This is a genomic window from Streptomyces toyocaensis (genome assembly GCF_000725125.1).
In the GTDB taxonomy this organism is placed as follows: domain Bacteria; phylum Actinomycetota; class Actinomycetes; order Streptomycetales; family Streptomycetaceae; genus Streptomyces; species Streptomyces toyocaensis.
On the sequence record NZ_JFCB01000041.1, the window covers coordinates 1 to 52365 of the forward strand.

The 52365-nt window shown below is 72.1% G+C and carries 40 protein-coding genes, 9 tRNA genes and 1 riboswitch; of the genes, 25 read left to right on the forward strand and 24 right to left on the reverse strand.

Going from position 1 to position 52365, the window contains the following annotated elements:
* Window positions 1-214 (forward strand): hypothetical protein (locus tag BU52_RS36585; RefSeq protein WP_235216453.1); only part of this gene is annotated, 214 nt, incomplete at its 5' end.
* 265 nt (window positions 215-479) lie between these two features.
* On the opposite strand, the gene BU52_RS29350 is transcribed toward BU52_RS36585, so the two are convergent.
* Window positions 480-1028, reverse strand: a complete 549-nt coding sequence (locus BU52_RS29350; RefSeq protein WP_037940165.1) for a MarR family winged helix-turn-helix transcriptional regulator — start codon at window positions 1026-1028, stop codon at window positions 480-482.
* A gap of 122 nt (window positions 1029-1150) precedes the next feature.
* Here BU52_RS29350 and BU52_RS29355 point away from each other — a divergent pair, with 122 nt between their 5' ends.
* Window positions 1151-2425: an MFS transporter gene (locus tag BU52_RS29355; RefSeq protein ID WP_037940253.1), complete on the forward strand. Its 1275-nt coding sequence runs from the start codon at window positions 1151-1153 to the stop codon at window positions 2423-2425.
* Between the two features lie 13 nt (window positions 2426-2438).
* On the opposite strand, the gene BU52_RS29360 is transcribed toward BU52_RS29355, so the two are convergent.
* Both BU52_RS29360 and BU52_RS29365 read right to left on the reverse strand, forming a co-directional pair.
* Window positions 2439-4097 (reverse strand): ATP-binding SpoIIE family protein phosphatase, encoded by a 1659-nt coding sequence (locus tag BU52_RS29360; protein ID WP_037940168.1) that lies wholly within the window; start codon window positions 4095-4097, stop codon window positions 2439-2441.
* Between the two features lie 172 nt (window positions 4098-4269).
* Window positions 4270-5649: an NAD(P)/FAD-dependent oxidoreductase gene (locus tag BU52_RS29365; protein ID WP_037940170.1), complete on the reverse strand. Its 1380-nt coding sequence runs from the start codon at window positions 5647-5649 to the stop codon at window positions 4270-4272.
* A 374-nt stretch (window positions 5650-6023) separates the two neighbouring features.
* On the opposite strand from BU52_RS29365, the gene BU52_RS29370 reads away from it, so the two are divergent.
* Window positions 6024-6773: a TetR/AcrR family transcriptional regulator gene (locus BU52_RS29370; RefSeq protein ID WP_037940173.1), complete on the forward strand. Its 750-nt coding sequence runs from the start codon at window positions 6024-6026 to the stop codon at window positions 6771-6773.
* Between the two features lie 445 nt (window positions 6774-7218).
* Here BU52_RS29370 and BU52_RS29375 read toward each other — a convergent pair whose 3' ends face one another.
* Window positions 7219-9333, reverse strand: coding sequence for an asparagine synthase-related protein (locus BU52_RS29375; RefSeq protein WP_037940255.1), 2115 nt, complete (start codon window positions 9331-9333; stop codon window positions 7219-7221).
* Window positions 9334-10070: 737 nt separating this feature from the next.
* Between BU52_RS29375 and BU52_RS29380 the strand changes: the two genes are divergently transcribed.
* The 4 genes from BU52_RS29380 to BU52_RS29395 all read left to right on the forward strand — a co-directional run bounded on the left by BU52_RS29380 (window position 10071) and on the right by BU52_RS29395 (window position 15088).
* Entirely contained in the window at window positions 10071-11495 is a 1425-nt protein-coding gene (locus BU52_RS29380) for a hypothetical protein (RefSeq protein WP_037940175.1), read from the forward strand.
* 84 nt (window positions 11496-11579) lie between these two features.
* Window positions 11580-12806: an L-2-hydroxyglutarate oxidase gene (gene lhgO, locus BU52_RS29385; protein WP_037940178.1), complete on the forward strand. Its 1227-nt coding sequence runs from the start codon at window positions 11580-11582 to the stop codon at window positions 12804-12806.
* Window positions 12807-12850: 44 nt separating this feature from the next.
* Window positions 12851-13687, forward strand: coding sequence for a tRNA (guanosine(46)-N7)-methyltransferase TrmB (trmB, locus tag BU52_RS29390; protein WP_200881336.1), 837 nt, complete (start codon window positions 12851-12853; stop codon window positions 13685-13687).
* A 54-nt stretch (window positions 13688-13741) separates the two neighbouring features.
* On the forward strand, window positions 13742-15088 hold the full coding sequence (locus tag BU52_RS29395; RefSeq protein ID WP_037940183.1) for a PrsW family intramembrane metalloprotease: 1347 nt from the start codon (window positions 13742-13744) through the stop codon (window positions 15086-15088).
* Between the two features lie 96 nt (window positions 15089-15184).
* Here the strand turns inward: BU52_RS29395 and BU52_RS29400 are convergent, their stop codons facing one another.
* The 3 genes from BU52_RS29400 to BU52_RS29410 form a co-directional block, all read right to left on the reverse strand.
* Window positions 15185-16204: a M23 family metallopeptidase gene (locus tag BU52_RS29400; protein WP_037940186.1), complete on the reverse strand. Its 1020-nt coding sequence runs from the start codon at window positions 16202-16204 to the stop codon at window positions 15185-15187.
* Between the two features lie 11 nt (window positions 16205-16215).
* A riboswitch (cyclic di-AMP (ydaO/yuaA leader) is annotated at window positions 16216-16373 on the reverse strand.
* Between the two features lie 297 nt (window positions 16374-16670).
* Window positions 16671-16744 (reverse strand) — tRNA-Met (locus BU52_RS29405).
* A gap of 62 nt (window positions 16745-16806) precedes the next feature.
* Window positions 16807-17940: a dihydrofolate reductase family protein gene (locus tag BU52_RS29410; RefSeq protein ID WP_037940188.1), complete on the reverse strand. Its 1134-nt coding sequence runs from the start codon at window positions 17938-17940 to the stop codon at window positions 16807-16809.
* A gap of 504 nt (window positions 17941-18444) precedes the next feature.
* On the opposite strand from BU52_RS29410, the gene BU52_RS29415 reads away from it, so the two are divergent.
* Entirely contained in the window at window positions 18445-18813 is a 369-nt protein-coding gene (locus BU52_RS29415) for a DUF3040 domain-containing protein (RefSeq protein ID WP_078903509.1), read from the forward strand.
* On the opposite strand, the gene BU52_RS29420 is transcribed toward BU52_RS29415, so the two are convergent.
* From BU52_RS29420 to BU52_RS29435, 4 genes are all read right to left on the reverse strand, one after another.
* A tRNA-Lys gene (locus BU52_RS29420) sits at window positions 18811-18883 on the reverse strand. The genes BU52_RS29415 and BU52_RS29420 overlap by 3 nt on opposite strands.
* A 153-nt stretch (window positions 18884-19036) precedes the next feature.
* Complete coding sequence (locus BU52_RS29425; protein WP_037940194.1) at window positions 19037-21232, reverse strand: DEAD/DEAH box helicase; 2196 nt, start codon at window positions 21230-21232, stop codon at window positions 19037-19039.
* Between the two features lie 247 nt (window positions 21233-21479).
* A complete protein-coding gene (locus BU52_RS29430) occupies window positions 21480-22031 on the reverse strand; it encodes a hypothetical protein (RefSeq protein WP_037940195.1) in 552 nt (183 codons plus the stop codon).
* Between the two features lie 73 nt (window positions 22032-22104).
* A complete protein-coding gene (locus tag BU52_RS29435) occupies window positions 22105-22455 on the reverse strand; it encodes a metallopeptidase family protein (RefSeq protein WP_037940201.1) in 351 nt (116 codons plus the stop codon).
* An 84-nt stretch (window positions 22456-22539) separates the two neighbouring features.
* On the opposite strand from BU52_RS29435, the gene BU52_RS29440 reads away from it, so the two are divergent.
* The 7 genes from BU52_RS29440 (at window position 22540) to BU52_RS29470 (ending at window position 29245) form a co-directional block, all read left to right on the forward strand.
* The gene (locus BU52_RS29440) at window positions 22540-24150 is read left to right on the forward strand and encodes a metallophosphoesterase family protein (RefSeq protein ID WP_037940207.1); all 1611 of its coding nucleotides are present in this window, start codon (window positions 22540-22542) and stop codon (window positions 24148-24150) included.
* A gap of 80 nt (window positions 24151-24230) precedes the next feature.
* Window positions 24231-24303, forward strand: a tRNA-Glu gene (locus tag BU52_RS29445).
* A gap of 37 nt (window positions 24304-24340) precedes the next feature.
* Window positions 24341-24415, forward strand: a tRNA-Asp gene (locus BU52_RS29450).
* Window positions 24416-24439: 24 nt separating this feature from the next.
* Window positions 24440-24513 (forward strand) — tRNA-Phe (locus tag BU52_RS29455).
* Window positions 24514-24607: 94 nt separating this feature from the next.
* Window positions 24608-28588, forward strand: coding sequence for an ATP-dependent RNA helicase HrpA (gene hrpA / locus BU52_RS29460; RefSeq protein WP_037940210.1), 3981 nt, complete (start codon window positions 24608-24610; stop codon window positions 28586-28588).
* A 93-nt stretch (window positions 28589-28681) separates the two neighbouring features.
* Window positions 28682-28756 (forward strand) — tRNA-Asp (locus BU52_RS29465).
* Between the two features lie 294 nt (window positions 28757-29050).
* Window positions 29051-29245: a DUF6274 family protein gene (locus tag BU52_RS29470; protein ID WP_037940212.1), complete on the forward strand. Its 195-nt coding sequence runs from the start codon at window positions 29051-29053 to the stop codon at window positions 29243-29245.
* 395 nt (window positions 29246-29640) lie between these two features.
* Here the strand turns inward: BU52_RS29470 and bldC are convergent, their stop codons facing one another.
* Together bldC and BU52_RS29480 are read right to left on the reverse strand one after the other, a co-directional pair.
* Window positions 29641-29847, reverse strand: coding sequence for a developmental transcriptional regulator BldC (gene bldC / locus BU52_RS29475; protein WP_003949541.1), 207 nt, complete (start codon window positions 29845-29847; stop codon window positions 29641-29643).
* Window positions 29848-30377: 530 nt separating this feature from the next.
* Window positions 30378-31220, reverse strand: coding sequence for a hypothetical protein (locus BU52_RS29480; protein WP_037940215.1), 843 nt, complete (start codon window positions 31218-31220; stop codon window positions 30378-30380).
* A 221-nt stretch (window positions 31221-31441) separates the two neighbouring features.
* Here BU52_RS29480 and BU52_RS29485 point away from each other — a divergent pair, with 221 nt between their 5' ends.
* Together BU52_RS29485 and BU52_RS29490 are read left to right on the forward strand one after the other, a co-directional pair.
* The gene (locus BU52_RS29485) at window positions 31442-32530 is read left to right on the forward strand and encodes a Leu/Phe/Val dehydrogenase (protein WP_037940217.1); all 1089 of its coding nucleotides are present in this window, start codon (window positions 31442-31444) and stop codon (window positions 32528-32530) included.
* A gap of 318 nt (window positions 32531-32848) precedes the next feature.
* Entirely contained in the window at window positions 32849-33097 is a 249-nt protein-coding gene (locus BU52_RS29490; RefSeq protein ID WP_037940220.1) for a DUF3073 domain-containing protein, read from the forward strand.
* Between the two features lie 134 nt (window positions 33098-33231).
* Here BU52_RS29490 and purM read toward each other — a convergent pair whose 3' ends face one another.
* From purM to purS, 7 genes are all read right to left on the reverse strand, one after another.
* Window positions 33232-34299, reverse strand: a complete 1068-nt coding sequence (purM, locus tag BU52_RS29495) for a phosphoribosylformylglycinamidine cyclo-ligase (RefSeq protein ID WP_037940222.1) — start codon at window positions 34297-34299, stop codon at window positions 33232-33234.
* 33 nt (window positions 34300-34332) lie between these two features.
* Window positions 34333-35859 carry an amidophosphoribosyltransferase gene (gene purF / locus BU52_RS29500; protein WP_037940224.1) on the reverse strand — a complete coding sequence of 509 codons (1527 nt, stop codon included), beginning with the start codon at window positions 35857-35859 and terminating at the stop codon, window positions 34333-34335.
* Window positions 35860-35921: 62 nt separating this feature from the next.
* Window positions 35922-36707, reverse strand: a complete 786-nt coding sequence (locus tag BU52_RS29505; RefSeq protein ID WP_037940226.1) for an META domain-containing protein — start codon at window positions 36705-36707, stop codon at window positions 35922-35924.
* Window positions 36708-36756: 49 nt separating this feature from the next.
* Window positions 36757-37554, reverse strand: a complete 798-nt coding sequence (locus tag BU52_RS29510; protein ID WP_037940228.1) for a maleylpyruvate isomerase family mycothiol-dependent enzyme — start codon at window positions 37552-37554, stop codon at window positions 36757-36759.
* Window positions 37555-37718: 164 nt separating this feature from the next.
* A complete protein-coding gene (gene purL, locus BU52_RS29515; protein WP_037940230.1) occupies window positions 37719-39977 on the reverse strand; it encodes a phosphoribosylformylglycinamidine synthase subunit PurL in 2259 nt (752 codons plus the stop codon).
* The gene (purQ, locus tag BU52_RS29520; RefSeq protein ID WP_037940233.1) at window positions 39974-40654 is read right to left on the reverse strand and encodes a phosphoribosylformylglycinamidine synthase subunit PurQ; all 681 of its coding nucleotides are present in this window, start codon (window positions 40652-40654) and stop codon (window positions 39974-39976) included. The genes purL and purQ overlap by 4 nt, the downstream gene beginning before the upstream one ends.
* Window positions 40651-40914, reverse strand: coding sequence for a phosphoribosylformylglycinamidine synthase subunit PurS (purS, locus tag BU52_RS29525; RefSeq protein WP_037940234.1), 264 nt, complete (start codon window positions 40912-40914; stop codon window positions 40651-40653). Before purS ends, purQ begins: the two co-directional genes overlap by 4 nt.
* Window positions 40915-41267: 353 nt before the next feature.
* Here purS and BU52_RS29530 point away from each other — a divergent pair, with 353 nt between their 5' ends.
* The 8 genes from BU52_RS29530 to BU52_RS29565 all read left to right on the forward strand — a co-directional run bounded on the left by BU52_RS29530 (window position 41268) and on the right by BU52_RS29565 (window position 45880).
* Complete coding sequence (locus BU52_RS29530; RefSeq protein ID WP_037940236.1) at window positions 41268-41585, forward strand: histone-like nucleoid-structuring protein Lsr2; 318 nt, start codon at window positions 41268-41270, stop codon at window positions 41583-41585.
* A gap of 158 nt (window positions 41586-41743) precedes the next feature.
* Window positions 41744-41815, forward strand: a tRNA-Gly gene (locus BU52_RS29535).
* Window positions 41816-41913: 98 nt separating this feature from the next.
* A tRNA-Gly gene (locus BU52_RS29540) sits at window positions 41914-41986 on the forward strand.
* Window positions 41987-42137: 151 nt separating this feature from the next.
* Window positions 42138-43112 carry an ABC transporter ATP-binding protein gene (locus tag BU52_RS29545; protein WP_037940237.1) on the forward strand — a complete coding sequence of 325 codons (975 nt, stop codon included), beginning with the start codon at window positions 42138-42140 and terminating at the stop codon, window positions 43110-43112.
* A complete protein-coding gene (locus BU52_RS29550; RefSeq protein WP_037940238.1) occupies window positions 43109-43885 on the forward strand; it encodes an ABC transporter permease in 777 nt (258 codons plus the stop codon). The genes BU52_RS29545 and BU52_RS29550 overlap by 4 nt, the downstream gene beginning before the upstream one ends.
* Before the next feature lie 17 nt (window positions 43886-43902).
* Window positions 43903-45174 (forward strand): sensor histidine kinase, encoded by a 1272-nt coding sequence (locus BU52_RS29555; RefSeq protein ID WP_037940239.1) that lies wholly within the window; start codon window positions 43903-43905, stop codon window positions 45172-45174.
* The gene (locus BU52_RS29560) at window positions 45171-45785 is read left to right on the forward strand and encodes a response regulator transcription factor (RefSeq protein ID WP_037940240.1); all 615 of its coding nucleotides are present in this window, start codon (window positions 45171-45173) and stop codon (window positions 45783-45785) included. The genes BU52_RS29555 and BU52_RS29560 overlap by 4 nt, the downstream gene beginning before the upstream one ends.
* Window positions 45786-45807: 22 nt before the next feature.
* Window positions 45808-45880 (forward strand) — tRNA-Gly (locus BU52_RS29565).
* Window positions 45881-45968: 88 nt separating this feature from the next.
* Here BU52_RS29565 and BU52_RS29570 read toward each other — a convergent pair.
* The 4 genes from BU52_RS29570 to purD form a co-directional block, all read right to left on the reverse strand.
* Window positions 45969-46868: a phosphoribosylaminoimidazolesuccinocarboxamide synthase gene (locus BU52_RS29570; protein WP_037940242.1), complete on the reverse strand. Its 900-nt coding sequence runs from the start codon at window positions 46866-46868 to the stop codon at window positions 45969-45971.
* 94 nt (window positions 46869-46962) lie between these two features.
* Window positions 46963-48495, reverse strand: coding sequence for a N,N-dimethylformamidase beta subunit family domain-containing protein (locus BU52_RS29575; RefSeq protein WP_037940246.1), 1533 nt, complete (start codon window positions 48493-48495; stop codon window positions 46963-46965).
* A 231-nt stretch (window positions 48496-48726) separates the two neighbouring features.
* Window positions 48727-50514 (reverse strand): M48 family metalloprotease, encoded by a 1788-nt coding sequence (locus BU52_RS29580; RefSeq protein ID WP_037940248.1) that lies wholly within the window; start codon window positions 50512-50514, stop codon window positions 48727-48729.
* Between the two features lie 289 nt (window positions 50515-50803).
* The gene (purD, locus tag BU52_RS29585; RefSeq protein ID WP_037940251.1) at window positions 50804-52057 is read right to left on the reverse strand and encodes a phosphoribosylamine--glycine ligase; all 1254 of its coding nucleotides are present in this window, start codon (window positions 52055-52057) and stop codon (window positions 50804-50806) included.
* Between the last annotated feature and the right edge of the window lie 308 nt (window positions 52058-52365).

Here is a 52365-nt window from a genome sequence, read left to right on the forward strand (position 1 = left end):
GGTGGTTCACAGCGTCCTCGCTGTGTTTCTTCAAAGGAACCTCGACCATCCGGAGATCCGGACGGACGGGGTATCAACATATCTGGCGTTGACTTTTGGCACGCTGTTGAGTTCTCAAGGAACGGACGCTTCCTTCGTACTCACCCTCTCGGGCTTTCCTCCGGGCGCTTCCCTTCGGTGTTTCCGACTCTATCAGATCTTTTTCTCGACCTGACCCCCAGTCAGCGGGGTTTGTCTTCCCGGCCCTTGGGCCGTTCCGACGTCTCAAACCTTAGCGGCTCTCTCCGTGTTTCCCAAATCGGGAGTGCGAATTCGAATTCGGGCATGCCGAAATTGATCCCGCTGGGAGGTCGTGCTGAGGTTTTGAGTGCCGCAGTCGCGGCGGAAGGTGCTGCCGCAGAACCGTTATGGCCCCGTGGCAACCCGAAGAACTCTACGGACCGGCAGGACGGCTGTCAACCACCCCCGGCCAGGATCTTTCAGTCGAGGTCGGTGAGGCGTCCGCCGGCGTCCGGCTGGGCGTCCTCCACCCGCCGCAGCAGGCGAGTCAGGACCTCTCCCAGCGTGGCCCGCTCGTCCGGGTCGAGGTCCTGGAGAAGGTCACCCTCGAAGACGGTGGCCATCCGCATGGCCTCCTGCCACTTCTCCCGGCCGGCCGGGGTGAGCTCCACGATCACGCGCACCCGGTTGGTCTCGTCCCGGTCCCGGGTGACGAGGCCCTCCGCGACCATGCGGTCGATCCGGTGCGTCATGGCGGCCGGCGTCAGACCCAGGCGCTTGGCGAGGTCACTCGGACCCATGCGGTACGGGGCACCTGAGAGGACGAGGGCCTTGAGGACCTCCCAGTCGGCGCTGGTGATGCCCAGCTCGGCGGTCTGACGGCCGTAGGCGACGTTCATGCGTCGGTTCAGCCGGGCCAGCGCGTTGACGATCTTCTCGACCTGGGGGTCGAGGTCCTGGAACTCGCGCTGGTACGCGGCGATCTGCTCTTCGAGTGTCGGCTCGCCGAGGCCGGAGGTGTCGCCCATGCCCGCAGTATGGCACGTTCGGCCTTTGCCTTGAAGTCCTTCTCTGTGTACTCTTTAGCCTCGAACTTTAGCTTCTAAGTGTTCAGGTCTAACTAGTGAGAGAGGTGAACGTGACCAGGGCGATGGGCGCAGCGATGCGCCGGATCCACGTGGGCAACGCACTCAGCGCTTTCGGGCTGGGCTTCACGGTCCCGTACCTGTATGTCTACGTGGCGCAGGTACGAGGACTGGGGGCCATGACGGCGGGGCTCGTGCTCGCCGTCTTCGCCGTGGCCGCGCTGATCGTGCTGCCGTTCGCCGGGCGTGCCATCGTCCGGCGGGGTCCGCTGCCGGTGCTGCTCGTCGCCCTTGTCACGGCCGCGGCCGGCGCGCTGAGCCTGGGCCTGTCGAGCGGTGCGGCGACGGTGCTGCTGTCGGCGTCGGCGCTCGGTGCCGGGCAGGCCGTCATGCAGCCGGCGCTCGCGACGATGATCGTCGACTGCTCCACCATGGAGACCCGGTCACGGGCGTTCGCCACGCAGTTCTTCCTGCAGAACCTCGGGCTCGGCGTCGGCGGTCTCATCGGCGGTCATCTCGTGGATCCGACGCGAGCCGGCTCGTTCACCCTTCTCTTCTCCCTCGAAGCGGCGATGTTCCTGCTTCTGGTGCTGGTGATGGCGTCGGTGCGGATGCCGCACTCGCCGCGCCTCACGGACGCTCCCCAGCAGTCGGCCAGGGCGGGTTGGAAGGAACTGCTGGGCAACCGGGCCATGATGCAGCTCTGTGTGCTGGGCTTCGTGCTGTTCTTCGCCTGCTACGGACAGTTCGAGTCGGGGCTGAGCGCGTACGGCGTCGAGGCCGCCGGGATCTCCACCTCCGCGCTGGGCACCGCGCTGGCCGCGAACACACTGGTGATCGTGGTGGCGCAGTTCGCGGTGCTGCGGTTCGTGGAGCGGCGCAAGCGGTCGCGCGTGATCGCGTCGGTGGGGCTGATCTGGGCCGTGGCGTGGGCCGTGGCCGGGTACGCGGGACTCGGGAACGGGAGCCAGACGATGGCGACCGCCGCCTTCATCTCGACGTACGCGCTGTTCGGGCTCGGGGAGGCGATGCTGTCGCCGACACTCGCGCCGCTGGTCGCCGATCTCGCGCCGACCGGGATGGCCGGTCAGTACAACTCGGCGTTCGCCCTGGTGAAGCAGCTCGCACTGGCCGTCGGCCCGGCGGTGGGCGGCCCGCTGGGTGCCTCGCTGCACGCGCCGTACATCGTGGTCTTCCTGCTGTTCTCGCTCGGCATCACCGTTCTGGCGATGCGGCTGGGCAGGCAGCTCACGGAGGTGCAGAACCATCCGTCGGCGGTGCGCAGCCGTGTGGTGGCGCAGGGCGGCGCGGCGGCGGGACAGGCTCCGGCGCACGCCTGAGCCGGGCGCGTCCCTAAGGGGTCGTCGTCCTCGCCGGCCTCGGCAGGAGGAATTCGCACCAGACCGCCTTGCCGCCGCCCGGGGTGCGCCGGCTGCCCCAGGTGGAGGCGATCGTCGCGACGATGGCGATGCCCCGGCCGGACTCGTCGCCGGGTTCCGCGCGGCGGCGTCTCGGCAGGTGGTCGTCGCCGTCGGTGACCTCGATGATCAGGCGGCGGTCGGTGCGGCGCAGGCGCAGCCGCATGGGAGGTGTGCCGTGCTGGAGGGAGTTGGCGACCAGTTCACTGGTCGCCAGGACACCCAGGTCGTGCAGTTCGGCGGGGAACCGCCAGCTGGTCAGGACGCCTGACGCGAAGGCACGCGCGCGTGGCGCCGCCTCGACACCGCCGAGCAGGTCCAGCGCGGCGTTACGGAAGAGCTCGCTCTCCGCTCCCTTGCGGGCCGGGTGCTGGAGGACCAGGACGGCGACGTCGTCGTCGTGGTCCGGGGTCACGCCGGCCGAGCGGACCAGGCGGTCGCAGACGACCTGGGGGCTGCCGGTCGCTCCGGCCAGGGCGCGCTCCAGGGCGGCGATGCCCTCGTCCAGGTCCTCGTCGCGCCGCTCGACCAGGCCGTCCGTGTAGAGGACGGCGGTGGAGCCGGGGCCGAGGGGAACGGAGCCGGAGGAGTGCATCCAGCCGCCGGTGCCGAGCGGGGGGCCGGTCGGTTCGTCGGCGCGCTGGACGGTGCCGTGCTCGTCGCGGACGAGGATGGGCAGATGGCCGGCGGAGGCGTACACCAGGCGGCCCTCGTTGGGGTCGTGGATGGCGTACGCGCAGGTGGCGATCTGGTTGGCGTCGATCTCCATGGCGAGGCCGTCGAGCAGTTGCAGGACCTCGTGCGGCGGGAGGTCCAGCCGCGCGTAGGCCCGTACGGCCGTGCGGAGCTGTCCCATGACCGCCGCCGCCCGCACCCCTCGTCCCATGACGTCGCCGATGACGAGGGCGGTACGTCCGCCGCCGAGGGTGATCACGTCGTACCAGTCGCCGCCGACGGCGGCCTCGGTGCCGCCGGGGTGGTAGGTGGCGGCGACGCGCAGGTCGTCGGGCTCCTCGAGTTCCTGCGGGAGCAGGGAGCGCTGCAGGGTGACGGCGGTCTCGCGCTGCCGGCGCTCGCTGGCGCGCAGGCGTTCGGCGGCCTCGGCGTGGTCGGTGACGTCGGTGGCGAAGATCAGCACTCCGCGGCCGGCGCCCTCGGCGACCGGGGTGCAGGTGAAGGTGTACGAGCGGCCGTCGGGGGCCTTGCGGGACTTCACCGTGCGGGGCTTGCCGCTGCGCAGGACCTGGTCGAGGAGGGGCAGCAGGCCGAGTTCGTCCAGTTCGGGCAGGGCGCCGCGCGCGGGGGCGCCGACGGGCCGGATGCCGAAGGCCGACGTGTAGGCGTCGTTGACGTAGGCGACTCGGTGGTCGGGACCGTGGACGAGGGCGACGAGGGAAGGGACGCGGTCCAGGACGTCGCGCACTCCGAGCTCGTCGACGGCGGGCACGGGCCGCACGTCGCCGGTGGGTCGTCCGGTGCGGGCCGCGGGCACGGAGCCCTCTCCCCGCCGGTCCGGGGAGACCGTCTGCTCGGTCCGCGCTGCGGCGCGGCGCTGCGTTCCGGGGAGCCGGGCGCTCCAGCGCGTGAAGTTCACGAATCCTTGCCTCGTGTAGTTGTCGGCGGCCGGAAACCGGGACCGGCCGGGGCCCCGGGGGCCGCACCGGGGTGGGCGGGGGGCCGCCCCGGTGGTGGACCAGTCTGGCAGGGTGCCGACCGGGCCGACATCCCTCAGACGCCGGGCCTGCCGCTGGAGTTCCTGGGTCCGGTCAGGACGACCCCTTCGGGTCGTGCGGCGGGTCCTGAGAAGGCCGTCCACCGGCCGCCAGTTCGAACTCCGCACGGGGGTGCTCGAGGGACCCCAGGGAGACGACCTCCCGTTTGAAGAGCCCCGCGAGCGTCCATTCCGCGGCCACCCGTGCCTTCCGGTTGAAGGTCGGGATCCGGCTGAGGTGGTAGGTGCGGTGCATGAACCAGGCCAGGTAGCCCTTGAGCCGGCGCCCGTACACCTGCGCGACCCCCTTGTGCAGGCCCAGGGAGGCGACGGAACCGGCGTACTTGTAGGCGTACGTCTCCAGGGGTTCCCCCCGCAGGGAGTGCAGGACGTTGTCCCCGAGCACGCGCGCCTGACGGAGTGCGTGCTGCGCGTTGGGGGCGCACTCCCGGCCCGGTTCCCGCGCGGTGACGTCGGGCACGGCGGCGGCGTCCCCGGCGGCCCACGCGTGCGCGGCCCCGTCGACGGCCAGCTCGGCGGTGCACTTCAGCCGCCCTCGGCCGTCTCTCGGCAGGTCGGTGGCGGCGAGGACGGGATGCGGCTTGACGCCGGCGGTCCACACGACCGTGCGGGTGGGGAAGCGCGACCCGTCACTGAGCACGGCCACCCGGTCGGCGCAGGACTCCAGCCGGGTCTCCAGACGGACGTCGATGTTGCGCCGGCGCAGTTCGGTGACGGTGTACCGCCCCATCTTCTCCCCGACCTCGGGGAGGATCCGCCCGGAGGCCTCGACGAGGATCCACTTCATGTCCTCCGGCCGGAGGTTGTGGTAGTACCGCGTGGCGTAACGGGCCATGTCCTCCAGCTCGCCGAGCGCCTCGACCCCCGCGTAGCCGCCCCCGACGAAGACGAACGTGAGGGCGGCGTCCCGAAGGGCGGGGTCACGGGTGGAGGAGGCGATGTCCATCTGCTCCAGCACGTGGTTGCGCAGGCCGATGGCCTCCTCGACGGTCTTGAAGCCGATGGCGTGTTCGGCGAGCCCCGGGATCGGCAGGGTGCGCGACACGGAGCCGGGGGCGAGCACCAGCTCGTCGTAGGCGATCTGCCGCCCTCCCGTGCCCTCCTCGTCGGTCGCGGGGGTGCTGATGGTCGCGGTGCGCTTCGCGTGATCGATCGCGGTGGCCTCGCCGATGATGAGGCGGCACCGGTCGAGAACACGACGCAGCGGTACGACGACATGGCGCGGGGAAATGGCCCCGGCGGCCGCTTCGGGCAGAAAGGGCTGGTACGTCATGTACGGGTCCGGGGAGACGACCGTGATCTCGGCCTCGCCCTGCCCGAGTTCCCGTTTCAGCTTCCGCTGGAGACGCAGGGCCGTGTACATCCCGACGTAGCCGCCGCCGACAACGAGAATGCGCGCACGTTCCTTCACCATCCCATGACGCACCCGTCGCTTGCGTTTGTCCACAGCCTCGACGAATTGTGTGACCGGACGACGCCGTCACCCGGGGTTGGCCGATTCTTCGGCCCTCACGTCATAGACGCAGGTCAGCACGTACGCAACCGCATGCACCCGTGGGTAGATTCAGGACGTATGCGACTCGTGCTCCGATCGAGGGGCGCTCCGTGCGGAACCTGCCCCTTCTGAATTGACCCCCTCTCAACTATGTTCGTGTCGACGGGGTGCAGGAAACGTGCTCTTCGGGTCCGTGACGGGCGGAGCCGACCAGCAGCGCCGGTTCCACGCCCCGGACATCGAATGACGGGGAGAAGTCTCCGGGGGGAGACGTCATTACCGGGGGAATACACATGCATGTTCAGGACTCTCATTGGTCTTCCGCCGTCGCGACGGGCAGCGCGCTGAGCGCGTCCAAGGGCGGCTCGCGCGCGGACGGCACGCGCACGACACCGCTGCGCGTGGACGCCCAGCGGAATCTGGAGCACGTGCTGCGTGCCGCGCGCGAGGTCTTCGGCGAGCTGGGTTACGGCGCTCCGATGGAGGACGTGGCACGCCGGGCACGGGTCGGTGTGGGCACGGTGTACCGGCGCTTCCCGAGCAAGGACGTCCTGGTGCGGCGGATCGCCGAGGAGGAGACCTCCCGGCTGACCGAACAGGCACGGACGGCGCTCGGCCAGGAGGACGAGCCGTGGTCGGCGCTGGCCCGCTTCCTGCGCACATCGGTCGCCTCGGGCGCGGGGCGGCTGCTGCCGCCGCAGGTGCTGCGGGTGGGCGTGGCGGAGGAGCGGGGGCTGACGGACCAGGCACGGCTGCCGCAGCAGCGGACGCAGGCGGCGGGTGAGCTGCGGCTGGTGCCGGAACGGCCGGCGGGCGGCGCGGCGGAGCAGGACGCGGGGGCGGCGCAGCTGCTCGACGTCGTGGGGCAGTTGGTGGACCGGGCCCGGGCGGCGGGGGAGCTCCGGCCGGACGTGTCGGTGTCGGACGTGCTGCTGGTGATAGCCACGGCGGCGCCGTCCCTGCCGGATGCGGCGCAGCAGGCGGCGGCATCGGCGCGGTTGCTGGACATCCTGCTGGACGGGTTGCGGTCGCGCCCGGCGTGACGCACGGGCGCGCATGACGCGCCGGCGCCGGCCTGAGCAGACCGCCCGCCTGAGCAAACCGGGAGTGCCCGCGCAGCCCGGCGCTCACGAGGCGCCCGGCGCCGGCGCCGGCCTGGAGTGTCCGCGCAGCCCGGCGCTCACGGGGTGCCGTCGCGCCCACCCGTGCCGCCCCAGCGGCACGACTGCCCGCGGAAACGACGGAAGCGGTGCGGCGGCACGCGGTGTACGCCGCCTACGGCGCGGAGGGGGCGAGGCGGGGGTGTGCGCCCGCAGCGGCTGGTGCGAACGAGCACCCCGCACCCCCACCGGCCGACCCGGTCGCGCCGGTCCGAGGACGGACACCCCCGACCCGACCCGACCCACCCACCACCTGAAAGCGCTACGCGCACCCCCACCGCACAGACCGCCGCGCCGCAGGCATGGAACGCCCGCCCCCACCTCGGAGTCAGCGGGTGCCCGCGCCCAGCGCACCCCGCTGCGGTGCGATCCCGCCCGGTACCGCCCGCTGCCGCGCCGGCGTGCCCGTCCAGCAGGTCCCGCGGCGTGCCAGCAGCCGTCGCAGCCACACCTCCAGGGCGACCAGGTCCGCCAGACCGTCCAGCGGCAGTGGCTCCCCCTCCGCCGCGCCCCGCAGGGCCTTGCGCACCACGCGCGCCTCGACCAGCCCCGCCTCCGCCAGCAACGGCGTGTCGAACAGCGACATCAGCGAGCCCGCCGCCACCCGCAGCCCTGTCCGTGCCGCGGCCGCCGAGGTGGCCGCGCCCGGCGCCCCCCACCCCGCCGGAAGCTCCCGCACCCCCGCCCCCTCCAGCACCGACCGCAGGATCGACGCCCGCGCCCCGGGCTGCACCCGCAGCGCCTCAGGCAGCGCCCGGCACGCCCGCACCACCTGGTTGTCGAGGAACGGCGCGTGCAACCGCTGCGAGCGGATCTCGGCCGCCTGCTCCAGCACCCGCAGATCCGCCGCGTGCCGGGCCAGCGCCGCCCGCGCCCGGAAGTCACCGGGCCGCTGCCCCGGCCCCACGTCCGAGCGTCGCGTCGACGCCTGGAGGCGAACCGATACTTCAGCCAGCGCCTCCCCGGTCAGCCAGCGCGCCGCCGGCCCTGGTCTCCCCCAGGTCAGCGCGGCCAGCGAGGCGTCCGCGGCGCCCGGTCCCTCATCGTCGAGCCGCCGGTGCAGCAGCCGCTCCGCGAGGTTCTCCAGGCCCGCCCGGTACGGCGTACGCGCGAGCCGGCGGGCCGCCGCGTACACCCGCGCGGGCACCATCACGGAGCCGTCCGCCTTCGCCAGCGCGGCGACCGGCCGCACGAGGTGCCGCCGCTTGCGGTCCATCAGCAGGTCTGCCAGCCGCGCCGGATGCGCGTCCAGCACCTGCTTCGCCCCGTACCCGGTGAAGTGGTCCGCGCTCCCCGCCGCCAGCCGCGCCCGGTGGCGGGCCACGGTCACCAGCGAGGGCCCCGGCTCGTCCGTCAGCGGCCCGTCGAGTTCGACGTACGGGAGCGTCGACTCCTCACCGGCCACCACCACATGGTGGAACCGCGGATTGGCGGCGAGCGCCCCCGCCCGTTCCAGTTCGCCCTCGTCGCGCCCCCCTGCCGCCCCGCCCGCCGCGAGGTCGTTGAAGGTGACGGCGAGCAGACGCTCCCCCGCTCCCGTGCCGTGCCCCAGGACGGTCCCCGGCATCCCCGGCAGCCCCGCCGCCAGCAGCGCCAGCGCCGTGGACGCCGGCCCCCCGGACAGGTCCGCCCCGATCCCCGGCACCGGCGTCCCCCGGGCGGCCCGCCGCTCGGCGGGCCCCATCCCCGGCACGGGCCCGGGATCGATGTCGGCGCCCGGGACGTGCCGGGGGGCGGCCAGCCGGGTCCGTACGGCTTCCACCAGCGCGTCCCTAACGGCGTCCACCGCGTGGCCGGGATCGGCGGGCGGGGCGGCGACGGCCAGCGAGGCGACGGGTTCGTACCCGGCGATCTCACGGGCCCCCGCGCGGAGGATCAGCGCGTGCCCGGGCGGGACGCGCTTCACGCCGTCGTACGGCGTGGAGTCGTGCAGCGCGGCCGGTACGTCGGGCGCGGCGAGCAGCGCGGCGAGGTGTCCGAAGTCGAGGTTGGCCTCGATGAGGTCGGCGAGCGGCAGCGCGGCGGTGGCGTACGCCGTACCGCCCGCCCAGGGGGTGTGGAACACCGGCCGGGCGCCGGCGAGGTCGCCGCACACCGTGACCCGGCGCCCCACCCGCACCACCGCCGTGTAGCTACCGGCCCAGGCGGTCAGGTGCCGCAGCGCCCCGCCGCGCGCGGCGAACAGCGCGACACGCAGCTGTTCGTCGGAGGCCCCGCACGTGCCGAGGACGGCGATCCGGGTCTCCTCATCGGCCTCGACCACCCGCACCTCGTCGGGGCGCCAGTCGCCGACCGCCCAGAGCGGGTCGGGGTCGCCCCACAGCAGCTGGGAGCCCACGGGGTGCAGGGTCTCGCCGTCGACCCCCGTGGCGCCGGCGGAGCCGGTGGGGCCGAACCCCATGGCTCTCGCGGCGGTGCTGCTCCACCCCACCAACCACCGCATCGCCGCCTCCACAGGCTGTGGACAACCAGTGCACCGTACGAACCGGTTCCCCATGCTGCCATGAAGGAGGGGCTCGGGAGGGGTGCCGGAACCGTAAGTGCTCCGTCGAATGCGCCCCGGCGGATACACCCACCCTCGCACATCCCGACGCCGCCCCGGACCGAACAACCGCGCGACGAACGGAGATCGCGGCACCGGCGCCACGCAACACACCACGCCGCCGCGACGCGAATGCGCCCCCAGGACGCGCCCCCATACCCCCCAACGCGCCGTCAACTACCAGGCTAGAAGCGCTGATGCACCCGAAAGAGTGGGGTCTACTTTCGGCCAATTCGGAGCGGTGAGGCCGCACTCGAACACGCTCCGTGCATGCTCTGCGCACCGCTGAACGGTGCGCGATCCGGGAGACGGAACGCGCCTCCCGGACCGTTCCGCCGCCCGCGGGGATGAAGGCGGCGGTGTCCCCCAGCCCACTGGATCCAGTACAGCGGGCCGACCCACGCACCGCCCATGGAATCGCTCCCGTGATGGCCGGAGAAGAGCGCACACACGGGCGCACGGCCACACACCGGGAGCACGCCGCAACTGCGCGTATCGGACCCGTACTTCAGTACGGACCACAATCCCGCCATCCGGAAGAATGCCCCTTAACGCTTGGGATGCGGCGAACTACGCTGGGTTTACGAATGCCGCGTGGTTATGCCAGCGCGGCAGCCGTCTGTGTCGAGGGGTGGCGCATGTCCAGGGAGCAACGCGGGCCGAACGAGAAGCTCGGCGCCGTTCTCGCCCTCGCGGGAATCTCGAACGCGGGCCTCGCGCGGCGCGTCAACGACCTCGGCGCCCAGAGAGGACTGACGCTTCGCTACGACAAGACGTCGGTGGCGCGCTGGGTGTCGAAGGGAATGGTGCCGCAGGGTGCGGCACCCCACCTGATCGCCGCCGCCATCGGCCAGAAGCTGGGCCGTCCGGTGCCGCTCCACGAGATCGGGCTGGCGGACGCGGATCCCGCACCCGAGGTGGGCCTCGCCTTCCCCCGCGACGTCGGACAGGCGGTGCGCACCGCGACGGAGCTGTACCGGCTGGACCTCGCGGGCCGCAGAGCCGGCTCCGGCGGCATCTGGCAGTCGCTCGCCGGATCGTTCGCGGTGAGCGCGTACGCGACGCCCGCCTCGCGTTGGCTGATAACCCCGGCCGACAGTTCGGTGGCGCGTGAGGCGAGCCCCGCCGACGGTTCCGGCGCACCGCTGAAAGTCGGCCACAGCGACGTGCAGAAGCTGCGGGAGGCCGCCGAGGACGCCCGACGCTGGGACTCCAAGTACGGCGGCGGCGACTGGCGTTCGTCGATGGTGCCCGAGTGCCTCAGGGTCGAGGCGGCCCCGCTGCTGCTCGGCTCCTACTCCGACGACGTGGGCCGCTCGCTCTTCGGCGCCGCGGCCGAACTGACCCGTCTGGCCGGCTGGATGGCCTTCGACACGGGCCAGCAGGAGGCGGCCCAGCGCTATTACATCCAGGCCCTGCGCCTGGCCCGCGCGGCCGCCGACGTCCCCCTGGGCGGCTACGTCCTGGCCACGATGTCCCTCCAGGCGACCTACCGCGGCTTCGGCGACGAGGGCGTGGACCTCGCCCAGGCCGCCCTGGAGCGCAACCGGGGCCTGGCCACCGCCCGCACCCTGAGCTTCTTCCGCCTCGTCGAGGCACGCGCGCACGCCCGCGCGGGGGACGCGCAGGCGGCCGGGACCGCCCTGAAGTCGGCGGAGAGCTGGCTGGAGCGGTCCCGCCCCGGTGACAGCGACCCGACCTGGCTCGGCTTCTACTCCTACGACCGTTTCGCCGCCGACGCGGCCGAGTGCTACCGCGACCTGAAGGCACCCCGCCAGGTCCGCCGCTTCACCGAGCAGGCGCTGTCCAGGCCGACGGAGGAGTTCGTGCGCTCGCACGGACTGCGTCTGGTCGTCTCGGCGGTGGCCGAACTGGAGTCGGGCAACCTGGACGCGGCCTGCGAGCAGGGCGTCCGCGCGGTGGAGGTGGCGGGCCGCATCTCGTCCGCCCGCACCACCGAGTACGTCAAGGACCTCCTGCACCGTCTGGAGCCCTACGGCGACGAACCCCGCGTGGTCGAACTGCGCGAACGCGCCCGCCCCCTCCTGATGACGACGGCCTGACACCACGGCGGCGCCCCGGCACCCCGGTGGGCCGCCCGTCGCGGCGGCCGTTGTCAGTGGCACGGTGCACTATCGACGCGGGAGGTGGTGCAGGTGCTGGTGGCGCGGTCGCACGACTGTGACGTGCTGGTGATCGGCGGCGGGATCGTCGGCCTGTCGACGGCGTACGCGCTCAGCCGCGCGGCTCCGGGCACCCGGGTGACGGTGCTGGAGAAGGAGCCGGGCCCGGCCCGGCACCAGACGGGACGCAACAGCGGCGTCATCCACAGCGGCGTCTACTACCGCCCCGGCTCCCTGAAGGCGCGGTACGCGGTGCGGGGCGCCGCGGAGATGGTCACGTTCTGCGCGGAGTACAGCATCCCGCACGCCGTGACGGGCAAGCTGATCGTCGCCACGTCCCGCGAGGAGCTCCCCCGTCTGCACGCCCTGGCCCAGCGCGGCCGGGAGAACGGCATCGCGGTCCGCGAGCTGTGCGGCACGCAGATCGCGGAGTACGAGCCGGAGGCGGACGGCCTGGCCGCCCTCCACGTCGGCACGACCGGCATCTGCGACTTCGCCGCGGTCGCCCGCCGACTGGCGGAGGCCTCCGGCGCGGAGATCCGCTACGGGGCACGGGTGGTGCGCGTCGACCGCCGCCCCGACCGGGGAGTGGCCGTCCTGACGGCCGGCGGCGACGTCGTGCGCGGGCGGGTGCTGGTGAACTGCGCCGGTCTGCACTGCGACGAGATCGCCCACCGCACCGGCGACGATCCCGGGGCCCGGATCGTGCCGTTCCGCGGCGAGTACTACGAGCTCGCCAGGCCGGAGCTGGTGCGCGGTCTGGTCTATCCGGTGCCCGACCCGGCGTTCCCCTTCCTCGGCGTCCACCTCACCCGGGGCGTCGACGGCGGTGTCCACGTCGGCCCCAACGCGGTGCCGGCGCTCGCCCGCGAGGGATACGACTGGCGCACGGTGCGGCCGCGCGAACTGGGGGCGACCCTGTCCTGGCCGGGTTCCTGGCAGCTGGCCCGCCGCCACTGGCGGTACGGCACCGGCGAACTGCACCGCTCGCTGTCCAGGAGCGCCTTCACCCGGGCGGTGCGCCGGCTGCTGCCCGCGGTGCGGGAGGACGACCTCGTGCCGACGGCCGCCGGCGTGAGGGCGCAGGCGGTACTGCGGGACGGGACCCTGGCCGACGACTTCCTGATCCGGGAGGGTCCCCGCGCGGTGCACGTGGTGAACGCGCCGTCCCCCGCGGCGACGGCCTCCCTGCCGATCGGGCGCGAGATCGCGCGGCGGGCGATGGCGCAGCTCACTGCGCAGGTGCGGTGAGGGCACGGCGACGGCCCGCCGGGGCCCCGTAAAATCGAGGCACTGTGTCTGACTCCGTGAGCACCCCCGAAGCGCCGCACCCCGCCGACACGCCCGGTGCGTCGATCCGCCGTACCCGGGCCAAGGGGGAGCCGCGGTTCCCGGACGGGCCGAAGGCCGATCCGGCCGGATCACACTTCGAGCGGCGCATCCGCAGTTTCCAGCCGCGCCGCAGCCGCGTCACCACCGGCCAGGCGGACGCCCTGCAGCGGCTGTGGCCCCGGTGGGGTTTCGACGTCGACGGCGGGGGGTCACTCGACCTCGCCGGGTTCTTCGGCAACGACAACCCGGTCGTCCTGGAGATCGGCTTCGGCATGGGCGAGGCGACCGCCGCGATGGCCGCCGCCGACCCGGCCACCAACATCCTCGCCGTGGACGTCCACACCCCCGGTCAGGGCAACCTCCTCAACCTCGCCGACCAGCGCGGCCTGACCAACGTCCGGGTGGGCAACGGCGACGCGATCATCCTGCTGCGCGAGATGCTGGCCCCCGGCTCCCTGGACGGACTGCGCGTCTACTTCCCCGACCCGTGGCCCAAGAAGCGGCACCACAAGCGCCGGCTGATCCAGCCGGACTTCCTCACCCTCGCCGCGACCCGGCTGCGACCGGGGGCCGTCGTGCACTGCGCCACCGACTGGGAGCCGTACGCGGAGCAGATGCTGCAGGTGCTGACCGAGCATCCCGCGTTCGAGAACACGCAGGCGGACGGCGGTTTCGCGCCGCGTCCCGGGTTCCGTCCGCTGACCCGTTTCGAGGGGCAGGGACTGGACAAGGGTCATGTCGTGAACGACGTGCTCTTCCGCCGCGTACGGCACGAGGAGCGGACCGGAGACCGAGCCTGAGACCGGGTTCCGGCCCGCACGCAGTCCTGCCCCTCCCTCGTTAGGGTCGATTCCGTGGCCACCAGCCCTCCGTACCCGACGCACCCCGGTGAAGCCCCCGGCGGGACGCCGCGGCACCCGCACTGGTGGCAGCGCCCCGGGGTGCGTCACGGCGCGCTGATCACCCTGCTCATGCTGTCCGGCCTGGTGATCCTCGCCCTGGTCCGCGAGCAGACGGGGACGCGCGGGTTCCTGGTCGGACTGGGGCTCGCCGTCCTGCCGGTGCCGCTGCTCCTGGCCGCCTTCCGCTGGCTGGACCGGGTCGAGCCGGGTCCCTGGCGGAACCTGCTGTTCTCCTTCGCCTGGGGGGCGTGCGCGGCGGCGCTGATAGCCATCGTGGCGAACAGCTTCGCCACGCAGTGGATAGCGAGGGCGACCGCCGACCCGACCGGCGCCGACACCCTGGGGGCGACCGTCATAGCGCCGGTCGTGGAGGAGTCCGCGAAGGCCGCGGCCGTCCTCCTAGTCTTCCTGTTCCGCAGACGTGACTTCACCGGGATCCTCGACGGCGTGGTGATAGCCGGGGTCACGGCCACCGGGTTCGCGTTCACCGAGAACATCCTCTACCTCGGCACCGCCTTCGGCACCGACCAGCTCACCGGCGACAGCGGCATGGCCTCGGTGACGGCGGCGACCTTCTTCGTCCGCATCGTCATGTCGCCGTTCGCGCACCCCCTGTTCACCGTGCTCACCGGGATCGGTTTCGGCGTCGCCGCGCTGTCCACGGACCGGCAGCGGGTGCGGCGCGTGCTGCTCCCCTCGGGCGGACTGCTCCTCGCGATGGGCATGCACGCCCTGTGGAACGGCTCCACCACGCTCGGCGAGTACGGCTTCATCGCGGTGTACGCGGCCTTCATGGTGCCCGCGTTCGGACTGCTGACCTGGCTGGTGGTGTGGACCCGCCGGCGCGAGCTGCGGACGGTGCGGGCGGAGCTGCCCGTGTACGCGGTCGTCGGCTGGCTCACCCCGGCGGAGCCGTTCGCCCTCGGCTCGATGCGGGCGCGGCGCCTCGCCCGGCGGTACGCGCGCCGGTACGGGGGGAAGCGGGCGGCGCGCGCCGTCGCGCAGTACGAGGCGTACGCGACCTCGCTGGCGTTCCTGCGGCACCGGGGCCGGCGAGGGCGGGCCGGGCCGGAGTTCGTCACCCGGGAGCGGGAGCTGCTGCTGGAGCTGTGGCACCGGCGCGGTGCGGCCCGTCCGGCCCTGGACCACGCGGCCCGCCTCACCGCGCCGCCCGTCCCGTACGCCCCTCGGCCGGCGCACCGGGCGTACGGGCATCCGCCGTACGGTCATCCCGCGCACGGGCGCCCGCCCTACGGGCATCCCTACCCCGCCCACGGGCCCGGCGCCCACCGCGCCTGACGCGGCGGGGCGAACGGCCCCGGAAAACACCTGACCGGCAGCCCTGACGTCGGGGGGGCGTCGTCGGGACTGCCGGGATTCAGGGGGCGGTGGGGCTCAGGGGGTGAGGCCCTTGTCGCGCAGCCAGGCCATCGGGTCGATGCCCGAGGAGGAGCCGCCGGGGTGGACCTCCAGGTGGAGGTGGGCCCCGGTGGAGTTGCCGGTGGAGCCGACGCGGCCGATCACGTCGCCGGTGTTGACCTTCTGGCCGACGCTGACGCTGATGGAGGACTGGTGGGCGTACCAGATCTCGGTGCCGTCGTCGAGGGTCAGCACGGTCTTGTAGCCGTAGGAGCCGTCCCAGCCGGCGGAGGTGATCGTGCCGGTGTGGACCGCCTTGATCAGCGTGCCCGTGGGGGCGGCGAAGTCGAGACCGGTGTGCTGACCGGAGGACCAGTAGGCGCCGGCCTGGCCGAAGGTCGAGGAGATGGTGTACGAGGAGGTCGGCAGCGCGTACTGCCTGGCCAGCTCGGCGAGGCGCTCGGCCTCGGCCTTCTTCGCGGCCTCCTCCTCCGCCTTCTTCTTGGCGGCCTCGGCCTTGGCCTCGGCTTCCTTCTCCGCCTTGGCGGCGGCCTCGGCGGCGGCCTTCTCGGCGGCGGCGACGGCCGCGGCCTCCGCCTTGCTCTGGGCCTGGTCCTGCTGCTGTTCGACCTGGGCCATGATCCGTGCGCGCAGCGCCTCACCGGCACCGGCGCCGCCCTGCTCGGAGTCGGCGGCGGTCATGCCGATGGTGCTGAGCGGGGTGGCCGAGCCCTGGGGTGTTTCCTCGTCGGAGATGAGGGAACCCACGTTGGGGAGGTCGGGCATGGAGATGGACACCGGCGGCTTGCCGGCCTGGGCGCTGGCCATGCCGCCCGCGCCGACCGCGGCTATGACGCCGACGCCCAGCACGGTGGAGCTGCGGGCGAGTCCGCCGCCGCGCTGCTTGCTGACGCGGTGCCGGCCGCGTACCGGGCGAACGGACTCCGCGGTGGGGTTCCACTCCTCGAAGGGGCCCTCTTCGGTGCGGGTGCCGCCGTAGGCGAAGGTGTCGCTCGGCTTGAACGGGGCCTCGGGGGCAGGCGGGTTGGACGCCACGTGGGCGTGCTCCTTTCCTTCCTTCTCGCCTACCGGGTTAGCTGACGGGTTCGGAGCAGGAAGGTCTCCTACGCGCGGGTACGAGCCGTGTCTCCACGGCTGCATCCACGCGATTCACCCCATGGTGGTGGTTCCCCGGTTCCCTTGCGGGATTCGGCGCATGCGCACGGAGCCGACTTCTGTGACGGCTGGGACGACCGCGCTGCGTTATCGAACGTTAATAGACGCGAGGGCCGGATTCCAAGCCGTTCCTCTTGATCATTAACGATTTCCGCGTGGACTTAACTGCCACGGGCGGCCAAAAACGGGCGAGTTGACCCCGGTTCAGAGGTGATCCCGTTTCTGACGGTGTGTCAGTCGTTATGCGCTGCGGGGTGACTCGCTCACAGCGAGTGAAGAAGAAGCAGGGCCACGTGAAAACGCCGAGGGCCGGAATCCTTGTCGGATTCCGGCCCTCGGCCTTCAGTAGCGGGGACAGGATTTGAACCTGCGACCTCTGGGTTATGAGCCCAGCGAGCTACCGAGCTGCTCCACCCCGCGTCGTTGAGACCAGTGTACGTCATGCGCGGGCCCTGTCGCACACCCATGATCGACAGCCCGTCTCAACGGCCGGTCAGGTGGCTGCTCGGCGCCTTGGCGCGCTCCTCGTGCTCCGGCAGGACAACGACGGTGGCGCCCCCGTCCGCCAGCACCGCGCTGCCGTCGGCACCCGCCACGAACGTGTCCGGCTCCCGCCACGCCGTGACCACCCGCCGCACGCCCGCGTCCAGGATCAGCCGGGCGCAGGGGACCGGCCGGGACGCGCGCCGGGCACAGGGCTCCAGGCTGGAGTACACGGTGGCGCCTGCGAGCCGGGGATCCGCCGGGCCGATCTTGGACAGGGCGGCCTCCTCCGCGTGCACCACCGGGTCCGCGCCCTCCCGGGAGTGACCGCGCGCCAGCTCCGTACCGTCGGCGGCCACCACCACCGCGCCCACGCTGAACGCCGTCCGGGAGGGCGGACACCGGGCGGCCAGCTCGCAGGCGAGGGCCAGCCAGTGGTGGTCGGCGGCGGTGGGCAGCGCTCCGGTGCCGGGTGCGGTGGGCTCGTAGCGCATCAGGACGACGTCACCGACCGCGCGGGTCTCCACCAGCCGCAGCCGGCCGCCCTGGTACACGCCGGGGCCGAAGAGGCGGGGGGCGTCCGCGTCGCCGACGAACAGCGGGGCGAGGACCAGCTGCAGTTCGTCGGCGAGGCCCTGGGTGAGCAGCTGGGTGTGGACGCGGCCGCCGCCTTCCACCATCAGCCGGCGCACCCCCCGCACGTCGTGCAGGTGCTCCAGCAGCCGCCGCCAGTCCGTCTCCGGGCCGAGCGCGACGACGTCGGCGGCGAGCCCCAGGGCACGAGCCCGCTCGGCACCCTTGTCGCTCGTGTACAGGACCTTCTCGCCGCCGGTGTGCCAGAACCGCGCCGCCGGGTCCAGGTCGCCGGAGCCGCTGACGGTGACCTTGAGCGGATACTCGGGCCTGCCCGAGGCGAGGCGGGCGGCACGCCGCTCGGGCGAGTTGACCAGCAGCCGGGGGTTGTCGGCGCGGATCGTGCCGGCGCCGACCAGGATGGCGTCCACGGACGCCCGCACCTCGTCGACCCGGTCGAAGTCGGCGGGGCCGGACAGCAGCAGCCGCTCGGGACCGGTGTCGTCCAGGTAGCCGTCGAGGGAGACGGCGGCGGACAGCAGGACGTACGGATGGGGCATCGGCGCACTCCGGTGAGAGTCGGCGGCGGGCGGGACCGCTGTGCGGCCCGGGTCAAGTCTGACAACCCGCGGGGCGCGGCCGCCCGCCCCCCTGACCGGTCAGGGTTCGATCAAGCTTGGGATCTGCTCCTCGCGGCCGGTGATGACCTTGGCCGGCTTCGGGACATGGCCCGAGGCACCGGCGGCGAGGGCCTCGAAGAAGAACTGCTCGTTGTCCATCGGTGACGACCCCCATCTCGCGGGCCGGACAGCGGTCGGCGGGCGGCACAAGTGCATACCGGGCCCCCGTGGGGATGGGGAGCGCGACGGATGGTTCCGGCGGGTGGTCGCGGGAGAGGCTGGAGACTCCGTACCGGATGGGTGACGGCGTCGGCACACGGGCAAACTCCCTCGTACCGGCCCGAGTTCGCAACAGGCCGACGGACCCCCCTTCACCCGCCCGGGTGTTCCGGAGCGACGGCCGTCGGCGTGTCGCCGTGCGGCCACCCCTGGGAAGGAGGAGCCGTGCCCCAGCCCGACGACGACCGTCTGGTCGGCCCCGCGGCCCGACTCGAGCACGAGGATCCCCGTCGCACCCGCCGGCTGTCCGCCGGACGGCCGGCCCGCCCGCGCGGGCACCGGCGCGCGGGCGCCTGGTGGGCGCTGCTCATCGGGGTGACGATGCTGATCGCGGGCGTGATCGTCCCCGACGGCCTGCTCATCGCGGCGGGCCTGGTGCTCTCCGGAATCGCCGTCCAGCTCCTCGACCGGGACCGGCGCCCGGCACGCGACGCCCGCGACGTCCCCGGAACGACGCGGCGCCCGGGCCGGCCGAAGCCGTCCCGGGCGCCGCGTCACAGGCCGGAGGCAACGCCTCTGCCCTGCGAGGAGTAGGCCCTGTGGGACTCGAACCCACAACCAATGGATTAAAAGTCCACTGCTCTGCCAATTGAGCTAAGGGCCCCTGGCGATGTTGCCTCCCCGAGCATAGCCGGACGTGGCCGACTCTCCGATCGGGTATCGGGGAGTCGGGTCCGGACGTGTCCCGGGGAGAACGCGGAAGGGCCCGCGCGACGCGTGTCGTGCGGGCCCTTCCGGTCAGCTCGGTGAGAGGACGTCAGCCGTTGCGCTTCCAGCGCGGCTTGTCCTCGCGGCGGCCGAAGGAGCCGCCGCCACGGTGGTCGTCACGACGGCCGTTCGGGCGGTCGTGGCCGCCGCTGCGGAAGCCAGGGCGGTCGCCCTGACGGTCGCGGTTGAACGGCCGGTCGCTGCCGCGGTGACCGCCCCGGTCGTCACGGCGGAAGCCGCCACGGTCGCGGTCCCGGTCGCGGTTGAAGCCGCCCCGGTCGTCACGGCGCTCGAAGGAACGCCCGCCACGGTCACCACCCCGGTCGTCACGGCGCTCGAAGGGACGCCCGCCACGGTCACCCCGGTCGTCGCGGCGGAAGCCACCGCGGTCGTCACGGTCGTCACGGCGGAAGCCACCGCGGTCGTCACGACGCTCGAAGGAACGCCCGCCACGGTCACCACCCCGGTCGTCACGGCGCTCGAAGGGACGTCCGCCACGGTCACCCCGGTCGTCGCGGCGGAAGCCACCGCGGTCGTCACGGTCGTCACGGCGGAAGCCACCGCGGTCGCGGTCGCGGTCCCGGTTGAAGCCGCCCCGGTCGTCACGACGCTCGAAGGGACGCCCGCCACGGTCACCCCGGTCGTCACGGCGGAAGCCACCGCGGTCGCCGCGGTCGTCACGACGCTCACGCCGCTCGTACGGCGCCGGGGCCTCCGTGCGCTCCACGCGCTCGGCCCGCTCGACGTCCCGGGCGGTCGGCTGCTCCGGCAGCGACACCTCGGCCTCGGCCGACACCTCGGCCGACGCCACGGCGGCCGCCTCGGCCACCACGGTCTCGGGGTCCTCGCCCCGCTCCCGCGCGACCCGGGCCAGCAGCCGGTCGGCCTCGCCACGCAGCTCCGAGGCGCGGCGCTGCGCCCGCTCCAGCTCCTTGGTGAGCTGGGCGACCTCGCGCTCGGCCTGCTGCGCCGCGTTGCCGGCCGACTCGGCCTGCACCTCGGTCATCGACCGGGCACCGGTGATCTCGGCGACCTCGGGCTCGAAGGCCGCGCCGCCCTGGATGATGTGGCGCGTGGCGTCGACGCCCGCGTCCTCCATCAGGCGGAAGATCTGACGCCGCTGGTGCGGCAGGGACAGGGAGACGACGGTGCCGGTGCGGCCCGCACGCGCCGTGCGGCCGGCGCGGTGCAGGTAGTCCTTGTGGTCGCCGGCCGGGTCCACGTTCAGGACGAGGTCGATGCCGTCGACGTGGATACCGCGCGCCGCGACGTCCGTGGCGACCAGGACGTTGACGTAGCCGTCCTTGAAGTCCGCGAGCGTCCGCGTCCGCGCGCCCTGCGTCATGCCGCCGTGCAGCGCGTCCGCCTTCACACCGGCGTCGCGCAGCTGCTCGGCCACACGGTCGGCGCCCAGCTGGGTGCGGACGAAGATGATGGTGCGGCCCTTGCGGGAGGCGATGGCCGCGGTGACCGGTGCCTTGTCCTTGGGCTTCACGACGAGGATGTGGTGCGACATGGTCGTCACCGCGCCCTGCGCCGCGTCGACCTCGTGGGTCGCCGGGTCGTTGAGGTAGCGGTCGACGAGGGTCTTGATCTCGTTCTCCATGGTCGCGGAGAACAGCATCCGCTGACCGCCCGCCGGGACCTGGTCGAGGAGTTCGGTGACCTCGGGCAGGAAGCCCAGGTCGGACATCTGGTCCGCCTCGTCGAGGACGGTGATCTGCACGTTCTCCAGGGAGCAGGCGCCGCGGTTGATGATGTCGCGGAGCCGGCCCGGGGTGGCGACCAGGATGTCGACGCCGCGCTCGAGGGCGTAGATCTGGTTGCCCATCGAGGTGCCGCCGCAGACGACCTTCATCTTCAGGCCGAGGACGTCCCCGTAGGGCTGGAGGGCGTCGGCGACCTGCATGGCGAGCTCGCGCGTCGGCGTCAGGATGACGGCGCGGGGCTTGTGCTTCTCGGTGCGTCCGCCGGCCAGCGTGGCGAGGGTCGGCAGGCCGAAGGAGAGGGTCTTGCCGGAGCCGGTGCGGCCACGGCCGAGGATGTCCTTGCCGGCCAGGGCGTCCGGGATGGTCGCGGCCTGGATCGGGAAGGGGGTGGTCACGCCGTTCTGCGCGAGCTTGCGCACGACGCCCTCGGGGAGGCCGAGGCCGGCGAAGGTGACCTCGGGGGTCGTCTCGGGGGTGATGTCGGTGTCCTCGGTGTTCTCGGGCACGACGACGTGATCAGTACTGGCGATGGGCATACGAATGCGAAACCTTCCGGAGTCTCTTCGGCACGCGCCCGTCAACTCCGTGATTCGCGATTCGCAATTACGACCGCCTCGATGCGGTCCACCACGGCAAAGGAGAGTACGCGCCACACGGCGCGCTCTGCAGTGGCGCCGGGCAAATAGGATCAAACGATCTGCCACCATACGCACCTCAACACCCCGAAAGCAAACCGGCAGGTGAACAGGGGGTCCGACGGGCGCGGGGGCGCGGGAGAGGGCGCTACACCGGCGCCCCCGCTTCCGGCGCCGGCTCCCGCTGCTCCAGTTGCGGCCCCGGCGGCGGGTGCGCCGACGAGGACGGCTCCGCCTGTGTCGGTTCCGGTGTGACCGACGGCTCGGGCGGCGTGGGAGTGGGCTCCGGGTCCGGCGTCCACGAGGACTCCGGCGGGACGGGTCCGTCGTCCGGGGTCGGCCGCCCCGGGTGCCCGCCGGGACCGCCGTCGGCCGGCGCGGACCCGCTCGCTCCCGGGGACGACGCGGCCCCGGCGGACGCGGACTTCCCCCCTGCCCGGTCCTTCTTCCCCCCGCTCTCACGCCCCTTGCCCGCGCGGCCGGCGCCGCGCTCGCCGTCGGCCGCCGCGGCGCCGTAGCCGGCCTCGCCGTCCGACGCCGCCGTGCCGCCGTCCGGCGCCTCACCGCCCGGCCGTCCCGCGGAGTGCGACGGCCCGGCGCCCCGGCCGGAGCCGTCCTCACCGACGCTCACACAACCGGCGGCAGCGGCGACTGCCACGACCGCGGCGGCCAGGCGGGCGGGTACGTACAAGCGGCGCACGGGGCCACCTCCGGTTGGAGTACAGGGTCAACAACCCCAACTCCCGCCACCCGCGAGAGGACACGCGTACGGCTCATCCGTAGCCGAGCGCGTGCAGCCGGGCGTCGTCGATGCCGAAGTGGTGCGCGATCTCGTGCACCACCGTGATCTCCGTCTCGGCGACCACGTCCTCCCGGGACTCGCACATCCGCAGCGTCGGCCCCCGGTAGATGGTGATCCGGTCCGGCAGCACCCCGGCGTACCACTCGCCCCGCTCCGTCAGCGGAGTCCCCTCGTACAGGCCGAGCAGCTCCGGATCGTCCGCCGGCGGCTCGTCCTCGACGAACACCGCGACGTTGTCCATCAGCCGCGTCAGCTCCGGCGGAATCCGGTCCAGCGCCTCGGAGACCAGTTCCTCGAACATCTCGCGCGTCATCTCCAGCACAGAGCCATTGTCGGGCACGAGCCGTCCGTACGAGATGCCCGGGACGCCCGCATATCCGGACCGTGACATGGGCATACGGGACCAATGGCCCGCGTCCCCTCCGCCGTCACGAACGCCGTCCACCGCATCCGACGGGTCCCGCGAGCCCTCACCCGCCGCGACCGTTCCCGCCCGGCCGCGCCCACGACGGTCGCGCTCGCCCCGCAGCCGCACCCCTGGACACGTGCCCTCGGGCTGACCGCCGTGGTCGTCCTCGGCGCCTGGCTCGGCCTGCTCGTCGTCGGCAACGTGCGGGTCCCCGTGGGCCCCATGAACACCACGATGGCCCTGCGGCCCTCCCTCACCGGCGGCACCAAGATCAACGTGTCGCCCCTGGGCGCCCTTCAGCTCGACAGCCACACCGCCCCCGTCCGCCTCGACGTCAACGTCGACCAGCTCGACCCCGAACGCTCACAGGCCCTCGTCGACCATCCCGAGCGCCTCTCCGGCCTCCAGGACGAGGTCGCCCGGGACGTGGCGCACGGGACCGCCGACCTCGCCGTACGCTCCTGCGTGGCCGTCGTCACCGGCGCCACGGCGCTCGGCCTGGTCGTCTACCGCCGCCCCCGCCGCGCCCTGGCGGCCGGCGGCCTCGCCCTCGCCCTCCTGGCCGCGTCCGGCGGCTCCGCGTTCGCCACCTGGAATCCCGACTCCGTCCTGGAACCGAAGTTCTCGGGTCTGCTCTCCTCCGCGCCCTCCCTCGTCGGTGACGCGCGCAGCATCGTCACCGAGTTCGACGTCTACCAGCAGGAGTTGGCCCGCCTCGTCACCAACGTGACCAAGCTCTACGACGCCACCTCCACCCTGCCGGCCTACCGGCCCGACCCGAGCACCGTCCGCGTCCTGCACGTCTCCGACATCCACCTCAACCCCGCGAGCTGGAAGATCGTCGCTTCGCTGGTGGAGCAGTACCAGGTGGACGTGATCGTCGACACCGGCGACACCATGGATCACGGCACCGCCGCGGAGAACGGCTTCCTGGACCCCGTGGAGGACCTCGGCGCCCCCTACGTCTGGGTCCGCGGCAACCACGACTCACTCGTCACCCAGCGCCACCTCGCACGCATGAAGAACGTCCACGTCCTCGACGACGGCGAGGCGAAGAGCATCGCCGGACTCCGCTTCGCGGGCATCGGCGACCCTCAGTTCACCCCCGACCGCTCGAAGAAGACCGGGGCCGAGCAGTCCCAGGAACTGGCGGGCGCCCGCCTCGCCTCCGCCCTGCGCGACCAGCGCACCGCCGGCACCCCCGTGGATGTCGCGCTCGTCCACGAACCGTCCGCCGCCCGTGAGGTCGACGGCACCGTTCCTCTGGTCCTGGCCGGACACATCCACCGCGAACAGAACGAGGTCATGGAGTACGGCACCCGCCTCCGCGTCGAGGGCTCCACCGGCGGCAGCGGACTGCGCGCCATCGAGGGCAGGTACCCCGACCCCATCGAGACGTCGATCCTCTACTTCGACCGCGACTCCCGCCGCCTCCAGGCCTGGGACTCCATCGAGCTGGGCGGTCTCGGCCTCACGACGGCGGAGGTCAGCCGGCACCTCCCCGAGGAGAACCAGCCGGGCGCCCCCACCTCGCCGTCCCTGTCCGGCACCCCCTCGACGACGCCCGGGTCCCCGTCCCCCGGCACCCGCTCGGCCCCCACGCCGTAAACCGTTTTGGCGAACCCTCCCGCCATCCCATATGCTTCTCACGTCCCCGACGCGCTGCGAAGCGCCCAGGCGGGCCGATAGCCCTCATCGTCTAGCGGCCTAGGACGCCGCCCTTTCAAGGCGGTAGCACGGGTTCGAATCCCGTTGGGGGCACGCACCACCCTGTGCGACACTGTCGTACGACACGCTTGGTCCTGTGGAGCAGTTTGGAGTGCTCGCCACCCTGTCAAGGTGGAGGCCGCGGGTTCAAATCCCGTCAGGACCGCTGGTGTTTCACGTGAAACACCGCGGCTGGGTAGCTCAGTTGGTACGAGCGATCGCCTGAAAAGCGATAGGTCGCCGGTTCGACCCCGGCCCCAGCCACAGCAAAGGCCCCGATCATCGATCGGGGCCTTGTTGTGCGCCCCGGCAAAATCATTGGCCGCGAATTTTCGCGGGATGAGATCCTGGAGTCCGTATGTCTACGCACTCTGCCCCCGCCCTCGGCTCCCTCGCCTCCCGTCTCGCTGAACTGTCGCTGCGCGACGCGCACCGGCTCGGGCGGAGGCTCGAGGGTGCGCGCAAGATCCGCAAGCCGGAGGCACGCGCCGCCGTGCTCGCCGAGATCGAGGCGGAGGTCGCCGGGGCCGAGGAGCGGATGACCGCACGGCGGGACCGGGTGCCGCGGGTGCGGTACCCGGAGCAGCTGCCCGTCAGCCAGAAGAAGGACGCGATCGCCGAGGCGATCCGTGATCACCAGGTCGTGATCGTCGCCGGTGAGACGGGGTCCGGCAAGACCACGCAGATCCCGAAGATCTGCATGGAGCTGGGCCGGGGCGTCCGAGGCATGATCGGTCACACCCAGCCCCGGCGCATCGCCGCCCGTACGGTGGCCGAGCGGATCGCCGAGGAGCTGCAGACCCCGCTCGGGGAGGCGGTGGGCTGGAAGGTCCGCTTCACCGACCAGGTGAACCCGGACGCCACGTTCGTCAAGCTGATGACCGACGGCATCCTGCTCGCGGAGATCCAGACCGACCGAGAGCTGCGCGCCTACGACACGATCATCATCGACGAGGCGCACGAGCGGTCGCTCAACATCGACTTCCTGCTCGGCTACCTCGCACAGCTGCTGCCGAAGCGTCCGGATCTCAAAGTCGTCATCACCTCGGCGACCATCGACCCGGAGCGGTTCTCCCGGCACTTCGACGACGCGCCGATCATCGAGGTCAGCGGGCGCACGTATCCGGTCGAGGTGCGGTACCGGCCGCTGCTGGAGGAGGACTCGGACGACGCCGACCGGGACCAGATCACGGCGATCACCGACGCCGTCGAGGAGCTGATCGCGGAGGGGCCGGGCGACATCCTGGTGTTCCTCTCCGGCGAACGGGAGATCCGGGACACGGCGGACGCGCTGACGAAGAAGCGGTTCCGGTCGACCGAGGTGCTGCCGTTGTACGCCCGGCTGTCGCACGCCGAGCAGCACCGGGTGTTCCAGCAGCACAGCGGTCGCAGGATCGTTCTGGCGACGAACGTGGCCGAGACGTCCCTCACCGTGCCGGGCATCAAGTACGTCATCGACCCCGGGTTCGCCCGCATCTCGCGCTACAGCCATCGCACGAAGGTGCAGCGGCTCCCGATCGAACCGGTGTCGCAGGCGAGCGCCAACCAGCGCAAGGGCCGCTGCGGCCGTACGTCGGACGGCATCTGCATCCGTCTGTACGGCGAGGACGACTTCCTGTCCCGTCCGGAGTTCACGGACGCGGAGATCCTGCGGACGAACCTCGCCTCGGTGATCCTGCAGATGACGGCGGCCGGTCTGGGCGAGATCGAGAAGTTCCCGTTCATCGACCCGCCGGACCACCGCAACATCCGTGACGGCGTCCAGCTGCTCCAGGAGCTCGGCGCGCTCGACGCGGCACAGAAGGACCCGCGCAAGCGGCTGACGCAGACCGGCCGGAAGCTGGCCCAACTGCCGGTGGACCCTCGTCTGGCGCGCATGGTGCTGGAGGCGGACCGCAACGGCTGTGTCCGTGAGGTCATGGTCATCGCGGCGGCGCTGTCGATCCAGGACCCGCGGGAGCGGCCGGCGGACAAGCAGGCGCAGGCCGACCAGCAGCACGCCCGCTTCCGGGACGAGTCCAGTGACTTCCTGGCCTTCCTCAACCTCTGGCGGTACGTCCGCGAGCAGCAGAAGGAGCGCGGGTCGTCGTCGTTCCGGCGGATGTGCAAGCAGGAGTACCTGAACTTCCTCCGGATCCGCGAGTGGCAGGACATCTACACGCAGCTTCGGACGGTCGCCCGGCAGATGGGCATCCACCTGAACGAGGAGGACGCCCCGGCGGACCGCATCCACGTGTCGTTGCTGGCGGGCCTGCTCTCGCACATCGGCATGAAGGACGTGAAGGAGTCCAAGGACTCGGGTCCCGGCAGCGGCCGCAAGGACGGCGGGCGCAACGAGTACCTGGGTGCGCGCAACGCCAAGTTCGCCATCTTCCCGGGGTCGGCCCTGTTCAAGAAGCCGCCGCGGTTCGTGATGTCGGCCGAACTGGTGGAGACGTCCCGGCTGTGGGCCCGGGTCAACGCGAAGATCGAGCCCGAGTGGGTGGAGCCCCTGGCCGGGCACCTGCTGAAGCGCACGTACAGCGAACCGCACTGGGAGAAGGACCAGGCGGCCGTGATGGCGTACGAGAAGGTGACGCTGTACGGCGTACCGGTCGTGGCCCAGCGGAAGGTGAACTACGGCCGGATCGATCCGGAGGTCTCCCGGGAGCTTTTCATCCGCAACGCGCTGGTCGAGGGCGACTGGCGCACGCACCACAAGTTCTACGCGGACAACCGGCGGCTGCTGACCGAGGTCGAGGAGCTGGAGCACCGGGCGCGGCGCCGGGACATCCTGGTCGACGACGAGACCCTGTTCGACTTCTACGAGCAGCGGATCCCCGAGCACGTGGTGTCGGGCGCGCACTTCGACTCCTGGTGGAAGCACAAGCGGCACGAGCAGCCGGACTTCCTGGACTTCGCGCGGGAGATGCTGATCCGTGAGTCGGCGGAGGCGGTCACCAAGGCCGACTACCCCGACGTGTGGCGGCAGGGCCCGCTCAAGTTCCGGGTGACGTACCAGTTCGAGCCGGGTGCGGATGCCGACGGTGTGACCGTCCACATCCCGCTGCAGGTGCTGAACCAGGTGACGGACGAGGGCTTCGACTGGCAGATCCCGGGTCTGCGGGAGGACGTCGTCACGGAGTTGATCCGTTCGCTGCCCAAGCCGATCCGCCGGAACTACGTGCCGGCGCCGAACTACGCGAAGGCGTTCCTGGAGCGGGCGGTGCCCTTGCAGGAGCCGCTGGCCGTCACGATGGCCCGTGAGCTGAAGCGGATGGTCGGGGTGCCGTTCGAGGCGGAGGACTTCGACTGGTCCCGCGTTCCCGACCACTTGAAGGTCACGTTCCGGATCGTCGACGAGCGGCGCCGCACCCTCGCAGAGGACAAGGACCTGGAGGCGCTCAAGCTCCGGCTCCGGCCGAAGGCCCGCAAGGCGCTGTCCCAGGCGGCCGCCGCGACCGCGCAGCGCCAGGGCGGCGAGTCCCTGGAGCGCAAGGGGCTGACGGACTGGACGATCGGTTCGCTCACCCGGGTGTTCGAGACCCGGCGCGCCGGTCAGCCGGTGAAGGCGTACCCGGCGCTGGTGGACGACGGCGACACGGTCTCGGTCCGGCTGTTCGACTCGGAGGCCGAGCAGGCTGAGGCGATGTGGAAGGGCACCCGGCGGCTGATCCTGCTGGGCATCCCGGTCAACCCCGCGAAGTTCGCTTCCGAGAAGCTGACGAACGCCCAGAAGCTGGCGCTGTCCGCCAATCCGCACGGTTCCGTGCAGGCCCTGTTCGACGACTGCGCCATGGCCGCGGCGGACCGGCTGATCGCGGACTTCGGCGGACCGGTCTGGGACGAGGAGTCGTTCCGGAAGCTGTACGACAAGGTCCGCGCGGACATCGTCGACACGACGGTCCGTGCGGTGGGCCAGGTGCAGCAGGTGCTGGCCGCGTGGCAGGCCTGTGAGCGCCGTCTGAAGGGCGTACGCAGCCCCGCGCTGCTGCCGAACCTGCAGGACGTGCGGAGGCAGCTGGACGGGCTCGTGCGGCCGGGCTTCGTGACGGAGGCGGGGCTGCGGCGGCTTCCGGACCTGATGCGGTATCTGGTGGCCGCCGACCGCCGGCTCCAGCAGATGCCGGCGAGCGTGCAGCGGGACTCGACACGCATGGCGAAGGTCCACGAGATGCAGGACGAGTACGCGTGGCTGCTGGAGCAGATGCCGCAGGGGCGGCCGGTCCCGCGGGAGGTGCTGGACATCCGCTGGATGATCGAGGAGCTGCGGGTCAGCTACTTCGCCCACGCGCTCGGCACGGCGTACCCGGTGTCGGACAAGCGGATCGTGAAGGCGATCGACGCGGCGGTGCCGTAACCGGGCCGGTACTCAGGGTGAGTTCGACCAGTGGGCGCCCCCTCCTGTACAGTCCTTCTCGCAGCGCAACGCAGGAATGGCGCTGCGAAACCTGGTCCTGTGGAGCAGTTTGGAGTGCTCGCCACCCTGTCAAGGTGGAGGCCGCGGGTTCAAATCCCGTCAGGACCGCAGTGAAACGAAGGGCCCGCACCCGCAAGGGGCAGCGGGCCCTTCGTGCGTCAGGACCGCAGGAGTCACCGAAGGCCCGCCCTCACCGGCGGGCCTTCCGCGTGACAGGGCCCGGGCCTTCGGGTCCCGGCCTCCGCCCGTCGAGCGTCCGTGGCGCCGCGCGCCAGGGGCGTCCGTGGCGCCGTGCGCCCCTCAGCGCCCGTCGTGGCACCCCTCGTGCCGTCTTGACGGGGCCGCCATCCCTCGGTACCTCAGGAGGCAGGGAACGGCTCCGCGGACCCCTGGAGGTGGCGTATGGCGGCATCGGCCAGGCACGAGACGCGGGCGTTGCTCCGTGCGCACCTGTCGGCCGCGTTGTCGTACCGGCATCTGACGCGCCACTGCCCGATCTGCCACCGCCTGCTGCGGCTGGAGCTGGAGCCGGACTTCCCGCCGCGCCCGCCGGAACCCGCCGGGGAGCACCCCACGCCCAACGCCCGTTCCCTCTAGCGCATATGCCACAGGCTCAACAAGCCGACTGGTATGTGACGGGTGTCACCGCATGAGTTTTGTGCGGTGCGGTACTTACGCCTCCCCTACAACAGGTCAATTTAATATGTGCAATTGCACCACTCGGAGAGGTCCGCACCGTCCGGCACGCAGGTGATCCCACACCCGCCCTCAGACAGGCACCGCCGGCCCACCATCGGCGCACAAAAAAGATCGCGCTGGACCCGGCGGAGTCCAGCGCGATCGACGACGCACCCTTGTTCAGTTGCCTGCAAAGCTCTGATCGGCTTGGGCCAGGGGCCTGTTGGGGCAGTCCCCGCGTCGCTTGGAGCCAGTGTTCCCGGGCGTCTCGGCCAGTGGGGGACCAGCCGGTTCTGCCCGGTTCATGCGGTGGTTCAGGCCTCGCTGCGCTGCTGCGGAATGCCCGCGAGCAGTGCGCGGACCTCGGCTTCGCGGTAGCGGCGGTGCCCGCCGAGCGTGCGGATCGACGTGAGCTTGCCTGCCTTCGCCCAGCGCGTGACCGTCTTCGGGTCGACGCGGAACATGGTGGCGACCTCAGCCGGGGTCAGCAGCGGCTCGGCATCAGGGGTGCGAGCGGTCATGAGCGGCCTCCTCGGGAGAACCGAACCTTCTCGGTTCTTTCCTCTAAATTCTGCACCTTGACCCGCGTTGCCCGAAATGGCGGACGCGAGTCGAGTCGGTTATAGGACGAACGGCTTGTCCTCGGCACTACAACTACACCATCTGTCCAGCCACGTCGGCCAAACCGATGGAATTGCCCTCCCAGGTGTTCATCAGCCGCGGAAGCCGATGGACCATGCCATAGCGGACAGTCACGCTGCTGTGACGATCAGTCACAGCAGCGTGCAGGAGTCACCGGACCCCCCAAAGCGTGCAATGCTGAGATTCCGCCCATAGTCGAGCACAGCAGGACGGAGGAGCCCTCCCCGGACTCCTTGTCCTATTTTGGCATGAGGGTGGGCAAGCGACGCAAGGGCCGCGTAAGTGCGGTCCGTCACGCTTGACACGTACGCCCGGATCGGGGTCTACGTCCGTTCCCGGGCCCGCACTGACGGAACCTCAGACACCTCAGGGCGAAGACAAAACCCCAAGAAGGGCGTTTGGTCAAACGTCAGTTCGCCGAGCGCAGGTCGCGCACCGACCGCCAGCGCTCCACGAGGCGCCCGTAGGCCTCCCCGGCGCCCTCGCCGTCACCGCGCCGCAGCGCCGCGATCCCCTCGGCCACGTCCGCCGCCGAGTGGTCGTCCTGCAGCGTTCCGGCCGGCAGGGCGTGGACCAGCCCGCCGTAGTCCAGCTCGACCACCGAGCGCGGGTGGAACTCCTCCAGCCAGCGTCCGACGTCCACCAGGCCGTCGATCAGCAGGCTCTCGTCCATGGCGTCCCGCAGCGCCCGCAGCCCGCGCGCCACCCGCCGGCGGGCCTGGACCATCGGGGTCCGGTAGCGCAGGACGGGCGCCTCGCCGGCGGAGCCCTTGCCGTACTCGCGCTCCTCGTCCGCGAACAGCACGAACCAGTTGATCGGCACCTGCCAGGTCGCGGTGCGGATCCACGGCCGGGCGTCGGGATGACCGGCCAGCCACCGTTCGTAGTCCTGGGTGGCCTGGTGCCGTACGACCGGCGGCAGGAGTGCGTCCAGGACCGGCAGCGGGAAGTCCTCGGCGAGCTCGCCCAGGGCCTGCCAGGCACGCAGCCGGGTGCGCCAGGGGCAGACGCAGACCACGCCGTCGGCCTCCAGGACGAAGGCGTCGTCACTCTCGTGCACCGGTACCGGGACCGGCGGGGTGGGCACCAGGTCCGCCAGTGACCGGCGGAGCTCGTCCTGGCAGGAGGGGCGGTCGGGGCGGCGGGCGTAACGGGCCCAGTGGCCGCGTTCCGGTTCGGGGAAGGCGGCCAGCGGTTCGTACACGCGCAGGTACGTCGCGTAGGGGACGATCACCGAGGACACCTTGGGCACGCCTGCTCCCTCCCCCGCGGACCGCCGCGAAAACCTGCGGGACCCCCGCTCGGACGGGTGGGAAACCCAGGCAAATCGTCGCACGGCGGTACTCCGGACGGAGGTGATCTGGAACACGGTGCCGTCGGCGGGCGCGTGAGGATCTAATCTCGTGCTCACAGCCCCCGCCACCTCTACGGGAGCCCACCCCACCCGCCGCTACTTACTCAGGAGTCACCACAGTGACCGACGTATCTGACGGCGTCCTGCACACCCTGTTCCGCTCGGAGCAGGGGGGTCACGAGCAAGTCGTGCTCTGTCAGGACCGTGCCAGCGGCCTCAAGGCCGTCATCGCCCTCCACTCCACCGCCCTGGGCCCCGCCCTCGGCGGCACGCGGTTCTACCCGTACGCCTCCGAGGAGGAGGCCGTCGCCGACGCGCTGAACCTCGCGCGCGGGATGTCGTACAAGAACGCCATGGCCGGTCTCGACCACGGCGGCGGCAAGGCCGTGATCATCGGTGACCCGGAGCAGATCAAGACCGAGGAGCTGCTGCTGGCCTACGGCCGGTTCGTCGCCTCGCTCGGCGGCCGGTACGTCACCGCCTGCGACGTCGGCACCTACGTCGCCGACATGGACGTCGTGGCGCGCGAGTGCCGCTGGACCACCGGCCGCTCCCCCGAGCACGGCGGCGCGGGCGACTCGTCGGTGCTCACCTCGTTCGGTGTCTACCAGGGCATGCGGGCCGCCGCCCAGCACCTGTGGGGCGACCCCTCGCTGCGCGACCGCAAGGTCGGCGTCGCGGGCGTCGGCAAGGTCGGCCACCACCTGGTGGAGCACCTGCGGGCCGAGGGTGCCGAGGTCGTGATCACCGATGTGCGCGAGGACGCCGTGCGGCGGATCCTCGACCGGCACCCCGAGGGCGTGTCGGCCGTCGCCGACACCGAGGCCCTGATCCGCACCGAGGGCCTGGACATCTACGCCCCGTGCGCGCTCGGCGGGGCGCTGAACGACGACAGCGTGCCGGTGCTCACCGCCACGGTCGTCTGCGGCGCCGCCAACAACCAGCTCGCCCACCCGGGCGTGGAGAAGGACCTCGCCGACCGCGGCATCCTCTACGCCCCGGACTACGTGGTGAACGCCGGCGGTGTCATCCAGGTCGCCGACGAGCTGCACGGGTTCGACTTCGACCGCTGCAAGGCGAAGGCGTCGAAGATCTTCGACACCACGCTCGCCATCTTCGCACGTGCGAAGGAGGACGGTATCCCGCCGGCCGCGGCGGCCGACCGGATCGCCGAGCAGCGGATGGCGGAGGCACGCCCGCTGCGGTGAGGTGAGTGAGGGCGTCCCGCCTCGGGCCGCCCTCGCACAGAGGAGCGGTACCCGCCGGGGGCCACTTGGAGAGAACTCTCACTTCTCCCGGCGGGTCGACCGCCGATAAGTGGCTAAAATCGCGATTGACCAGCGAGGACGGGGCGCCTCGACGGTCCCGGGCGCGGGCACGTCATGCGGGCGACGTACCGTATGGGCGCGGGCTCAGGTACCGTGGAAGCCCTACGGACCGGACTCTCCGCGGAGAGTCCGTTCTGGACCATGAACGCGTGTCAAGACTCTGGGGCCGTCGAGCCCCGTCGTTGAGGGGGTCGAGCCATGGGGCGCGGCCGGGCCAAGGCCAAGCAGACGAAGGTCGCCCGCCAGCTGAAGTACAACAGCGGTGGGACTGACCTCTCACGCCTGGCCGAGGAGCTGGGCGCATCGACGTCGAATCAATCACCGAACGGTGATCGTTTCGAGGACGATGAGCAAGACGACGACCTGTACGCACGGTACGCCGACCTCTACGAGGACGACGAGGGAGACGAGGACGGCCAGTCCTCGCCCCAGCGTCGCGGCGCTTGACCTTGCGCTGAGCGTGAACCCGGTAGGTGACCCCGGTCACCTACCGGGTTCAGTGTTGCCCGGGACCGGGACCGCGGGGCGGCTCCCACGGTGTGCCGCCCGACGTCCACCGGACGGGCGGCACCCGCGTGCTCTCAGTTCGCGTACTCACCGACGAGGGCCGCGCCCGTGGTGCGCTCGCCGCGATCGGTGATCTCACCGGCCACCCAGGCGTCCACCCCGCGGTCCGCCAGTGTCGCCAGCGCCACGTCCACGGACTCCTGCGGCACGACGGCGATCATGCCGACGCCCATGTTCAGGGTCTTCTCCAGCTCCAGCCGCTCGACCGCACCGGTCCGGCCGACCAGGTCGAACACCGGTGCGGGGGTCCAGGTGGAACGGTCGACGACCGCGTGCAGCCCGTCGGGGATCACGCGCGCCAGGTTGGCCGCGAGCCCGCCTCCGGTGACATGGCTGAACGCGTGCACCTCGGCGGTACGGATCAGCGCCAGGCAGTCCAGCGAGTAGATCTTGGTGGGCTCCAGCAGCTCCTCGCCCAGGGTGCGGCCCAGCTCCTCGATCCGGCCGTCCAGGGCGAGGCCCGCGCGCTCCAGCAGCACGTGCCGGACGAGCGAGTAGCCGTTGGAGTGAAGACCGGAGGACGCCATGGCGATCACCGCGTCACCCGTACGGATGCGATCCGGGCCGAGAAGGCGGTCGGCCTCCACGACGCCCGTGCCGGCGCCGGCGACGTCGAAGTCGTCCGGACCCAGCAGACCGGGGTGCTCGGCCGTCTCACCCCCGACCAGGGCGCAGCCGGCCAGCACACAGCCCTCGGCGATGCCCTTGACGATGGCGGCGACACGCTCGGGGTGGACCTTGCCGACACAGATGTAGTCGGTCATGAACAGCGGCTCGGCGCCGCACACCACGATGTCGTCCATGACCATCGCCACCAGGTCGTGGCCGATGGAGTCGTACACGCCCATCTGCCGCGCGATGTCGACCTTGGTGCCCACGCCGTCCGTGGCGGAGGCGAGCAGCGGGCGCTCGTACTTCTTCAGGGCGGAGGCGTCGAAGAGGCCGGCGAATCCGCCGAGGCCGCCGAGGACCTCGGGGCGCTGTGTCTTCTTCACCCACTCCTTCATCAGCTCGACGGCGCGGTCGCCCGCCTCGATGTCGACGCCCGCCGCTGCGTAGCTGGCACCAGTGTTCTGGGACATGACTGTGAGAGCTTTCGTGTCGTCCGTCAGGGCTTACGGGCGGCGGATCGCGTCGACCGCGGCCGGGGCGGCGGTGCCGGCGGCCAGCTCGGTCTCCAGGAGCTGCTTGCCGAGGAGCTCGGGGTCGGGCAGCTCCATCGGGTACTCGCCGTCGAAGCAGGCGCGGCACAGGTTCGGCTTGGCGATGGTGGTCGCCTCGATCATGCCGTCGATGGAGATGTACGCCAGGGAGTCGGCGCCCAGCGAGGTGCCGATCTCGTCGATGGTCATGCCGTTGGCGATGAGCTCGGCGCGGGTGGCGAAGTCGATGCCGAAGAAGCAGGGCCACTTCACCGGCGGCGAGGAGATCCGGATGTGGACCTCCGCGGCTCCCGCCTCGCGGAGCATGCGGACCAGGGCGCGCTGGGTGTTGCCGCGCACGATCGAGTCGTCGACCACGACCAGGCGCTTGCCCTTGATGACTTCCTTGAGCGGGTTCAGCTTCAGGCGGATGCCGAGCTGGCGGATGGTCTGGGAGGGCTGGATGAACGTGCGTCCGACGTACGCGTTCTTGACCAGGCCGGCGCCGAAGGGGATGCCGGACGCCTCCGCGTAGCCGATGGCGGCCGGGGTGCCCGATTCCGGGGTCGGTATGACCAGGTCCGCCTCGGCCGGGGCCTCCTTGGCGAGGCGGCGGCCCATCTCGACACGCGAGAGGTACACGTTCCGGCCGGCGATGTCGGTGTCCGGGCGGGCCAGGTACACGTACTCGAAGACGCAGCCCTTGGGCTTCGCTTCCGCGAATCGGGAGGTGCGCAGACCGTTCTGGTCGATGGCGACGAACTCGCCCGGCTCGATCTCGCGCACGAAGCTCGCGCCGCAGATGTCGAGGGCGGCGGACTCGGAGGCGACGACCCAGCCGCGCTCCAGGCGGCCGAGGACCAGCGGACGGATGCCCTGCGGGTCACGGGCCGCGTAGAGGGTGTTCTCGTCCATGAAGACGAGGCTGAAGGCGCCCCTGACCTTGGGGAGGACCACGTGCGCGGCCTGCTCCACGGTCACCGGTTCGCCGTCGGCGGCGCGCTGGCCGGCCAGCAGGGCGGTGATCAGGTCGGTGTCGTTGGTGGCCGCCACCTTGGGGGCGCGGCCGTTGTCCTTGGGCAGCTCGGCGACCATGTCGGCGAGCTGCGCCGTGTTGACCAGGTTGCCGTTGTGACCGAGCGCGATGGTTCCGTGCGCGGTGGCGCGGAACGTCGGCTGGGCGTTCTCCCACACGGAGGCACCCGTGGTCGAGTAGCGGGCGTGTCCGACCGCGATGTGACCCTGGAGCGAACCGAGAGAGGTCTCGTCGAAGACCTGGGAAACAAGGCCCATGTCCTTGAAGACGAGGATCTGGGAGCCGTTGCTGACCGCGATTCCCGCGGATTCCTGACCCCGATGCTGGAGGGCGTAGAGCCCGAAGTACGTGAGCTTGGCGACCTCTTCGCCCGGAGCCCAGACACCGAAGACGCCGCAAGCGTCCTGGGGGCCCTTCTCGCCGGGGAGCAGGTCGTGGTTGAGTCGTCCGTCACCACGTGGCACGCCACCGAGTGTAGGCGAGATCGACCACTGGTCCGAATGCGGGATGGGGCCCCCGCCGTGGATCAGCGCTGTGCGACCGCCCGCACACTGGCGCCGTTCTTGCTGGTCAGCGTCAAGGTCCGACCGTCGATGCCGTACTCGACGATGCCGTGGAACAGCTTCGTCAGGGTCTTCTCGGCGTCCATGAGTGAGTCTTCGCACACCATTCGGGTCAGGGCGGGCACGCCGAGGGTGATATGGCCGTCGCGCACGGTGGCGTCGGCGCTCACCTGGTTGCAGCCGAGCCTGCCGGAGACGGTGCCCTCCTTCTCGTCGAAGGTGAGGTGCGCCCGGTGGCCGGCGGCGGGGGTGGTGACGGCCCACTTGGTGCCGTACAGCGGGCTGTCCCGGGTCTCGGTGAGGCGCACGGTGTCGCCGGACCCGGTGGTGAGGGTGAGGCGGCCGTCGTTCACGTCGGTCCTGAGGGGGCCGTCGCCGAGGGTGCGGGCCACGGTGGTCTCGAGGTCCATCAGCTTCTCGGAGCAGGCCCTGAGGGTGGTCTCCCGGTCGCCGAGCCGGATGCGGTCGCCGTCGAAGGTGACGCGGCCCTTGAAGAGGTTGCAGCCGTAACTGCCGGTGGCCCGGCCGTTCTCGTCGAGGGTGAGGTTCGCGCCGTCGGGGGCGCGATGCGTGGTGCCGTCGACGGTGACGCTGTCGATCGTCCAGCGGACGCCGGTGACCGGCTCCTCCACCTCGGCGGTGCCGCTGCCGGCGCCCGCCTTCTCGCTGCCACAGGCCGCCGCGAGCGGGACGGCGAGCACGGCGACGGCCGTCAGGGTCATGCGCTGCTTGTGCTTCTGCCTGTACATGCCGATTCGACGGGAGAGGGGAGCGGGTGGTTCCCCTTCTGTCCCCGGCTCACCCCAGCAGGGGCAGATAGGGGCCGAGGTCCGCCCGTTCCCCGCTGGCGCTCACCTCGGCGCCGGCGACCGCGTCCTGCCAGGCCGTCCGGCCGGCGGCCAGCCGGATCCAGGTGAGCGGATCGGTCTCGACGACGTTCGGCGGGGTGCCCCGGGTGTGCCGTGGCCCCTGCACGCACTGCACGACCGCGTAGGGCGGCACCCGCACCTCCGTGGAACCGCCGGGCGCCTTCACGGCGAGCACGTCGGCCAGCAGCCGGGTGCAGGCGGCGAGGGCCTGACGGTCGTACGGGATGTCGAGGCCGGGGACGGCGGCGTTCAGGTCGTCGGTGTGCACGACGAGCTCGACGGTGCGGGTGACGACGTAGTCGGCCAGGGGCAGGGCGCCCGCGCTGGTGGGGAGCAGCCGGCCGCCGGGGTGCGCGTCGAGGCGGGCGGTGAAGCGCTGCTCGGCGTCCGCGAGGTGGGCGTCGAGGTCGGGACGGTCCGCGGCGAGCCGGCGCGCGGTGCCGGCGATGGCGTCCGCTTCGGCGGCGATGGCGGACGGCCAGTCCAGCAGCCGCCCGTCCTGCCGCGCGGGCTCGGGCTCGTCGAGCAGGCGGTCCACGGCCGCCAGTGCCGTCCCGATGTGCGCGACGAGCTCCCTCACGGTCCAGTCACCGAGCCGGGTGGGCCGGGCGAGCTGGTCCGGGGCGAGGGTACGGACCGCCGCCCGCACGTTCCCGAACTGGGCGAGCACGGCGGCGCGGGTCCTGGCGGGGTCGTAGCTGCGGGTGCGCTTCCTGGCCGGTGGCATGGCGGCAGCCTATGCGGGGGTGACCGGCGCCGGAGCGGGTACGTCGAACACCTCGCCGGTGCGGGGCACGCCCGTGCCGCGCCAGGTGAACGGACGGCCGTGACGCGTCGAAGCCCCCGCCCGGCGGACCGGGCGGGGGCTTCGTACGGGAAAGGCGGGAGAGATCAGCCCAGCAGCGCCGGGATCGTCCCCTCGTGGGCCTCGCGCAGTTCGGCCAGGGTGAGCGCGAACTCGCCCTGGACCTCCACCGTGTCGCCGTCGACGACACCGACGCGGGTGGCGGGCAGGCCCCGGGCACCGCACATGTCGTTGAAGCGGACCTCCTCCGAGCGCGGCACGGCGACGACGGCGCGGCCTGCCGACTCGGAGAACAGGAAGGTGAAGGCGTCCAGCCCGTCCGGGACGACCAGACGCGCGCCCTTCCCGCCCAGCAGCGCCGACTCGACCACGGCCTGGACCAGACCGCCGTCCGACAGGTCGTGCGCGGAGTCGATCATGCCGTCGCGGGATGCGGAGATCAGGATCTCGGCGAGCAGCCGCTCGCGCTCCAGGTCGACCTTCGGGGGCAGGCCGCCGAGGTGGTCGTGGACGACCTGCGACCAGGCCGAACCGCCGAACTCCTCACGGGTGTCGCCGAGGAGGTACAGCAGCTGGCCGTCCTCCTGGAAGGCGACCGGCGTGCGGCGGGCCACGTCGTCGATGACGCCGAGCACCGCGACCACCGGGGTCGGGTGGATGGCGGCCTCGCCGGTCTGGTTGTACAGCGAGACGTTGCCGCCGGTCACCGGGGTGCCGAGCTGCCGGCAGCCGTCCGCCAGACCGCGTACGGCCTCGGCGAACTGCCACATGACCGCCGGGTCCTCGGGCGAGCCGAAGTTCAGGCAGTCGGAGACCGCGAGCGGCTTGGCGCCGGTCGTCGCCACGTTCCGGTACGCCTCCGCGAGGGCGAGCTGGGCCCCCGCGTACGGGTCGAGCTTGGCGTAGCGGCCGTTGCCGTCGGTGGCGATCGCCACACCGAGGCCCGACGCCTCGTCGATGCGGATCATGCCGGAGTCCTCGGGCTGGGCGAGGACGGTGTTGCCCTGCACGAAGTGGTCGTACTGCTGCGTGATCCACTGCTTGGACGCCTGGTTGGGCGAGCCGACCAGCTTCAGCACCTGGTCCTTCAGCTCCTCGCCGGTCCCCGGGCGCGGCAGCTTGTTCGCGTCGTCCGCCTGGAGCTCGTCCTGCCAGGACGGGCGGGCGTACGGACGCTCGTAGACCGGACCGTCGTGGGCGACCGTGCGCGGGTCGACGTCGACGATCTTGCCGCCGTGCCAGTAGATCTCCAGCCGGTCGCCGTCGGTCACCTCGCCGATGACGGTGGCGATGACGTCCCACTTGTCGCAGATCTCGAGGAAGCGGTCGACCTTCTCCGGCTCGACCACCGCGCACATGCGCTCCTGCGACTCGCTCATGAGGATCTCCTCGGGCGAGAGCGTGGAGTCGCGCAGGGGCACGTCGTCCAGAGTCACGCGCATACCGCCGGAGCCGTTCGACGCCAGCTCGGACGTGGCGCAGGACAGGCCCGCCGCGCCGAGGTCCTGGATGCCGACGACCAGCTTCTCGGCGAACGCCTCCAGGGTGCACTCGATGAGCAGCTTCTCCTGGAAGGGGTCGCCGACCTGGACCGCGGGACGCTTCGACGGCTTGGCGTCGTCGAAGGTCTCGCTCGCCAGGATCGACGCGCCGCCGATGCCGTCGCCACCCGTGCGGGCGCCGTACAGGATGACCTTGTTGCCGGCGCCGGACGCCTTGGCGAGGTGGATGTCCTCGTGCCGCATGACACCGATCGCACCGGCGTTGACCAGGGGGTTGCCCTGGTAGCAGGCGTCGAAGACGACCTCGCCGCCGATGTTGGGCAGGCCCAGGCAGTTGCCGTAGCCGCCGATGCCGGCGACGACGCCCGGCAGGACGCGCTTGGTGTCGGGGTGGTCGGCGGCGCCGAAGCGCAGCGGGTCGACCACCGCGACCGGGCGGGCGCCCATCGCGATGATGTCGCGGACGATGCCGCCGACACCCGTGGCCGCGCCCTGGTAGGGCTCGACGTACGACGGGTGGTTGTGCGACTCGACCTTGAAGGTGACCGCGTAGCCCTGGCCGACGTCGACCACACCGGCGTTCTCACCGATGCCGACGAGGAGGGCGTCGGACTCGGGGGCCTTCTCGCCGAACTGGCGGAGGTGGACCTTGCTGCTCTTGTACGAGCAGTGCTCGGACCACATGACGGAGTACATGGCGAGCTCGGCGCCGGTCGGACGGCGGCCGAGGATCTCCACCACCCGCTCGTACTCGTCCTTCTTCAGGCCCAGCTCGGCCCAGGGCAGCTCGACGTCGGGGGTCGCGGCCGCGTGCTCGACCGTATCCAGAGGCGTCTTGCTCATGCGTTGACCAGCTTCTTGAGGATCGAGGTGAAGAAGGGCAGGCCGTCGGTACGGCCCGTACCGATCAGCGGCTCGACGGCGTGCTCGGGGTGCGGCATCAGGCCGACGACGTTGCCCGCGGCGTTGGTGATGCCGGCGATGTCGTTGAGCGAGCCGTTGGGGTTGAAGTCCAGGTAGCGGAACGCGACGCGGCCCTCGGCCTCCAGCTCGTCCAGGGTCCGCCGGTCGGCGACGTAGCGGCCGTCCATGTTCTTCAGCGGGATGTGGATCTCCTGACCGGCCGTGTAGTCGGTCGTCCAGGAGGTGTCCGCGTTCTCCACCCGCAGCTTCTGGTCGCGGCAGATGAAGTGCAGGTGGTCGTTGCCCAGCATGCCGCCGGGGAGCAGGTGCGCCTCGGTGAGGATCTGGAAGCCGTTGCAGATGCCGAGCACCGGCATGCCCGCCCGGGCCTGGTCGATGACGGTGTCCATCACGGGCGAGAAGCGCGCGATGGCGCCGGCACGCAGATAGTCGCCGTACGAGAATCCACCGCACAGCACCACGGCGTCGACCTGCTTGAGGTCCTTGTCCTTGTGCCAGAGGGCGACGGGCTCGGCGCCGGCGACGCGGATCGCCCGCTGCGTGTCCCTGTCGTCCAGGCTGCCCGGGAAAGTGACGACGCCGATACGAGCGGTCACTTCGCGGCCTCCGCGACTTCCTCGATCCGTACGGTGAAGTCCTCGATCACGGTGTTGGCGAGGAAGGATTCCGCAAGATCGTGGATGCGGGCGAGCGCGGCCTCGTCGACCGGCCCGTCAACTTCCAGTTCGAATCGCTTTCCCTGACGGACGTCCGAGATCCCTTCGAAACCCAGTCGCGGCAGTGCGCGCTGCACCGCCTGGCCCTGGGGGTCGAGGATCTCCGGCTTGAGCATGACGTCGACTACGACGCGTGCCACTGGCACTCCCGGTGTGTGGTGCTGAGCAGGTTCCTTCAGACTACCCGTACAAAATTTCTACGCGGGTAGAGTTGTAGGAATCTACGTGAGCCCGATCACGATCCGGCATCGCGTGGGGGCGTCAGGGAAAAGATCCGGGAAAGTTCCGCCTTCGCTCGCACATCTCTATTGCGCACCGGACACGCGGACAGATTTAGTCAGGCTTCACAATGCATTGCCGGGCACTGTACAAATGAATTGTCATTAGCAGATACTTTGCCCGATTACAGGCGGACAGCCGACATCTCGGCGACGTACCGGCACGTCATCACGGACGTACGGACGAGAGGTGTCGCACGAAGGGACCGATATTCGTGGCGCAGAAGGTCGTGGTCACTCTCTTTGACGACATCGACGGCTCGGAAGCGGCGGAAACGATCGCCTTCGGACTCGACGGCAAGTCGTACGAGATCGACCTCAATGAAGCCAATGCCAGGAAACTGCGGAAGGCGCTCGAGCCCTACGTGGACGCCGGCCGCAAGCGGTCGCGCTCCGGCAAGGCGTACCGGCAGACCGAGGTCGCCCCGGACCCGGCGGCCGTGCGCGCCTGGGCGCAGGCCAACCGGATGGACGTCCCCGCGCGGGGGCGCATCCCCAAGAGGGTCTACGAGGCGTTCACCGCGGCGCAGTGAGCCGGGCGGGTGACCACCCGGGGGCCGGGCGGGTGAACCGCCCGACGGCCGGTCACCCGTCCCTCACCGCAACCGACTTGCGCAGCACCCCCGCTGATCAGCTAGAGTCTGGAGCACGCCGAGGGGCGAGGCCGAAAGGCCGGGCCCACGGAGTACATGCGGGTGTAGTTCAGTAGTAGAACATCCCCCTTCCAGGGGGAAGGCGCAGTGTGCAATTCCTGTCACCCGCTCTGCATCGCCGTACCGAGACCCCATGGGGGTCCCCCCTCCGGGGTGGATCAGGTAGGCTGGTGCCCGCGCCGATCGGTGAGAGCCGGTCGGAGGCAATGCGGACGTAGCTCAGTTGGTAGAGCGCAACCTTGCCAAGGTTGAGGTCGCGAGTTCGAGCCTCGTCGTCCGCTCGGGACATGAGACCCCGGTCCATCGGACCGGGGTCTCTTCGTGTCGGCTCCGGGTCCGTTCGTGCGCTCCGGCCGCCCGTCTGACATTTGTCATGCGCAATGATGACGACGCGCACTGCCGCAGCCCGCCCACCGCCGGGATGCTCGAGGCATGAAAGCGAACGAACACGAACACGTGATTGAGGTCACCGACCTGCGACGTGTGTACGGGGGCGGGTTCGAGGCGGTGCGCGGGATCGGCTTCTCCGTGCGGCGAGGGGAGATCTTCGCCCTGCTGGGCACCAACGGCGCGGGCAAGACCTCGACCGTCGAACTGCTGGAGGGGCTCGCGGCCCCGGCCGGCGGGCAGGTCCGTGTGCTCGGGCACGACCCGTACACCGAGCGCGCCGCCGTCCGGCCGCGCACCGGCGTGATGCTCCAGGAAGGCGGCTTCCCCTCGGAGCTGACCGTCGCCGAGACCGCACGGATGTGGGCCGGCTGCGTCAGCGGGGCGCGTCCGCCGCGGGAGGTGCTCGCGCTGGTCGGGCTGGCCCGGAAGACGGACGTACGGGTCAAGCAGCTGTCCGGGGGTGAGCGACGCCGCCTCGACCTGGCGCTGGCGCTGCTCGGCGATCCCGAGGTGGTGTTCCTGGACGAGCCGACCACCGGTCTGGACGCCGAAGGCCGCCGCGACACCTGGGAGCTGGTGCGCGCCCTGCGCGACGGCGGTACGACCGTACTGCTCACCACGCACTACCTGGAGGAGGCCGAGGCACTCGCCGACCGGCTGGCGATCCTGCACGAGGGGCGCATCGCCGCGACCGGGACCCCGGCCGAGGTGACCGCGTCCCAGCCGTCGAGGATCTGCTTCGAACTGCCCGAGGGCCACCACCTCGGCGACCTGCCGCCGCTCCCCGAACTGGGCGTGTGCGGGCACGAGGTTCAGGGCCGGTACGTCCGGCTCCGTACGCGGGAGTTGCAGCGGGCGGCGACGAGGCTGCTCGCCTGGGCCGAGGAGGCCGGGGTCGAGCTACGGCGGCTGGACGTGCGCTCGGCGTCCTTGGAGGAGGCGTTCCTGGGCATCGCCCGCGAGGCGGCCGCGGGGACCGCTTCGGCCTCGGCGGACGTGAAGGAGTACGCGGCATGAACCAGGCCGTCACCACCAGCAGGAGCCGGCTGACGGCTCTGGCCCGGGCCGAGATGACCCTGCTCGGCCGCAGCAAGGGGACGCTCGTCGCGGCGCTGTTCGTGCCGCTGATGCTGCCGTTCACCGTGCTGTCGGTGGTCGGGGAGATGGACCTGGAGGACGCCGGGCTCACCGTGGGCACCGTCGTGCTGCCCGCCGCCGTCGGCTTCTCCCTGCTCTTCGCCGTCTACAGCGCCCTCGTGGGCATCTTCGTCACCCGGCGCGAGGAACTCGTCCTCAAGCGGCTGCGCACCGGTGAGGTGCGGGACGCCGAGATCCTGGCCGGGGCCTCGCTCCCCGCGGTCACCATCGGACTCGTGCAGTCCCTGGTGCTGACCGCCGGTTGTGCCGTCCTGCTCGACGTGTCGGCCCCCGAGGCGCCTCACCTCGTCGCCCTGGGTCTGCTGTCGGGCCTGGTGATGTGCGCCGCCCTGGCCGCCGTCACCGCGAGCTTCACCCGGACCGTGGAGAGCGCCCAGGTCACCTCGCTGCCGCTGCTGCTGGTCTCGATGCTCGGCTCCGGCATCGCCGTCCCGCTGGAGATGCTGCCCGACCGGCTGGCCTCGGTGTGCGAGCTGCTGCCGCTGAGCCCGGTCATCCTGCTCGTCCGGGACGGCTGGACCGGCGGCCTGTCGGCCTACGAGACACTGGGCGCCGTGGTCACGGCGCTGGCATGGACCGGCCTTGCGCTGTTCGGGGTACGGCGCTGGTTCCGGTGGGAGCCGCGGCGTTGAGGTGGAGGAGCCGAGGAATGCGGGAGCCCGGTCGCTGGTGGCGGCGCAAGAGCACGCCGGCGAAGGTGGAGACGTACACACGGTGCTCGTTCCACTTCTTCGGCGTGGTCGAGGTCCTGCTGGTGGGGCTGCCGGCCCTCGGCGAGCCGGCGCCGCGACTCGGCGGTCCCCTGCCGGCGATGGTGTGCGCGCACGCCGTGCTGTGCATGGTGACCGTGTCGCGCGCCCTGGACTGGACGCGGGGTCGCCGCAAGCAGCCCGTCCCCCTGCTGTGGGTGCTCGGCGCCTTCAGCGCGGTGATCGCCGTCGGCGCCCTCGCGGCCGTGGAACACGGTCCGGCCGGCTCGGACGACGTCGGCACCGCGGCCGGTGCGGTCTTCGGCACCGTGCTGATACTCGGGGCGGGCATCATCGCGCTCGGTCTCGGCGACCGGCGGCACGTGTTCTCCGTGGTGATCGCCTTCGCCACGGGTGCGGGGCTGCTGTCGCTGCTCGTGGGCGCTCCGGCGACCGCCGCCGTGGTCACCTCGCTGGTCGTGCTGCTGGGAGCCGGGTTCGTCGCGTTCACGGCCGTCCTGTCGGTCTGGCTGCTCAACGCGGTCTACGAGCTCGACGAGGCACGCGAGACCCGGGCACGGCTCGCCGTCGCGGAGGAGCGGCTGCGGTTCGCCCGGGATCTGCACGATGTGATGGGCCGGAACCTGGCCGTTCTCGCGCTGAAGAGCGAGCTGGCGGCGCAACTGGCCCAGCGGGGGCGGCCGGAGGCCGTCGACCAGATGACCGAGGTGCAGCGGCTCGCGCACGAGGCGCAGCGGGAGGTCCGCGAGGTCGTACGCGGCTACCGCGAGGCCGATCTGGCCGCCGAGATCGTCGGTGCTCAGGGCGTGTTGCGGGCCGCGGGCATCGCCTGCGCGATCACCGGCTCACCCGCCGGGTTGCCGGCCTCGGCGCAGTCGGCGCTGGGATGGGTCATGAGGGAAGCGGCGACCAACGTGCTGCGGCACGGGGACGCCCGGCGATGCACGGTGGAACTGAAGGCGACGGAGGGACGTGTGGTGCTGTCCGTGGAGAACGACGGCGTCCGTGGGGAGACGGGTGGCCGCGGGACGGGATCCGGACTCGCCGGGCTGCGCGAGCGGCTGACCGGGATCGGCGGGACGCTGGAGGCCGGTCCCGTCGGGGAGGAGAGCTTCCGGCTGACCGCCGAGGTGCCCCTGCCACGGGAGGCCGAACACCCCGCGGCCACGGCCCGGCAGGCGTCCCGCCCCGTGCCCGGGGCCGCCTCATGACCGCGCGGCTGCGCGTGCTGCTCGCCGACGACGAGCACCTGATCCGGGGAGCGCTCGCCGCCCTGCTGTCGCTGGAGGACGACATCACGATCGTCGCCGAGGCCGCCACGGGGCCGGAGGCGCTGGCCATGGCACGGGCGCACGCCCCCGACGTCGCCGTACTGGATCTGCAGATGCCCGGCGCGGACGGTGTGAAGGTCGCCACATCGGTGCGGGCGGAGCTGCCCGGCTGCCGGGTGCTGATCGTGACCGGTCACGGGCGGCCCGGGCATCTGAAGCGGGCACTCGCGGCCGGTGTGCGGGGGTTCGTCCCGAAGACCGTCAGCGCCCAGCACCTCGCGGAGATCATCCGCACCGTGCACGCGGGAAACCGTTATGTCGACCCCGAGTTGGCCGCCGACGCGATCGCCGCCGGCGACTCCCCGCTGACCGCGCGCGAGGCCGAGGTGCTGGAACTCGCGGCGGACGGGGCGCCCGTGGCGGAGATCGCGGAGCGGGCCGCGCTGTCCCAGGGGACCGTGCGCAACTATCTCTCCTCGGCCGTCTCGAAGCTCGGGGCGGAGAACCGTCATGCGGCGGTGCGCCTCGCACGGGAGCGAGGTTGGGTATAGTGGTTCTCGCGCCACGGCGCATGCGAACGTAGCTCAGTTGGTAGAGCGCAACCTTGCCAAGGTTGAGGTCGCGAGTTCGAACCTCGTCGTTCGCTCAGGATCAAGGCCCCGGTCATCGACCGGGGCCTTTGTCGTGGGCCCGCGCCGGGGGGCCGGGCCCGCGCGGGCCCGGCTGCGGGGTGCTCAGCTCCAGGGGGTGCCGGTCAGCCGCTCGTACGCCTCCACGTACTTGGCCCGGGTGGCGTCCACGATGTGCTGCGGCAGCGGTGGCGGGGGCTGCTCGCCGCGGCGGTCCCAGCCCGACTCGGCCGACGTGAGCCAGTCCCGTACGAACTGCTTGTCGTACGACGGCTGGGCGTGGCCCGGCTCCCACTGCTCGGCCGGCCAGAAGCGGGAGGAGTCCGGGGTGAGCACCTCGTCGGCGATGACCAGGGTCTCGCCGTCGAAGCCGAACTCGAACTTGGTGTCCGCGAGGATGATCCCGCGGTCACGGGCGATGTCCCGGGCGCGGGAGTAGGCGGCAAGGGTCGCCTGGCGCAGCCGGGCCGCGGTGTCCGCGCCGACCTGGCGGGCGACCTCCTCGTAGGAGACGTTCTCGTCGTGCTCGCCGACGGCGGCCTTGGTGGCCGGGGTGAAGATGGGGGCGGGCAGCTCCGAGCCGTCCACCAGGCCCTCGGGGAGCGCGAGGCCGCAGACCGTACGGGTGTCGTTGTACTCGGCCAATCCCGAGCCGGTGAGGTAGCCGCGGGCCACGCACTCCACGGGGACCATGTTCAGCGACTTGCACACGAGGGTGCGGCCCGCCCAGTCGCCGGGGGCGCCGGCCGGGGGCTCGGTGCTCAGGACGTGGTGCGGGAGCAGGTCGGCGAGCTGGTCGAACCACCACAGGGAGAGCTGGGTGAGGACCCGGCCCTTGTCGGGGATCTCGGTGGGCAGCACCCAGTCGTAGGCGGAGATGCGGTCGCTGGCGACCATCACGAGGTCGCCCGCCTCGTTCCGGTACAGCTCGCGCACCTTGCCGGTGTGCAGGTGCACCAGGCCCGGAACCTCGATCGGTTCGGGCTTTTCGACGAATCCGGACACGGTTCCTCCCCGTGGTGATGTCCAAGTGACTCGATTCTCCCGTATGGAGCGAACGGTCCCGGCCACGGGTCGGTGCGGGCACGTCGCCGGCGGGTCAGTCGCGTTTGCAGACGCGGTCCAGGAGGTTGGCGGTGGCGCGCTGGACGCGGGGGTCGGCATGGCCCGGGCGGTCCAGGGCCGGGGACCAGGCGAAGGTGCCGGAGGCGAAGACCCAGGCGCCCGAGGGGGCGCGGTAGAGGGAGGTCTCCTGGTGGCGCCGGGCACCCGCCCGGTCGGTGTACGGGGAGTGCGCCAGCAGGACACGCTCCTCGTGCTCGGGCAGCGGGGTGCGCGGGAAGTAACGGTCCGCCTCACCCGCGACCATGCCCTCGATGCCGTCGCCCTCGTGCGCGCCGGTCCCCTCCCACATCCAGTGGCCGGCGTTGCGGACGATCAGCGGGTACGGCTCCGGGACCTGACCGGCGTACTGGATGCCCAGCAGGTGCTGCTCCGCGCGGTCGATCTCCCGCCACAGCGCCGGTTTGCCGGGGCCCCGGCGTCTGCGGCAGGTCAGCAGGCGGTCGGGGCCGGCCGGGGAGGGGGTGAGCTCCACCTGCCAGTACAGGGTGTTGGCGGAGAGGAAGACCAGGGACGTGCCGTGCTCACGGGCGCGTTCCACGGCAGTGCGCATGGGCACCGACCAGTACTCGTCGTGGCCGGGGAAGATCAGGCCCCGGTGGCGGGTGGGGTCGACCCGGCCGGCGTGCAGGTCGCGGGCGCCTGCGTAGGCGAGGTCGTAGCCGTAGCGCTCGGCCCAGCGGATGACGTCGTAGGCGTGCCCGGCGTGCGGCGGGAGTCCGGCGCCCGCGTAGGGGCGGTCGAAGGAGACGGTGGTGGCGGCGCCGGACTCGCCGAGCAGCCGGCCGTCGTCGTCCCAGGCGTGGTGGAGGCTCGCGCCGGTGCGGCCGTCGTCCGGATACAGGTTGTGGGCCTGCCAGGTGACGTCGGGCAGGACGAGGAGGAGGTCGGCGGGGCGGTCGTCGCGGACGGTGAACGGGATGTGCGAGCGGTAGCCGTCGGCCGTGGTGAGCACGGCGACATACGCGCCGACGTTCCAGTACGACGGGACCGGTAACCGCCAGGACAGCCACCAGTGGTGGCAGGAGACGGTGCGGTCGGCGGTGAGCGGCGGGGGCTGCACGATGCCGGAGAGGCGAGGGCTCGACGTGATCTTGGTGGCGCCGTCACCGGCGTAGTGGCCGATGCGGTAGACGTCGACGCCGAACTCCTGGGGCGGATCGACGGTGACGTGGAAGTCGATGGACTCGCCCGGGGCGACCGCGCCCGTGGAGGTGAAGCCCTTGATCTGGCGGTGCACGTCGTCGGCGGCACGGAGGCCGCCGGAGGACCGGGGTGCGGGGACCCGGGGGCCGCCCTGCCCGGGAAGGCGGGCGGTGGCCCGGTCCGGGCCCGGGCGCGTTCCCCGGTCCGCGGGGTCCGGGTCGGCGTACCGGGGGACGAGGTGGCCGGAGTCGCCGAAGGCGGTCTCGCCGCCGCGCAGCCACGGGAGGGGACCCTGTCCGAAAGGGTCGTTCACGGCGTGCGCCGGCGCTCCCGGCTCCCAGCGGCGGATCTGCTCCGAGTCCATGATCGCTCCCCTCCCTCGTGCCCCCCGTGCGGTGCGGTGCGCGGTGCCGTTCGGCGGTCGCCTGACGGGTGAGATCCCTGTGTCGGTCACGTGCCTGCCGTATGTCGCGCGCCCTTGCCGGTGGGCGCGAACGGTCCCAGCACATCACATGACGCACGCGGTCCGTCACCGTTCGTTGCGGATTGACCGAAAGCGGAAGGGTGAGCTCCGGGCGGGCGTGACGGATGTGGCTCAGACGAGCCGTACGGGCTTCTCGGCGCGTATGCCGTGCTCGGTCAGCCACACGCGCAGGGCCGAGGGGTCGCCGTCCTCGATCAGGGCCAGGACCCGGGGCGACAGGTCCGCCGCTCGTACGCCGCCCAGGAGGAGGACCGGGCCGTCCAGCCAGTCGAGGCCGGGGGCGGCGCCCGCGGTGTCCATCGCCGCGCAGCACACCATCGCCGTGATGTGGTCGGCGAGCAGCTCCCGGCCGGTGCGCGGGGGCCGGAGGGGGAGGAGCGGGAGCGCACCGTCGTCCCGCAGGAGGGCGGGCTCGGCGGTGCCGGGTGCCGCGGAGCCTCCCGGGCCCCCGCCGGAGGCACCGGCCGCGGCGGTGTCCGCCACCACCTCCTCGCGCGCCAGCTCGGCGCTCAGCCGGGCGGCCAGAGCGGCACTGCGGGGGGTGGTGCCGGACAGGTCCTCGTCCTCGTCCCGGCCGGCGTCCGGGAACGCGGCGGGCGGTTCGCCGCGCGCGGGGCGGGTCGCCAGGTGGGTGAGGACACGGGTGAGGGTCGGGCCGGCCGGGGCCGGGACGTCTCCCGGAGCCGGGTGCGCGTGGAGACCGTCCAGGACGCGGTGGAGGCGGGCGGCGTCGGTGCGCCACGTGCGGTCGACGACCTCCTCCGGGTAGTCGCCCCAGTGGACCGGGGACCAGTCGGGTCCCGGCTCAGCCGGCCCTCCGTGGAACAGGCGGGCGGCGAGCAGCGAGGCCGCCTCGTCGACCGTGCCCGGCTCCTCGAGCAGGTCACACGCGGGACGCTCACCGAGGCGGGAGGCGAACCCCTCCGCCAGCCGGTCCCGGCGGGACAGCTCGGTGAGCGCCGCCACCACCCCCGCGTTGAGCCGTGACGGCCAGCGGCCCGTCCGCCAGGCGGGCAGCGCGACCCGGGTGAGCAGCCGGTCCCAGCCCGCGTACGCCAGGCCCACCTGCTCCTGGGCGACGATCCGGAGCCCGTAGTCCACAGCCTGTGCGCGGTCGGCCGCCGCGGCGGCGACCCCGCGCTCCATCTCGGCGGCATGTCCCCGGCACTCGCGCAGCAGCAGCCGGACGACCCAGCCGACCCCCGCGGACACCCCGCGCGGCACCGGCCCGCGGCGCGGCGCCGAGGTCACGGCCACGGCGGCGTCCAGCCCCTGCACGAAGCGCCGGGCGGCGGCTATGTCCGGGTGCGCCGACGGTCCCGTACCGGCCACGACCGGGGCGAGGACCGCGCGCAGCTCCCCCACCCGCATCCACCACAGGAACGGCGAGCCGATCACCAGCACGGGCGCGACCGGCGCCCCGCGCGGGGGCCGCCCCGCGCCCACCACGGCGTCGTGCTCCTCGGCCGGCGGAGGGCCGTGGGCGGGATGGGTGCGGTCCTCCAGCCAGCTGTCGCAGTCCGGCGTGAGCGCTATCGCGGAGGGTGCGGGAACGCCGAGACGGTCGGCGAGGTCGCGCACCAGCCGGTACAGGTCCGGGGCCGCCTCCTCGGCGATCGGCACGGTGGGGCTCATGGCGGGCCGTGCCCGGGCGACGACCAGGGCCACCCCGGCCGCGAGGAGCAGGACGAGGACCGCGAGGGGCGTGACGAGCCTGCGGGCGAGGTCCCAGCCCGCACCCGGGAGGTGTCCGGTGGAACCGCCGACGAGCAGGATCACGGCGACGGCGGCCGGCAGCAGCGCGACGGCCAGTGCGCGGCTGCGGACCCGCAGCACGGCCAGCGCACGGGACCGCGCGCTCTGCCCGCCCGCCTCCGCCGCCCTTCCGTTTCCGCTCATGGCCCGACCTCACCCCCTCCCGGCTCCCGACGCTGTCCTGGCGTTGCCCATGCCCCCCACTGTGGCACCCGTCACTGACATCGCAATGCCGATGGGCCAAGTGCCGGAACGCTTGCGCGGCACCCTAGTTGGGGCCCCGGGCCCCGTCAGCCGGATGGCGTATCGCTCACTCGATGGAATGGCTTTGGGGAAAGGTGGATGACGGACGGCAAGGGTCAGGCCCCGGATCCTGAGACGGATCCGGGGCCTGCGGGGTTCATCGGCGCCGGGAGCGGACCGGCGCGTCGGGCTACGCCTCCCGGGCCGCCTTCTCCGCGATGTCCGTGCGGTGCCGGGAGCCGTCGAGGCCGATGCGGGAGACCGCGCGGTAGGCGCGGCCGCGGGCCTCGGTGAGGTCCTCGCCGGTCGCCGTGACGGACAGCACGCGCCCGCCCGCGCTGACGATCGCGTCGCCCTCGCGCCTGGTGCCGGCGTGCAGGACGTAGGCGTGCGGGGCGTCCTGGGCGGCGACCTCGTCCAGGCCGGTGATCGGGTCGCCGGTGCGCGGGGTGCCGGGGTAGTTGTGCGAGGCGACGACCACGGTGACCGCGGCCTCGTCGCTCCAGCGCGTCGGCTCCAGGTGGGCCAGGCTGCCGGTGGCCGCGGCCATCAGCAGGCCGCCCAGCGGGGTCCTCAGCCGGGCCAGGACCACCTGGGTCTCGGGGTCGCCGAAGCGGGCGTTGAACTCGATCACGCGGACACCGCGCGAGGTGATCGCCAGACCCGCGTAGAGCAGGCCGGAGAACGGGGTGCCGCGGCGCCGCATCTCGTCGACGGTCGGCTGGAGGACCGTCTCCATGACCTCGTCGACCAGCTTGGGGTCGGCCCACGGAAGCGGCGAGTACGCCCCCATGCCGCCGGTGTTCGGGCCTTCGTCGCCGTCCAGCGCGCGCTTGAAGTCCTGGGCGGGCTGGAGCGGCACGACCGTCTCGCCGTCGGTGATCGCGAAGAGGGAGACCTCGGGGCCGTCGAGGAACTCCTCGATGACCACACGCTCACAGCCCCCGGCGTGCGCGCGGGCCGCCTCGACGTCGTCCGTGACGACGACACCCTTGCCGGCCGCGAGACCGTCGTCCTTGACGACGTACGGGGCACCGAACGCCTTGAGGGCCGCGTCGACCTCCTCGGGCGTCGTGCAGACGTAACTGCGGGCGGTGGGCACGCCGGCCCCCGCCATGACGTCCTTCGCGAAGGCCTTGGAGCCCTCGAGCCGCGCCGCCTCCTTGGAGGGACCGAAGACCGGGATGCCCGCCGCGCGCACGGCGTCGGCGACACCGGCGACGAGGGGCGCCTCCGGCCCGACCACCACGAGGTCCGCGCCGAGCCCGGTGGCCAGCGCGGACACGGCCGCGCCGTCGAGGGCGTCGACCTGGTGCAGCTCGGCGACCTCGGCGATGCCGGCGTTGCCGGGGGCGCAGTGCAGCGCGGTGACATCGGGGTCGTGGGACAGGGAGTGGCACAGGGCGTGTTCGCGGGCGCCGCTGCCGATGACGAGGACCTTCACGGGGGTCAGCCTAACGGGAGACGGCGGGTTTCCCTTGTGCGGGCTTCCGAAGGTACCGGCGGAGACGGTTCGTGCGTTCCTCCAACCGTCACTGCGGAAGAGGTCGCCGCGGCCCGGCGGGGGTCCTCGGGAGCCGGTCCCTAGTCGTTCGCGATCTCCTCGACGACCGTCGCCCCCAGCTCCCGTACCAGCAGCTCCTGACCGGAGAGGGCCGACTCGTCCAGGTCGGGGTCGTCGTCCTCGGGGATGTCGTCCTCGGGCGAGACGGGCACCGGCGGCTCCGGGGCCGACGGGCGGGGGGCCGGGGC

What these genes read in the sequence shown, in the direction of transcription:
- BU52_RS29350 (WP_037940165.1), bottom strand. Translation starts at nt 1,028, where the DNA reads ATGGGCGACACCTCCGGCCTCGGCGAGCCGACACTCGAAGAGCAGATC.
- BU52_RS29375 (WP_037940255.1), bottom strand. Translation starts at nt 9,333, where the DNA reads ATGCGGTGGTTGGTGGGGTGGAGCAGCACCGCCGCGAGAGCCATGGGG.
- BU52_RS29370 (WP_037940173.1), top strand. Translation starts at nt 6,024, where the DNA reads ATGCATGTTCAGGACTCTCATTGGTCTTCCGCCGTCGCGACGGGCAGC.
- purM (WP_037940222.1), bottom strand. Translation starts at nt 34,299, where the DNA reads ATGTCCCAGAACACTGGTGCCAGCTACGCAGCGGCGGGCGTCGACATC.
- BU52_RS29580 (WP_037940248.1), bottom strand. Translation starts at nt 50,514, where the DNA reads ATGAGCGGAAACGGAAGGGCGGCGGAGGCGGGCGGGCAGAGCGCGCGG.
- BU52_RS29410 (WP_037940188.1), bottom strand. Translation starts at nt 17,940, where the DNA reads ATGCCCCATCCGTACGTCCTGCTGTCCGCCGCCGTCTCCCTCGACGGC.
- BU52_RS29575 (WP_037940246.1), bottom strand. Translation starts at nt 48,495, where the DNA reads ATGGACTCGGAGCAGATCCGCCGCTGGGAGCCGGGAGCGCCGGCGCAC.
- BU52_RS29355 (WP_037940253.1), top strand. Translation starts at nt 1,151, where the DNA reads ATGGGCGCAGCGATGCGCCGGATCCACGTGGGCAACGCACTCAGCGCT.
- BU52_RS29545 (WP_037940237.1), top strand. Translation starts at nt 42,138, where the DNA reads ATGAAAGCGAACGAACACGAACACGTGATTGAGGTCACCGACCTGCGA.
- BU52_RS29425 (WP_037940194.1), bottom strand. Translation starts at nt 21,232, where the DNA reads ATGCCCATCGCCAGTACTGATCACGTCGTCGTGCCCGAGAACACCGAG.
- BU52_RS29505 (WP_037940226.1), bottom strand. Translation starts at nt 36,707, where the DNA reads ATGTACAGGCAGAAGCACAAGCAGCGCATGACCCTGACGGCCGTCGCC.
- BU52_RS29510 (WP_037940228.1), bottom strand. Translation starts at nt 37,554, where the DNA reads ATGCCACCGGCCAGGAAGCGCACCCGCAGCTACGACCCCGCCAGGACC.
- BU52_RS29380 (WP_037940175.1), top strand. Translation starts at nt 10,071, where the DNA reads ATGTCCAGGGAGCAACGCGGGCCGAACGAGAAGCTCGGCGCCGTTCTC.
- hrpA (WP_037940210.1), top strand. Translation starts at nt 24,608, where the DNA reads ATGTCTACGCACTCTGCCCCCGCCCTCGGCTCCCTCGCCTCCCGTCTC.
- BU52_RS29365 (WP_037940170.1), bottom strand. Translation starts at nt 5,649, where the DNA reads ATGGTGAAGGAACGTGCGCGCATTCTCGTTGTCGGCGGCGGCTACGTC.
- BU52_RS29490 (WP_037940220.1), top strand. Translation starts at nt 32,849, where the DNA reads ATGGGGCGCGGCCGGGCCAAGGCCAAGCAGACGAAGGTCGCCCGCCAG.
- BU52_RS29550 (WP_037940238.1), top strand. Translation starts at nt 43,109, where the DNA reads ATGAACCAGGCCGTCACCACCAGCAGGAGCCGGCTGACGGCTCTGGCC.
- BU52_RS29440 (WP_037940207.1), top strand. Translation starts at nt 22,540, where the DNA reads ATGGCCCGCGTCCCCTCCGCCGTCACGAACGCCGTCCACCGCATCCGA.
- BU52_RS29560 (WP_037940240.1), top strand. Translation starts at nt 45,171, where the DNA reads ATGACCGCGCGGCTGCGCGTGCTGCTCGCCGACGACGAGCACCTGATC.
- BU52_RS29555 (WP_037940239.1), top strand. Translation starts at nt 43,903, where the DNA reads ATGCGGGAGCCCGGTCGCTGGTGGCGGCGCAAGAGCACGCCGGCGAAG.
- BU52_RS29470 (WP_037940212.1), top strand. Translation starts at nt 29,051, where the DNA reads ATGGCGGCATCGGCCAGGCACGAGACGCGGGCGTTGCTCCGTGCGCAC.
- purL (WP_037940230.1), bottom strand. Translation starts at nt 39,977, where the DNA reads ATGAGCAAGACGCCTCTGGATACGGTCGAGCACGCGGCCGCGACCCCC.
- bldC (WP_003949541.1), bottom strand. Translation starts at nt 29,847, where the DNA reads ATGACCGCTCGCACCCCTGATGCCGAGCCGCTGCTGACCCCGGCTGAG.